The organism is Rhizobium sp. P43 (genome assembly GCF_056730705.1).
The window spans coordinates 2,501-58,712 of the sequence record NZ_CM161539.1; the positions used below are offsets into that span (position 1 = coordinate 2,501).

Genomic DNA, 56,212 nt, shown 5'->3' on the forward strand with positions numbered 1-56,212 from the left:
CGGCCGGATCTTGGGGAAGGGTCGGAGGTAGGTAGGAAGCCTGTCGCTCTGGTCGTTCGTTGTTGGCGCTTATGTGCCTCTGACGGATTGCTGATGATCGTTGCCTGACCGCGCGATCCCGGATTTAATCTCGAGAAGCTGGTCTTAAAGATCTGGCACAAGTGAGCTGCTCGGCGTAGCTCCAATAAAGTGACCGGATCGAACACGTCGATGGCATTGTTGAGTAGGCTGGGTTGTTAAAGGTAGCCCGGTCTGTTGTTCGTTCTTTGAACGGGCAGCTAGACGATGAGCATTGGCAATGAGAACGATTAAGTGTCGTAAGGGCATTTGGTGGATGCCTTGGCATGCACAGGCGAAGAAGGACGTGATACGCTGCGAAAAGCCGTGGGGAGCTGCGAATGAGCTTTGATCCATGGATCTCCGAATGGGGCAACCCACCTTAAATGCTTGGAGAATCCAAACTGATCGCGAGATCGGCTTGGGTTTCCAAGCATTGTGATAAGGTATCTAACCTTCGAATACATAGGGGTTAGAAGCGAACGCAGGGAACTGAAACATCTAAGTACCTGCAGGAAAGGACATCAACCGAGACTCCGCAAGTAGTGGCGAGCGAACGCGGACCAGGCCAGTGGCAATGAGGAATAAAGCTGAACAGGTTGGAAAGCCTGGCTATAGTGGGTGATAGCCCCGTAAGCGTAGAACACTCATTGTCCTTGAGTAAGGCGGGACACGTGAAATCCTGTCTGAACATGGGGAGACCACTCTCCAAGCCTAAGTACTCGTGCATGACCGATAGCGAACAAGTACCGTGAGGGAAAGGTGAAAAGCACCCCGACAAGGGGAGTGAAATAGAACCTGAAACCGGATGCCTACAAGCAGTCGGAGGCCGCAAGGCTGACGGCGTACCTTTTGTATAATGGGTCAACGACTTAGTGTAACTAGCAAGCTTAAGCCGGTAGGTGTAGGCGCAGCGAAAGCGAGTCTGAACAGGGCGTTCAGTTAGTTGCATTAGACCCGAAACCGAGTGATCTAGCCATGAGCAGGCTGAAGGTTGGGTAACACCAACTGGAGGGCCGAACCCGCATCTGTTGCAATAGATTGGGATGACTTGTGGCTAGGGGTGAAAGGCCAATCAAACTCGGAGATAGCTGGTTCTCCGCGAAATCTATTTAGGTAGAGCGTCGACCGAATACCCCAGGGGGTAGAGCACTGGATGGGCTATGGGGACTCACCGTCTTACTGATCCTAACCAAACTCCGAATACCTGGGAGTACTAGTCGGCAGACACACGGCGGGTGCTAACGTCCGTCGTGAAGAGGGCAACAACCCTGACCTCCAGCTAAGGTCCCCAAGTCATGGCTAAGTGGGAAAGGATGTGAGGATCCCAAAACAACCAGGATGTTGGCTTAGAAGCAGCCATCATTTAAAGAAAGCGTAACAGCTCACTGGTCTAAATAAGGGTCTTTGCGCCGAAAATGTAACGGGGCTAAAGCCATGCACCGAAGCTGAGGATGTATCGCAAGATACGTGGTAGCGGAGCGTTCCGTAAGCCTGTGAAGGGAGACCCGTGAGGGCTCCTGGAGGTATCGGAAGTGCGAATGTTGACATGAGTAACGATAAAGGGGGTGAGAGACCCCCTCGCCGAAAGACCAAGGGTTCCTGCTTAAAGTTAATCTGAGCAGGGTTAGCCGGCCCCTAAGACGAGGCGGACACGCGTAGTCGATGGGAACCACGTTAATATTCGTGGGCCTGGTGGTAGTGACGGATCACGTAACTTGTTCATTCTTATTGGATTGAATGGGCGAGGAAGTGGTTCCAGGAAATAGCTCCACCGTACAGACCGTACCCGAAACCGACACAGGTGGTCAGGTAGAGTATACCAAGGCGCTTGAGAGAACTATGTTGAAGGAACTCGGCAAATTGCACGCGTAACTTCGGAAGAAGCGTGACCCCTTTGCACGCAAGTGTGATGGGGTGGCACAGACCAGGGGGTAGCGACTGTTTATCAAAAACACAGGGCTCTGCGAAGTCGCAAGACGACGTATAGGGTCTGACGCCTGCCCGGTGCTGGAAGGTTAAGAGGAGAGGTGCAAGCTTTGAATCGAAGCCCCAGTAAACGGCGGCCGTAACTATAACGGTCCTAAGGTAGCGAAATTCCTTGTCGGGTAAGTTCCGACCTGCACGAATGGCGTAACGACTTCCCCGCTGTCTCCAACATAGACTCAGTGAAATTGAATTCCCCGTGAAGATGCGGGGTTCCTGCGGTCAGACGGAAAGACCCCGTGCACCTTTACTATAGCTTTACACTGGCATTCGTGTCGGCATGTGTAGGATAGGTGGTAGGCTTTGAAGCAGGGACGCCAGTTTCTGTGGAGCCATCCTTGAAATACCACCCTTATCGTCATGGATGTCTAACCGCGGTCCGTCATCCGGATCCGGGACAGTGTATGGTGGGTAGTTTGACTGGGGCGGTCGCCTCCGAAAGAGTAACGGAGGCGCGCGATGGTGGGCTCAGACCGGTCGGAAATCGGTCGTCGAGTGCAATGGCATAAGCCCGCCTGACTGCGAGACTGACAAGTCGAGCAGAGACGAAAGTCGGTCATAGTGATCCGGTGGTCCCGTGTGGAAGGGCCATCGCTCAACGGATAAAAGGTACGCCGGGGATAACAGGCTGATGACCCCCAAGAGTCCATATCGACGGGGTTGTTTGGCACCTCGATGTCGGCTCATCGCATCCTGGGGCTGGAGCAGGTCCCAAGGGTTTGGCTGTTCGCCAATTAAAGCGGTACGTGAGCTGGGTTCAGAACGTCGTGAGACAGTTCGGTCCCTATCTGCCGTGGGTGTAGGAATATTGACAGGATCTGTCCCTAGTACGAGAGGACCGGGATGGACATATCTCTGGTGGACCTGTTGTCCTGCCAAGGGCATAGCAGGGTAGCTATATATGGAAGGGATAACCGCTGAAGGCATCTAAGCGGGAAACCCACCTGAAAACGAGTATTCCCTATCAGAGCCGTGGAAGACGACCACGTTGATAGGACGGGTGTGGAAGTGCAGTAATGCATGAAGCTTACCGTTACTAATAGCTCGATTGGCTTGATCGTTCTCATTGCTTGTGCTCATCAGCGCTGCTCGCAGCGTCGATGATGCTTCTCTTTTGTCCTGACGCGCTAAACGCGCTCCGGACGGGCCGCCAGACTGCTGGCGACGGCCTATCGGCCTGTATGGGAAGTTCCATGCAGACGAAGGCAGAGAAAAAACGTGTTCAATAAAGAAAACAGGCAAATGCCTGTGCCAGCTTCTCAAAACATTGCCCTTAGCCGACCTGGTGGTCATGGCGGGGTGGCTGCACCCGTTCCCATTCCGAACACGGCCGTGAAACGCCCCAGCGCCAATGGTACTTCGTCTCAAGACGCGGGAGAGTAGGTCGCTGCCAGGTCTGCTAAAGGCAATGTGTTCAGCTAAAAACGCTGATATCAAATCTTCTCAAAACAACATCGGCAAAAGCCGAAACAAAAAGGCCGCTCACAAAGCCGCCATCCAAACTTAGACAGTCTCTCAAGCGTCTCAAAACATATGCGACGCTCTTGGCGCGGGGTGGAGCAGCCCGGTAGCTCGTCAGGCTCATAACCTGAAGGCCGCAGGTTCAAATCCTGCCCCCGCAACCACTGAGACTTGCAAATTCTCCCATTCCGGCAATTTGCGTGAGAGTTCATCGATGTAAGCCTCGATGAGCTTGTTCTTTTTGACCTCCGTATCGATCTCACCGGATGCCAGGCGCGTCATCAGATCATTCTGAGCGGCTGCGAAGAACTGCTGCTGCAGGACATCGATCGCGTCCATGGATGCCATGATGTGGGCGATGTCGCCGTGCACCTGCAGGCTTGCCGGCTGGTGGCCAGGCGTCTTGCCGATCACGACAGTCTGGATGAGGTCACGCACGATCGGCATCAGCCGCTGTTTGATCGCTTCGTCGGCGTTGTTGCGTGCGAGGAAGATGAGCTTGCGGATCCCAATCCCGATGTTTGCCGGGTTAAACTGCGCCTTCAGCTTCTCGATCTTCTCCTGAAAATCCTCTGCCGGCTCCTCGACTGTCGCAAGTTCTCGGGCGAAATGTTCGCGCTTGACCTCGAGTTCGTCGAGCTGGTCGTCGAGGACGGCAAGCCGCGGCCGGCCTTCCGCATGCCGGTCCTGGATCTGCTGCATCAGGCTCGTCTGTGCCGCTTTGATCTTCGCGAGTTCAGCCTCCACTTGCGCCTTGCGGGAGGGGCCGTTCTTCAGTTTGGCCACTTCGTGGGCGATCATCTTCTTCGAAATCCGGTCGAAGATGTCGACCGAGTAAAACGCGACGGGCAAGCAGTTGAGGACGCGCTCTTCGAGTTCATGGCGGGTGATCGTTTTGCTGTTGGTGCAGCATTCCCCGTCAAGCTCATCGATCGGCAGGCGCTTCTTGCGGTTGGTGCAGCTATAGCGATCCTTTCCGCTGATCGCGTAGGGCCCGCCGCATTCGGCGCATTGCAGCATCCGGCTGAGGAGATACTCCGGACGGTGCGTCGCGTTGAGACGGTTCGTCGAATGCCGGTCAAACTCTTCGCGGCTTTCGGCCTGACGTTGCTTTGCCCGTTCCCACAGCTCATCCGAAATGATGCGCAGATCAGGCCGGTCCACAAACATCCAATCTTCCCTGTCGTTTGCACGCGAGGTTCGCCGTTCTGTCGTCGGGTCCTTGCGGAACTTCTGTTTGTTCCAGACGACTTTCCCAACGTAGAGGGCGTTGTTCAGGATGCCGGTCCCGTCAGTGACGCTGCCCCGGATGGTGGTGTCGCGCCAGTATTTGGTGCGTGCACCCGGGATGCCCAGGTCGTTCAGTTTTTGTGCAATGGCGGCCGGTGAGACGCCGTTGACATAGTCCTTGAAGATCCCGCGCACGATCTCGGCCTTGACCGGGTCGATCTCCCTCAGACCCTTGATGCGATCGCCATTGGCATTGCGCTGCTGGGAAAGCTTGTAGCCGTAAGAGAGGCATGTGGTTGCCTTTCCCTTGCGAACGGCCGTCTTCATGCCCTCGCGGGTGCGTGTCCGGCCCTGCTCGACGAGTTCATGGCTCATCGTGGAGCGCATGTGCAGTTCCATATCGGTGACCGCCCGGCCGGCTTCGACGGTCCAGATGGCGCAGTCGTGGAAATTGAGATCCTTCAGGATCTTCGAGGTGTGCTCGACATCGCGCGACAGACGGTCGACGTTGACGCAGAGCACCACGTCGATCTGTTCCCGCTTCACGTGCGCCAAGAGCTGCTGGATGCCAGGGCGAGAGGTGAACGAGGTTCCGCTGATTGCAGAGTCGGAGTAGGTCGCGACCAGCTTCCAGTCCCGATCGGCAACGAACTTCTTGCCGAGTTCCGTCTGGGTCTCGATCGAAACCTCATTCTGGCGGTCGGTCGAGTAGCGGGCGTAGAACAAAACCTTCTTGGTCATTGGGTACTCACTGATGAATGTATGGCATATGAGAGACATGCTTAGCCTGGTCGGGACGGCATGAGAGCCCCGGCCGGAACCAGGTCGTCATGACCTGAAAAGGGCGCGTATCGGACGAAACGTCCGGTTTGGCTGTTGTAGTCAGGGGATCAGCAACGGTCAGGATCGTGGCAATTATTGCCGCGCTTCTGCGTGTCTGGGAACGCTATGCGCCTGTTGCTCGAACGGCGCTTCCGGCCTTCAGCGGGGAAGAAGCCTTGCTGGTGAGGATGCCGTAGCGCACCTTGCGGATGGCATAGGTGCCCTCGTTGGCCGTCACGCCGGAAATCGACACGACGACGGATTGCCCTGAGAGGACCCGTTCGTAGATATCCCTTGCAACATAGCAGGGATTGCGGGTCTGATGCGTCCAGAGGGAATGGATCTTCTGAAACGGTGTATGCACGGAACTGTCCTTCGGGTCCTGAGTGGATTTGAAGGAATGCGCTTGCCACTTAGGATCCCTCAGGCGTCCGCTCGCCCCTCGATCCGACCTTGTCGTACCTGCTAGAAAGCTCACCACACGGAGTCAGGTGATGCAGGCTGCTTCGATCTCTCAATTTAGATTGCTGCCGGTCGTTGCCCGATACCGCGGCGGCGCACATACTTTCCAAAGGTTCACCGCTACCTCACTACGGGTTGAGGAGTGGCGCCGGGAGTTCTTCTTGCAGGGTCTGTCCCAGACGGTGTCGATCATCTATCTCATTTACTCAACTTCACCCTTGCAAGTGGGTTCCATTGAGGCGCATTCCGGCTACGGCGCTTACCGTAGCTGGCGCGTTTATCGCCAGCGCAGCGATGTCGGTCAATGATGGCATTAACCTTTTGTCCGACGTAACTCGATCATGTTGAACGAAACCCAGATCGATTCTTTCAAATTTTAACATTCGAGATCCTGCTTCGGCGTGCGCGCTCCCCTCTCTGGAAATCCGATTCAGAATCAAACGCCGTTTTGTAAAGTAACGGGGGGAATGTGTCAGATCTTGCAAACGCGGTTTGTGACAGGCGATGCGCGAAAGCGCGTCCAGCGGGCACCGACTGGAGGCAGGCGAGAAACCTGATCAATCCTCAGGCTCGTCACCGTCTGCGTCGCCCAGGTGAAGCTTCCGACGAAACGGCCACTCGCCCGTGCGGTACTTGTCAGCTAGCTCATCGAATACAGCATCCGATGCTCGCTCATCGAAGCCCTGACGAACCAGAAGAGCGACCACACGATCCTGCAACTCGTCGAGCTCGGCCTCTGCCCGGCGTGCCGCCATTGCCGATATGATCATGAAGAGAGCTGTGCGGGCGACATCGTCGCGGTTGGGCCGCCTTGCCTTGCGGTCAGCATCGCGCAGTCGTTGCTGACGCTCGCGCTGTTCGCGATTGCGGATCTCCTCCGATTTGCGTGCCATGCAGTCCTCTCACTTCGACAGGTGGCCCGCATGCCAGACCGGCATGAGCGCAGCAACCTCGCTCGCGGTTGAATCGAAAATCCCGGTTTATGAATCGAAAATCCTCAACCCTGAATCAGGAATGCGCAATTTGAGGCAGGTTGCGGGCAATGTGCGATAGGTCGAGATACCTTGAACCGTACAAACGGCGTTTGAGGAAACGCCGTTCCACTGTTCTGAATCGGATCTCCAGAGTTCGGAATCGCTGATGCGCAATTTATCTCGATGTGAGATACCGGCAGGATACCTTGTCTGCAGATCAAGACGACTTGTGCGCTCTGGTTCTACCGGCAGGATCAAGGCTGCTGCGGCGACCCCAGAAGCTGCTGCATCATCGCGCGCACTTTGACAACGTCAGGCATGGAACTCTCACGAACGTCATAGAGCTCCCCTAGACTATCAAGAAGTCGGTTCCACGGAGACGCTTGGGGCGGCCAGGCCGGGAACATGTGGCTGGGGCTTGAGGCGAGCGGATGCGGCAGCAGGATCAGGTTGCCGATCATCGTCTCCAGGTGCTCTCGGCCGATATGCAATTGGCTCCGGATGGCCCCGGATTCGTCGTGGTTAAAGCCGACCTCTTCGAGACGGTCGATCAAATGAATAATGCGGCTGAGCATCTCCCGGAAGATACGAAACCCGCTGCGTGTCTTCATGACTGCCAGCTCCTCCATGCTCGCCATATCGAACCGGAGGATTGCATGGTGTGGCGGTTGATAGGCGCGTAGTTCGACGCTCCAGTTCATCAGGATCTGCAGGTCGGCCAGAGAGATCCCGTCATAGGTTTGAAGTGCCTGCGCGCCGCGGTCAACGTCCTGCTCCTCCCCTTCAGCCAGAGCGGCGACCACTTCCGCGGACACGCCCAAGCGTTCCAGGTTCGGGCGATGAGGAGTAAGCACGAACTCGGCGTACAAAGCCCGCTCTATAACGGAGCGTTTGATACCGGTTCGTTCTACGATTGACGACACCACCTTCGATGATGGCTTCTCGTCAAAAACTTCCGAAAGCGCAATCCCGATGTCGAGGAGCGCCATTGGAGCGGTTTGGTCGATCGCCGCGATGGTTCTGAGCGCGGACTCCAGGGCCTCGGCCCGGTCGGCGGCAACACGGCTTTTTTTACTCATCGGAACTCCTGATCCCCAAGCGGAACGAATGCGTCAATCATCACGGGTATCGGCGAGAGTTTAAGCGCTGATGAATGATGGGAGCGACCGGAGGCCAATGCTGTTGGTGTCCACAGTTCGATCACTTCAACACGTCTGGCTGAACGGGTCGGGGAGGCGAGGCGCGGCGTAGTGCCGGGCTCAGCGCAAACGGCGTTTGCCGAAACGCCGTTCCAATGTTCTGAATCGAATGTCCAGAGTTCGGAATCAGATAAGCGCAATTTGTCTCGATGCACGGGCGCTTTGAGAAAACGCGTGATGCCTTATGAGGCTCGAAACGAGCCATCCCAGCCGTCGCCACAGCCCTTAGCGGCTTTACCTTGGATGATCGAGAAAATACTTCAAGCAGCCTCTGTGGGGAAAAAATGCGTTCTGCGTACCCACAGGAGGCGGCCGTCGAGCGAGCGGGACGCAGGCCTACCTACGAAAATGTACCTGCCTCTGTTTTGTGAGATATGTAATGACGCCAAAAATGGAATCAAGGTTGTCTGAACTATCGATTAGTATGGTTAATGTCAGATTTATTCGATAGTAGTAATTGGGTCTTTGGGTGCAAATTTGGGTATGGTTACATGGGTTTTGCTTGGTTTGATTTTGGGTACGATTTGCATCGTTTGATGATGTTGGAAATAATAGCTTCATCCGATGCCTTCTTGTGTCGGATGATAGTAACGCGTAAATGGAGTGTCAGATGACCACCAAGACCAAACCCAAGGCCCCCACCACCCCATCCCTCACATATGAAAAGCTGAAGATCGATCCAGCGCTTCAGGGCCTTCTCGAGAACAAAGCCGAGCGCATCTTCGAGCTCGGACGCCGCTCGACGGAGCAGACCTTCCTGATCGGCGACATTCTCAATGAAGCCGCTGATGTGCTGGAGGGCCCGACGTTCGGAAAATGGGCGCACAGCCGTTGCGGGATTGCCCCGCGCACGGCGACCGGCTTCATGGCCGTCTCGCGGAACCTCGAGCCGTTCCGCGACGAGATGATCGATCTCAATGTCAGCTCGACCGTCCTGTTTACGATCGCTCATGCGGAGCCGGACAAAATCCGCGAGGTTCTGAAGCATGCCGAGGAGCACGGTCAGGTCCGGGTCTCTGATGCCAAGGCCATCCTGTCTGAAGGTCAGGAGAAGCCGCGCGTCAATCCATATGACATCGGCGGTGTCAGCGGGCTTCAGGCGCTGATTGCTCTCAAATCCCGTGAAGGGCAGAAAATCTTCCTGGCCCGGCTTCAGGCGATCGTTGGGGTCATGGATGCGGCTTTGAAGGGCAAGCGGCTCTATAAAGAGAAGCTGCAGGATGCACTCATGCTGTCGGCAGGTACCGCTCGAAACGAGCTTCGCAATCTGACGCAGTTCGTATCGTCGGCCGAAATCGGGACCGGAAATAGAAGCCTTGTGATGTTCCCGTATGGCAGCCAGTGGGCGCGGGCCGAGGCTGTGCTGACGCGACTTTCCGACAAGGAGCGCTGGCCGAAAATGGTCGATTTGCGCAAATGGCTCGAGACCGAAGCCGTGCCGGTCCTGTCCTGGGTGATCTCGAAGGATCGAAAAGCAAAGCTGACCGGCCCCGACGTTACGGACGCTGTCGACGGCAATGACGATGTCGAAGGCCGTCACAGGCTAGAGGCGGTTCCGCCGCTCGACACGTCCGAGATGGTCGAGGTCGAGGTCGGCTTTGAGGACGAAGCTGACGTCGAAGACGAAAACCTCGACGAGATGGTCTCGCCAGTGCTGTCGATGTGACCGGCATCGAGATCGGGAAGGCGGCAACATTGCCTTCCCCCAAACCTTACCTGGGGCCGCTTGTCGGCCTTTTTTTGTTTGGGTGCCTGACCGGCTGAAAGCGAACTGCGCCACCCACACTCGGGGACGGGCAGGGGCGTCTCGCGGGAGGTCGTGAGCCCGCCGTTAACCTTGTACCGGCTTCGTTCTCATTTTTAAGTTCGGGGTCCTTGAGCCCGATCTCGGGTCCTGCCAGGTTAAGGGCGTTCCGATCACCGGAACAAGCGGCCCAAGCCGATGCGCTAACATCGACAAGGGCCTGACCCTCAAGCCTTCGCTAAAAGGAATCGGGCTATGACCACGTTTACTTCTCAATCCCCTCAGGGGGAAGTTCTCCGTTCGACCACCAATCTGATCAACCCTGATGCCAGCCTCGGCCGTTCAGGCTCCCGCCCGCGCCAGTTTGGCTTCGGTCGCAACGCAGTTACAGCCCCGAGCCGCGAGCCAGCCGTGCTGCGCCGGCACCCCCACCTCGTCCGCTTTACCGACGTTGAGGCCGATCTTGATATGCTCATCGATCGCGCCATCAACGCGATCATGGATGGCGAACCGGCAGAAGACGAGATCTTGGGCCACTATGTTCACATCGCGTCGCTCGTCCGTGCGGTGTCATTCCGCGAAGGGAAGCTTCTTGAGTATGCGGTTGAACGGGTGGCTCGAGCCAACCCGAATGTGCTGGTGCTCACGCAGTCGCTCAAACTGCCATTGGTCAAAGCCGCGCTGGAAGCGGTTGCGGGCAATGACTGGTCGAGCCTCGACGGCATCAAGCTCGATTGCGAGTCACCGGCGAAGGGCAGTTACACGCCCGACTTGATCGTCGTTAACCGCGCGCGACACACGGCATACATCCTCGACCTCAAGCGATCGCTCGCTTCCTATGGCGACACGAGCCGGCTCGAGGAGCTGAAGGCCAAGATGATGGCCACGGCGATGGTCCTGCCCGACTGGCTTTACAAAAACCAGAAGCGCCTGATGGTCGATGCGGTCGAAGTCGCAATTGTCGATGGAGCCAGCCGTCCGAGTGATCACGCTATCGGCATCTGGGCACTCTCCGAAATCGACGACTTGCTCGAGATCGACGGTGCAGCCGACTGTATGGCCGAACTGCGCCGCCGCTTCGGTGCCCGGGTCCAGCAGCTTCTCGAGGTCGAAGCGCGGAAGGCAATTGGGGTTGATGAGCGGTTCGTCACGACCGCGGGCGATGCCGTGGCGCCGTTGACGGCGCCGAAGCCACCACGGATCAATCTCAACGGACCGAGCCGAACGTTCGAGGAAGAGATGGCGGACCAGGCGTTCGACGAGGATCTGCTTCGCGACCCATGGGACGATGAGCGCTTCGAGCGGGTCGACACTATAGACCACGAGGAGCCGCGTCCCGTCTTCTTCCGCGTCGGCTATGCCCGACGCCCTAGGGCGCACTGACCCGATCAGTTCGATGATCTAAGTTGGCTTAGGCCGCGACGGCTTTGCGCCCGTGGCTTTCCTCACCATTCCCATTCCCTGTTGGCGCTGGACCCCGATGCGGTCCGGCGAAGGAGATTCCATGTCTTCCGACATCCATTCGGAGGGGCTGCCTCGCATGCGTTGCGAAGCGGTCACCTCGACTAACCGACCGACGACACTCGACTGCCACCGTCCTCATGACGTCTTGCTCCGCACCCGGAGTGCCTCCACCGATCAATCGCCTACTGATGATCCTGCCGTCGCGATCGGCCTCGCACTTGGTCACGTTCGAACCCAAGACGGACTGACTGGCGCCGTGCCGCCTCGCGTGATGGCCCACCTGCTAGTCCATATCGAGCGTGGCGATCCAGCCTGCGAAGTGGTCATGGACTGGCTGGCCAAGCGCAGCCGCAACGCCGCCATGCAAATCCAGCGTCGCAAGGTTCGCGAGCGTCCCCGGCCGGAACCGGGCAGTCTGAGGAAACGTGCATTGCAGGCGCAGGAGCCGGGCGGGTCCGGTTTGGCAATTATTGCCGAGACTGAGGAGGGCGAAAGCGATGAGTAAGATTGCCCGTCTGTTTGTCCACCGCCTCGAACAGCTTGCTCGACGCGAGGCGAGGCGCAACGCGCTGCGCAACGGTTTGCTCGACGTGAAAGCCATCGAGATCGACGGTCACATGACCCGGCGCTACACGCCCGTGTTCGACACCTCGTCCCTCACCGGCGATCGCGACAAGGATCTCGCCTGGGTGCGGCGGCACTTCGGCGACTATCTGCAGCCAGCGGCTGGATCGTTCGAAGCTACCCCCGCACCCTTGGGGCCGCAGTCGGTGTCCCGGCGGAAGTCCGGTTCCAAGGGTGAGCGCCTGTCTGACGCTGATCATGCAAACCGCGCCTACGCCCTGAGCCTCATCGGTCAGGCAGGCAAAGCTCCGCTCGTCAGCAACATCATCGCGGCGATCGTCCTTGCGAGGACGATCGAGAGAGCCCGTGTGACCCTAGCTGCTGTGACACGCGCGGCGGCGATGCCGGCTCCGGTGATCGCACTCCATGCGCCGATCATCGGGTTTGAACAGGCAATCCGACGGCTGATCGAAGTGCCAGGCTTTGCCCCCGGCGGCGATCTCAAGGGGATCGATGGCGAGTATGTCTATGACGACATGACCATTGCCGGAGACGAAGGCCCCGGAAGGACCTACGTTCTGCTTCTCGGTCACCTCTTGCGCCGCGTGGCTGGCGGCAATCTGCAGCGTCGGCTGCTGAACGCCTTGCGGCGTGACTATCCGGTCGTGGCAATCTGTGAAGATGCGAAAGGTGTTCCGGACGAGGTCAGTATCGCGGCCGACATCAATCTCATCGGCGGGAGGCTCGACTACCCATTCCTGGTCCTAATGCTCGAAGCCATCTACGGCTCAAACGGAAGGTCAGCGCTCGATCGGTGGACCAACGCGTATGATGTTCATTACCTCACCATTGATGACGTGGTGTTGGCCTTTCGACCGGGCCGCAGTGCCCCCGAAGTCGTGGCGATTCTTGCGTCGCTCACCGAGCGTAATCGCATCGCTGCGCGCGATGGCGACAGTGACGAGGATGAGGGCGACGGCTCCTCAACTGGCTCCAAGACGTCGAGACAGAAGCCTGGCAAGGCAAACCACGACACCTCTGCTGCGGGGCAAGACAGCAGCAGCGGAGGATGGCGACGCGACAAGCCTTCTGGTGCCGAGGTGATCCAGCCGGAGCCTTGGAGCGAAGACGGCAGCCCGCCGAGCCTCGCGATCGAGACGTTGCCTGGATACGGCACGGCGAAGACCTGGGCGCTCGATCTCAAAGCCGACCTTGATGACTACCGAGCCTCGATCCTCACTTGGTCTGATATGAGCAGCAAGCTGCTTCTCTCAGGACCGCCGGGGACCGGCAAGACGACATTTGCGCGGGCGCTCTGCAATAGTCTGCAGGTGCCGTTGGTCGTAAGCTCGGTCTCGACCTGGCTCCAGGGCGCGCATCTAAGCGAGGTCCTCAATCGCATGACCCGGACCTTTGCCGAGGCGCGCGCCGTGGCACCCGCGATCCTATTCATCGACGAGATCGATGGCATCGGAAAACGGCAGCCGGCAGAACGAGAATACGCGGATTATTGGAATGCTGTCGTCAACAAAGCGCTCGAACTCCTCGATGGTGCGGTGAAGGGCGAAGGCCTGATCGTCGTCGGCGCCACCAACAGGCCGGAGCAGATCGACGAGGCCTTGAAACGTTCCGGGCGCCTGGAAACCCACATCGAAATCCCTAAACCGGATACTGCGACGCTGGCCGAAATCTTCCGCCATCATCTCGGCGAGGACCTCAAGTTGCTCGCCGCCGCCGCGCAGGAAACAAACAAGGAGCGGCCCGCGATCGCCGAGCTGCCCTCGGATACCGGCGGCAGCCTGAGCCAACAAACAGTGCTGAAGGGAGGAAGCCAATGACGGATCAGGCCATGAGCAATACCGGGCCAAATGAGAGCGACGTTCAGACGGCTCTTAAGCGTCTGGGGACCCGTGCGATGGGGCTTACGGGGGCTGATGTCGAGCGCATCGTACGCGAGGCCCGCCAGCTCGCTCGCCGGCAGAAGCGTTCAATGCGCTATCAGGACCTTGAGGATGGCATTCGGATGCATCGACCTCAGTTGCCCCATGATCTGCGTTGGCGCTTTGCCGTGCACGAAGCGGGCCATGCGATCGTCCATTACGTCCTCAAGCTCGGTCCGATCGAAGGGATCACTATCGACATGCCCGAAGGCGGGTACAATCTGTTGTCGTTCCAAAGGTCTGGCAGCGATACGCTCGGCTATCGGGAGGATCTGATGGCGATGCTAATGGCAGGGAGGGCGGCCGAGCAGATTGTCTTCTGTTCGGTCTCCGTCGGCTCGGCAGGCGCCGAGGATAGTGACCTCGCCCGAGCAACCAGGCTTGCCCTGGCTATGGAACGCAGTCTCGGCTTCGGCGCGGTGCAGCCGCTGCTTTATCGTGAGGATAGGGACCCGACGCCAGTGCTCGATGCGCATCCGGATCTTGCCGCTCGGGTGCATGCCCGGTTGGAGAAGGCGTTGGCGAAGGCGACAGATGTGCTCAATGCAAAGCGGGAGATGCTTGATCGGTTGACGGCGGCGCTGTTCGAACAGCAGGTGCTCGACGGAGAGGCGGTGAGTGAACTTCTCAATAATTGGTGATGGCAAAAGACAGGCGCAAAGGTAGCTTTGCGCCTCCAACATTGGTTGTCGTGTGCTGCACTTTTACAGTGGGCTGCTGCATGTACGTCGGTGTCTCAACGGGTTTAGGCAGATAGCATTTTAACTTAGGTACTCGTATAGTTTTGGCTATTTTTTGTATTATTCCGTTGAGTGATTTTTATGTGCATGTGGATTCAAGTTAATTTTCTCAAATACGATAAGGGTTACTTATCGTGGGTGAGGATGCTCACGCCGAAACCCATGTGTGCTGTGCATAATGTCCGCATTTTGCGCATTTTAGTACGATAAGGGGTGAATCTATTATACTATTTGCTCGCGTGGCGAAGCTACGCAGGCAAAGGCCAATCGTTCCGACATGTCGAAAATCTACGGCAAGCCTGTATCCGGACTTGCATGGAGACTCACGACCGATCTTCGTCCGGTGAAACGCGCTTCACGGAAGTCGCCCCGTACGTCGCAAAGGGCAAATATACTTGGGCGAGCCGTACTCGGGCTTGCGTCGGTCAGCACGAACGTCTTGCCTCCCAGATCAACCAGGGAGAGTTCAGTATCCCGGCCCGAAAACTCTATAAGGGGGGATCTTGAAAGCCGATCGCGTCCTTCCCATCCTTTTGGGAGTGGCCGGGCCCCTCTGGTGCAGAAACCTGCACGATGTCGGTTCACTTCAAGGGGCGGCATTCACACGCAGGTGGTGACGTGATCCCTTGAAAACAGAGAGAGGATCAAGTCTTGCCGAATTCCAAACATTCCGAATCCGATATCTTCGTCCGACACCCCGTCCTCAAGGCCCAGGATCGCCGGGAGCGGTTCGATCGCAATAGCGTTCTGGCCGAAGCCGACGTTGCAGGCTGCGAGCCCTTCATGGAGGCTTCGATTGCCGCAGGGATGATCGTCGCCCACGCCGACGGTCTTGCTGACGTGGCAGAATACCGCCGCATTATCGGACTCTTCAGGACCCACCCAGTCCTCAAGGTCTTTTCGGTCGATGACATTGGCCGGGAAATCAGGGAGCACGAAACTGCTTTTGCTACGGATTCCGTGGATGCCCTGCGCAGGGCGCGCGAGCAGATACGGCATGCAGACCTGACCGATCGCCAATTCAACACGTTGATCGGCCTTTGCGAGGTCGTGATCGAAGCCGATGGCATTGCGCATCCCGCCGAGGAGCAAGCCCTGCGTGATATTTGCACTCTGCGCCCCACTTAGCGCAGCGACAAGGGATCAAGCAGTCGCTAATCCACGGCGTGTCGAAGGCGGTCGCGTGGACCTGACGGTTCACAGGCTTCAGCGCGGAAGGCACATCACCTTCATGCACGGTTGTCATGATCGGGTGAGGTCAAGCGTATCCCAGTTAAGCCCCAGCTTCCGATTAGCTTTCCAACATCGGGCGATCCGCGACACGTCGCAGATCGCATGGACGCCACGACCGCCCCCGTATCGCCAAGGCAGCCAATCACGCTTGCAACAGCGGTCGAGCTCCGCACGACTGCAAAATAGGTGCTCGCTTTGGGCAGGGTCTCATTCTTCGTAGAAACGAGTTTCTGATCCTCTTCGCCATGGCCCGCTTGTTCCCCACCCAGTGAAACCTTGACACACGTCGACGAAGGCCTCATTAGCATAACAAAGCTCAGGAGAGGTGGTTCAATGACGTTCGTCTACTTTATCGTTGGACTGGCTTTGCTGGTCATCGGGGCAGAACTTCTGGTGCGTGGCGCCTCAAGGCTGGCTCTGGCGGTGGGGGTATCACCACTGGTGATCGGTCTGACCGTTGTCGCTTACGGCACATCGGCGCCGGAAGTGTCGGTATCAGTGGCAGCGGCCTTTGGCGGCCAAGTGGATATCGCCGTTGGGAATGTGGTCGGCTCGAACATTTTCAATGTGCTTTTGATCCTTGGAGTGAGCGCCTTGATCGTGCCGCTCGTCGTCAACCGGCAGATCATTCGGCAAGAGGTGCCGATCATGATTGGCGTGTCGGCGCTGTTCATTGCACTGGGATGGGACGGCAGGATCGGACCATTCGAAGCAGCTCTCTTCCTTTTGCTTCTGGTGGCGTACACGACGTTCCTTGTCGTGCAGTCGCGCCGCGAAATCAAAGCGGGCAATATGGGCCTGTCTGACGACGAAATGTCTCTGACGGCGAACGGTTGGTCAAGCTCGCGGCTGGTGCAGGTTGGCATGGTCATTGCCGGGCTGGCCTGTCTTGTGGCCGGAGCGCGATTGCTGGTTGCCGCGTCGGTCGCCTTTGCCCAGGCGCTGGGAGTGAGCGATCTGGTGATCGGACTGACCATCGTAGCCGCCGGCACCTCGTTGCCCGAGGTGGCGACTTCCATAACCGCCGCGATCAAGGGCGAAAGGGATATAGCCGTCGGCAACGTGATCGGCAGCAACACGTTCAACATCCTCGGTGCGCTTGGTCTGTCCGGTGTGGCGGCGGGAACTGGCGGACTTGGTGTGGCCCCGTCGGTCATGGCATTTGACATCTGGGTCATGCTGGCGACGGCAGTTGCCTGCATTCCGATCTTCCTGACGGGTCGCGAAATCGCTCGCTGGGAGGGCGCCGTCTTCGTGGCCTATTACGTCTTCTATGTGACCTACCTGATTCTTGCCGCCGAACAGCATGAAGCGCTGACGACAGTAACGACCGCCATGGTCTATTTCGTCATCCCGCTCACGGTCGTGACTGCAGCAGCGGTTTATCTTCGGTCGAGTAAGGGCGCGAATGTCTAAAGGCCTCTGGCAGCCGATCTTTCGATGACCGATGCGCCGATCATGCTGTTCGACCTTGCGGAGGCCCTGGGGATAGGGCTCTTGATCGGGGCGGAGCGTGAACAGCGCGTGTCGCAATCCGACGTCAAGGCCTCGGCGGGGATCCGCACCTTTGCCGTCAGCGCATTGCTGGGCGCGGTCGCGCAGATGTCGGGTGGCTCTGTTGCAAAGAATCCGGTCATGGGCGAAAGAGCGCTGGTGATTTTCGGCGAGATTTCTGATGAGCGATTTCAAGTGGCGCCACTTTCAGGGTGAAGTGATCTTGTGGGCAGTGCGCTGGTATTGCCGCTACGGGGTGAGTTACCGCGATCTCGAACAGATGATGGGCGAACGGGGCGTGGCGGTCGATCATTCCACGATCTATCGCTGGGTCCAGAAATATGCGCCGGAAATCGAGAAGCGGCTGCGCTGGCATTGGCGGCGCCCGCGATCAACAAGCTGGCGGGTCGATGAGACCTATGTGAAAGTTCGCGGCAAATGGACTTACCTGTATCGGGCTGTCGACAAGCTCGGCAACACGGTTGATTTCTATCTGTCACCAACCCGCAATGCCAAAGCAGCGAAACGATTTCTCGGGAAGGCGCTGAATGGTCTGAAGGATTGGGAAAAACCGACCGTCATTAACACCGACAAGGCCCCCACCTACGCCGTCGCGATCTCAGAACTGAAAGCCGAAGGTAAATGCCCTAAAGAGCTTGTACACCGGCAGGTCAAATATCTGAACAACGTCATCGAGGCGGATCACGGCAAGCTGAAACAGTTGATCAGGCCGGTTAGAGGTTTCAAGACGTTGAAGACGGCCTATGCGACGATCAAGGGCTTCGAGGTCATGCGGGCTCTACGCAAGGGCCAAGCCGCGATTTTCAATTTGACCGGCGACATTCGCGGAGAGGCCCGCATCGTTGAACGTGCTTTCAGCATTGGACCGAGTGCGCTCACCGAGGTTGTGGCAATGCTTGAGCAGAACTTCAACGCCAAACCCGCGTGAACGAAGCGCAGGAAATCCTCTTCGCAACCATCAAAAATATTTGCAACAGAGCCGGCAAGACATCGGACCGGGTTGTCGGCCTTGACGCTGGTGCGGATGATTATCTGGTAAAGCCGTTCGAAATGGCGGAATTGATGGCGCGCCTCAGGGCGCTGACACGTCGAAGGCCGCAGCTTCTGCCGGAAAAGGAATTGATCGGCGACCTCGTCTACGACCGGCAACAGCGTGTCATCATGCACAAGGACAAGAGGATCGATTTGCCAAGACGCGAGCTTGCGCTCTTCGAGCTTCTGCTGGACCACAAAGGCAAACTTCTCGATCGCGACCGGATTTTCTCCTCCCTCTATGGTGCGGGAGCCGAAGTGGAAGCCAATGCCATCGAGCTTCTGGTATCCCGGCTCCGGCGCAAATTGGACGGGACACAGGTCGAGATCAAAACGGCAAGGGGGTTGGGCTATATGTTGAACGCGGGATCGGCATGAGGCGCCTCTCGCTGCGATCTAGGCTCTTCCTGCTGCTGATTCTGCCTCTGATTTTCATCGCAGGTATTGCTTCCTATGCGCGCTTCGAGGAGGCAGAGCGACTTTCACAAAGCCTCTATGACAACACCCTTCTGGCTGTTGCCCTCACGATATCGAGGGATGTGGCCATTTCGGAGGGCGACATTCTGACCGAGCAGTTGCTGGAGGAGCTAACGACAGCGCTGGGAGACCCGGTCTACTATCGGATCACCGGGCCAGGTGGGGGATTCGTGACCGGTTATTCGGATCCGCCTGATGTCCCTGAGGGGGCAGACATACAGAGTGGAAAGCCCTTCTTCTTCGACAGCCGATATCTCGGACAGGAGGTTCGGGCTATCGTGCTGCGGGAGTTCCTGAACCAGCCTCGATTGCAAGGTTGGATGACTGTCGAAGTCTGGCAGACCGTATCACAGCGCGCTGCTCTGAGCCGCGATCTACTGCTTCAAAGCGTTGCGCTTTTGGCGACCATCATCCTGTCTGCCGCCGTGATCCTGTGGTTCGGCATTAAGCTGGGGCTCAAGCCCCTTCTCGACCTACAACATGCCATCAGCCTGCGGACCCCCGATGACCTGAGACCGATCCGTCGCTGGATTCCCATTGAGCTACAGCCGTTGGTGCAGACAACCAACTCACTTTTCGAGCGGCTTGCCAAGGCATTCGAGATCAGGTCGGCATTTATATCTGACGCAGCGCATCAGCTCCGCAATCCGATCGCATCTATCGTCACCCAGGCCGAAGCCGCAGTGTCCTCGCCGGATGAGGAAACGCTGCGACAGCGCGTCGGATCCATCGCCCAATCGGCCCGAGCTACCGGGCGGCTTACAAACCAGTTGCTCTCGCTTGAGCGCGTCCGCGGGCGTAGTCTGAGGGCTCTCTTCCAGGATACCGATCTTGTTGCCCTTGTTTCGGCTAAGATCCGGGCCTTCGCCGAGGTCCAGCTTCTCAACGATATTGCCGTTGGCTTTGAAGTCGAAGGAACACCGAAGCCTGTTCTCTGCGATCCTGTGATGATCGACGAGATGATCGCCAATCTGCTGGATAACGCTCTCCGTTACGGATTGCGAGGTGGCGGAGAACTGGATGTCACGCTGTCTTTCTCTGAGCAACAAGTTGCCCTCGTCGTGGAGGACGACGGACCTGGGATCAATGAGCAGCTTCGGGAGAGGGTCTTTGATCGATTCTTTCGAGCCGATCTCGATTTTAGCGATGGCTGCGGACTTGGGCTCGCCATTGTTGCCGATATCGCCGAAGCTCATGGTGGACATGCCCGATGCGTCGGTTCCCCAAGGGGCGCACGTTTCGAGATACATTTGCCATTGGATCGGCACTAGCCCTTACTCGGCTGGCTCGACAAGGAAGGTGCAAGGATACTTTAGGCCATCAGTAGAGGCCGTGTCCGATGAGGCTGGGTTTATTTGGACCGATACCAAGCTCCCGCTTTTGCTTGCCTGTTCGAAGCGCTCCGGCCATCTCTCATGCCAAACAGACGGGTTTAGGGTGCCTTTTGAACCATCCCATCAAATCCAGCTGATGCCGGCGTCTGGCTGGCACGGCGTTGCATCCCCACCGTGCCAGATCCAGTTTTGATGTTATCTCAGCAGGTGCCCTGAGAATAGGGTTGGAAGCTATTCCGGTGTCGCCCTACCGTCGGCCGAGCGCCAGGAAAAATCCGGCTTTCAGGTATAAGTTGCAGCCAGGCCGCCGTCGATCGGTAGGTTGATGCCGTTCACCCAGCGGGCGTCGTCAGAGCATAGGAAGAGGACGGGACCGGCGACTTCATCGGCCAGCGCCGGACGTTTCATCCTGTTCGCGTCTGCCTGGACACGTTCCTGGCCGAGCATGGTCACGAAGTCACCGAGGATCGGCGTGAAGACGGGACCAGGTGCCACGGAGTTCATTCGGATATCACGCTCCATGAAGAGGGCATGGCTGCGTTTCATGGTCCAGACGATCAAGGCCTCCTTGAAATACTGGTAGCAGGTTTCCTGCGGCACAGGGTTTGCTGCAAGCCAGGCATGGCCCTCGGCGAAGCTCTTGGTGTCCGCAAGCGCCTTATGCTGCTCCACGCGCTTTGGCCATTCTGCACCGAGAATGGATGCGAAGTTGACGATAGAGGCGCCCTTCGGCATGCGGTCGATCAAGGCTTCGGTCAGATGCCGAAGGCCGAGATAGTTGACACGGGCGACGAGGTCCTTGTCAGCGGTGCCGGGAACGCCTGCAGCATTGACGAGCGCGTCGATGCGGGCGGGGAACTGGGCAAGCACTGCGTCGATGGCGGCTGGATCGGCTAGATCGATCTTGATGAAGCCGTCGAGTGTCAGCATGGCGTCATTGCGATCAACGCCGATGACGGTTGCGCCGCGAAAGCGGGCGAGGCGGGCGACTTCTCCGCCGATGCCCGAAGAGACGCCGGTGATGACAATTGTTTTTCCTGCAAGGGTCATGGTCTTTTTCCCTGGGTTTTGGATGGATGAAATCCGTCCGCCATCAAGGCGGACGGTGAGCCGATGCATGGTTCGGGAGCTGCATGATCAGAACGGATAGGGTGTCGCGGTCTTTTTCACCGAGACCCACTGCCACTGGGTGAACTCTTCGATGTCTGCCGGGCCGCCGACACGGGTGCCGTTGCCGGATTTGCCGCGTCCGCCGAAGGGTGCGTAGGGGCCGCCATTGACGGTCTGGTCGTTGATGTGGAGCTGTCCGACATTCAACTCATCGCCGACGGCCATGGCGCGTCCGAGATTGTTCGAGATGACGCCGGCCGCCAGCCCATATTCCGAGCGGTTTGCGAGTTCTACCGCTTCCTCATCCGTCTTGAACGACACGATGCAGGCCACCGGTCCGAAGATCTCTTCCTCGAAGGCCAGCATGCCCGGCTTGACGCCGGAGAGCACGGTTGCGGCATAGAAGCGACCGTCATGGGTGCCGCCGGCGAGCAGCTTCGCCCCCTTGGCCACGGCATCGTCAACGATCTTCTGGATCGCTTCGACCTGGCTGTCGGAGATGATCGGGCCGAGTGCCACCTGCTTGGTTGAGGGATCGCCGGCTGGCAGTTGTCGTGCCTTGGTGACGAGGCGCTCGGTGAGCGCGGCTTCGATCTTTTCATCGACCAGGATGAGCCCGGTTGCCATGCAGATCTGCCCCTGATGCAGGAATGTGCCCCAGGCGGCATTGGAGGCTGCGATATCGAGATCGGCGTCATCGAGTATGACAAGGGCATTCTTGCCGCCGAGTTCGAGCTGAACGCGCTTCAGGTGACGGCCGCAGAGCTCACCCACCTTGGAGCCGCCACGGGCCGAGCCGGTGAAGGAGACAATGGCAATGTTCGGATCGCTGCAGAGAGCCTCACCGGCGTCCGCGCCGCCCGGCACGACATGCAAAACGCCCTTGGGAAGGCCGGCCTCTTCGAAGATGCGGGCGATGATGATGCCGCCGGAGATCGGCGTTCGCGGATCCGGCTTGTGGACCACAGTATTTCCAAGTGCGATTGCCGCCGCGATCGAGCGCACGGAGAGGACGAGCGGGAAATTGAACGGGGAGATGACGCCGACCACACCATGCGGCACGCGTCTGGCATAGTTGGTCCGATCATCCATGCCCGGCAGGAACATGCCGGACGGCTGGGTTGCCAGCGACGCTGCGTGGCGGATGAAGAGTGCGCCGTGTTCAATCTCGATCATCGCTTTCGGATGGATGGAACCGGATTCCTGCATGATCCAGGCTGCCAGTTCCTGGCCGTTCTGCTCCAGAAGGTCTGCGGCACGATTGAGGATCGCTGCGCGCTCAGCCGGCAGGGTCTTGGCCCATGCCTTCTGTGCGGCCTTGGCCTGTTTTGCCGCGCGCGCGACATCGGCCGGACCGCAGAGGCCGACGGCTGCCAGGATGTTGCCATTGGCGGGATCGGCCACATTGAGCGTTCCTGCCATGGTCTCCTGCCACTCGGAGATGTAGGCCAGCCCGCCCCAGCGAGCGGTGTCCAGAAAATTAGGCGCGTGCATGTTCATTGGTTCAGGGCCTCCAGTTCCCTTGGTTGGGGAGGTTCACGCACAGCTTCGCCATCATGAGATCGACCGTCTTGTGGCCGCTCATCTCGCCGTAGCTGATCCGTCTATCCTCCGTGCCGCCTCCTCAAGCGGTTCGTACCCTTCATCGCAAGTGACGTGCCAATTGTCCGTTTGCTACGGCGTGGGCATGCGGAAATCTCAAAAAGAGTGCGATGTCAGAGGGATAGCCCTCGCCTCTGCGGATCACGTGTGGGGAGGGGGTCGATTGCGAATTTCACCAAATAATGAAATCATGCGAAAAATCTGAAAACTGAAGAATGACAGATGAAATCGGACAATCCCCCCAAGCTCGTTTCCCTGGCGGATGTTTCAAAATCGACGGGTAAGATGCTGTCGAGAGGCGCGTTCAGCGAGCTCGATACCGGTGCCTCGCCGACGCTTTCGGAGCTGACGGAGGCGCTGCATTTTGCGCTGGGTGATGGGCGGATCTGGCTCAATGACCAGCGCATGGTGCTGATGCAGAGCCAGGTTCTCGGGCGATTGCGCCAGGAGATCATCGATGCCTTCGGCATGGAGGCCGCCAAGGGCATCTTCATGCGTGTCGGCTACATGCAGGGCGTGCGCGACGCCGAACTGATCCTCAAGCGCTTTCCAAACCAGGATCTCACCCACGCTCTTGCCGCAGGGCCACGCGTTCATACGCTCGAAGGTTTCGTGAAGGTCGAGACCAAGCAGTTCGAATTCGACAGCGACACCGGACGCTACTTCGGCGAGTTCTATTGGTATGATTCCTCCGAGGCCGGCGAACACATCGCACATCATGGCCTGGCGAGTGAGCCCGTCTGCTGGATGCAGACCGGCTATCCCAGCGGCTACACCAGCACGCTCTTCGGCCGGCCCGTGATTTTCCGGGAGATCGAATGCTCGGGCATGGGGGCGTCACGCTGCTATGTCGTCGGCCAGAATGCCGAGGAATGGGGGGAGGAGGCACCCGAACGGTCCTATCTCGGCCTCGAATGGCCGAGATCACGGCGATCTTCGGGTGGCCGCTCGTCACTCTCGCAGCGGGATCATGAACCCGCCACGGTCAGCCCGACAACTGCCTCCGGCGGAGATCCCGTGGTCGGGGTGTCCGCCAGCTTCCTGCGGGCGCGACTGATGGTGGAGAAAGTGGCCGATACGGAGGCGACGGTTCTGCTGGTCGGGGAATCCGGCGTTGGCAAAGAGCTGTTTTCGCAGCAGCTGCATCGGCTGAGCCAGCGCTCGACCAAGCCGTTTGTCGCGCTCAACTGCGCCGCCATTCCCGAGACCCTGGTGGAATCGGAGCTCTTCGGCGTCGAAAAAGGCGCCTTTACCGGAGCTGTCACCTCGCGCCCTGGCTACTTCGAGCGTGCTGCGGGCGGGACATTGTTTCTCGACGAAATCGCATCGCTTGCCTATGCAGCGCAGGGCAAGCTGCTTCGCGCCATCCAGGAACGGGTCATCGAGCGTGTCGGTGGTTCAAAGACCGTGGCGGCCGATGTCAGGGTGATCGCAGCCTCGAACGTCGATCTGGCCGATGAGGTGCGGGCAGGGCGCTTCCGCCAGGACCTTTATTTTCGTCTCTGCGTGTTCCCGATTTCGATTCCGCCGCTTCGCGAACGACGGGACGATATTCCCCTGCTTGTCGATCATTTCCTGCGTCTGTTCCGCGAGCGGCACCGCCGTTCCGTGATTGGCCTGACCCGCCGCGCGATGGACGCGCTGCTCGCTTATGATTTTCCGGGCAATATCCGCGAATTGCAGAACCTGATCGAACGCGGCGTAATCTTTGCCGATCCCGGCGGGTTCATCGATCTGCAGCATATCTTCACGGCCAATGAGCCGCTGCCCCTATCGCATCCATCGCTGACGCGTGAAGGGCGCTTGATCTATAGCGAGGCCACCCCGCCACAAGCAGCACTCACTTCGGATTTCCGTCAATCGTCTTCGCTCATCAGATCTGCCGAACTCGATCTCTACCGTGAGGCGCTCCGCGCCCATCGTGGTAATGTCTCGGCTGCCGCCCGCAGCCTTGGAATGTCTCGTGCAAAGCTGGAATATCGACTGCGGAAGAACGGCGTAGACCAGAGGACTGAAGTTCGCTGACCGCTCTGCGCGACATTGTCGATCCAGGTCTGCGGCTTTCAAGATGACTGCGATCCAATCAACTTTCTCGCCAATGAGACGTCGCCAAGAAAAAATCGTCAGGAGTCACCGTGTCTCTTCATGCTCGGGTCTAAAGGTTGCGTAGGTTCAGTCGTTCGATAAGCGGCAGGAGCTTATCCCTTGCTCGTTCGCGATGTTGGCGCGCAGCTTCACTCGCCGCATCCTTGTTGCCTGTTTCTATTCCCTTCACGATCGCATCGTGTTCGGCAGAGGAAGCCGTCGGCAGTGGTCGAAGATTGAGCGTGAACATGCGTGCCCGGTGGAGTTGGTCGGTGACCTTGCACCGTCTTCATCACGAGCCCAATCGCTGCATCGCTTCTTGCTCTGGGGCTCATCTGTGTCATCCTCGCACTGCTGCCGTCGATCCGCTCGAAGCGCGACCAGGTCTTCGTCGAGGACGATTGATCGTGCTCCTGCATTCATCGGCCGGCATTGACCGAGATGCCGGCCTGTGATCCCAATCGGACACCACGTATCGAGGTCTTGGCGGCGCTGCGTCCGTCAACCGGAAGCCAATAGAGACGAACTGGACGATGAAACACCGCACGCTGCTCACGAAACTGTTTCAGGCGGCGGTCCAGGCCGCCGATCCGCTGGTCGGCATCCGTGCCCATCTTCCCGCACCACCGGCCTCCGGCAGGACCGTTGTTGTCGGTGCAGGCAAAGGGTCGGCCCAGATGGCTGCCGCGCTGGAAAGCCTGTGGCCAACACCGCTCGAGGGCCTTGTCATCACGCGCTATGGATATGGATGTGCCACGCAGTCAATCGAAGTGATCGAGGCTGCCCATCCGGTTCCTGACGCGGCGGGGCTTGTTGGCTCCAAGCGCCTGTTGGATTTCGTCTCAAAGCTCGGCCCTGAGGACCTCGTCATCGCTCTCATCTCGGGTGGAGGTTCCGCTCTTCTGCCATCACCGCCTCAAGGCTTGACGCTCGAAGACGAGATCGCCCTCAATCAGGCGCTTCTTTCGTCAGGGGCGCCGATTTCGGCGATGAATGTGGTGCGAAAGCATGTCTCGACGATCAAGGGGGGGCGTCTGGCGGCGGCAACGAGGGCGCGCGTGGTCAGCCTGATTGTTTCGGACATCCCGGGCGACATTCCCGCCTTTGTCGCATCCGGACCAACCGTGCCGGATGGCTCGACACGGCAGGATGCGCTTGCGATCGTCGACAACTACAAACTCGATCTGGCGCCGGCCGTGCTTGCCCATCTGCGGTCGCCGGAGGCCGATGCACCCAGCCGGGATGATGCGCGGTTCGCCCTCAACGAACATTATGTCGTCGCGTCCGCAGGCGTATCTTTGGAGGCTGCAGCGCGCGTCGCGTCTGCCGAGGGTTTCACACCTTATATCCTTTCGGACTCGATCGAGGGCGAAAGCCGGGATGTTGCCCTGGTGCATTCGGCGCTGGCACGGGAGATCGCCACGAAAGGCCGCCCGTTCGACCGTCCGGCGGTTCTCTTGTCGGGTGGGGAAACCACGGTGACACTGCGCGGCGAAGGCGGCCGAGGCGGGCGCAACAGCGAATTCGCCCTTGCACTCGCGCTTGGGATCGATGGGCTTCCCGTGGCGGCGCTTTCCGCTGATACGGATGGTATTGATGGCGTGGGCAATCATGCCGGTGCTCTGGTCGACGGTGGAACCATCGCCAGACTTCGCGCCACAGGTTTCGATGCGCGCAAGCTGCTTGCCCGGAACGACAGCTATTCCGGTTTTGAGGCCATTGGCGACCTCCTCGTCACCGGGCCAACCGGTACCAATGTCAATGATTTCAGGGCAATCGTCATTGAGTAGCAAGGCGGGGTAGCAGCTCGGCCCCCCTCAGAACTTCACGCGCCGATCTTCTATCAACGAGACAAGCTGCTTTCCCGCGTCCGTTAACTCACCACTGTTGTCGATATCGACGACATCAAGGTTTTGCATCAGTGGCGTGATGGTTCGGCCAAGTCTCGCGCTTATGTCAGCGGCTGTTTCCCGTCCGCGAGCGGCAAGGCGCTTTGCGAGGATTTCCGGGCGTGCCATGATGTTTGCGACCAGCAGGCGGGGGAAGGCAGCCCGGAATGCGTCGAGGGCGGAGCGGGAGCCGTTGGCGATGACGATATGGCCGGCGGCAAGGTCCTCGTAGATGTCGGCGGGGATGCCATAGCCAAGGCCATGCGCCTTCCAGTGGACGGCGAATGCGCCTGATCGAACGAGCGCGTCGAACGCGTCTTCCGTCACGGCGTGATGGTCTTCGCCGATAGAGTTCTGCGGCCGTGTGATCGTCCGGCGGACGAAGCGAATGTCTGGTCGGCCGGAAAAATGCTGACGTGCGAAGTCGATCAGGCTGTCCTTGCCGACCCCGCTTGGGCCGACGACAGCAATGACCGTGCCGCGTGCCGTATCTCGCTCTGTTGCGTGGTCCGTCGCTGCTTGCGTCATCAGGCCACCCGGCGCCCTTCCCGCCAGACCGCGCGGATTACCGGTACACCTTCATCGCGGCGCACACGGACGAGATCGGCGCGCAGTCCGGTTTCGATACGGCCACGGTCGGACAGGCTGACGGTGCGGGCGGGCGTGGAGGTGACCATGGCGATGGCTTTAGGGAGCGATATGCCGTCGATTTCGTCGGCCAGCACAAAGCTTGCATGCAGGAGGCTGAGCGGCACGTAGTCGGAGGAGAGGACGTCGAGCACGCCGCGTTTGGCGAGGTCACGGGCGGCGATGTTGCCGGAATGGGACTTGCCGCGCACGACGTTCGGTGCACCCATCAGCACGCTCATGCCCGACTGGTGCGAGGCTTCTGCGGCCTCGATGCTGGTCGGAAATTCCGCGAGCTTCACACCATGGCCCTTGGCTTCCTCGACATGGGCCAGCGTTGCGTCGTCATGGCTTGCGACCGTGATGCCGCGTTCGGCGCAGGCCTTGGCGAGGGTATCGCGATGCAGAGCCGAATAGCGCTCGGAGAGCTGCAGACGGCTTTCGACGAAGCGAGCGAACTGTTCGTCGGTCAGGCCGCGCTTGGTCTTGTAGTAGAGCGTGTACTGCTCCATCGTCTGGAACTGTCGCTGGCCCGGGGAATGGTCCATCAGCGAGACGAGACGCACATGCGGGTCGTTCTCGAAGTCGGCAAAATGCTCGAGGACGTTGTCGGAGGCGACTTCGCAGCGCAGGTGGATGAGATGCTCCGCGCGCAGCCGGTCGTCGCGTTCTGCGGCCTGGATGGCGTCCGCCATGTCGCGCATCTCGCCCTTGTCGAAGCCGCCGTCTTCGTCGGAGCCCATGCGCAGGCAGTCGAAAACCGTGGTGATCCCTGAGGTGACGATCTGCGCGTCGTGGGCCTGGATGGCGGAGGTCATGTGCCAGCGTACGCCGGGGCGGGGGGAATAGTGTGATTCCAGGTGGTCGGTATGCAGTTCGACCAGACCGGGGATCAGGTAATCGCCGCCGAAGTCTTCGCCGGTGCGGCTCGCACCCTCATCGATCGCAGCGATCAGGCCGTCACGGACCACGACGCTGCCGTCGACGATCCGGTCTTCGAGGACGATGCGGGCATTGGAAAAGATCTGTTCGGACATGGGATTAGCCGTTCTGTTGGGCGGCCTTCAGCGGCAGCCATGAATGGACAAGGAAAGGGGCGCCGCGCTCGGGCTCGACGAAGAGAACAAGGCCGTCGATCCGCAGGGGACGGCCGATGAACTCAGCGAAGCGCTGTTTCAGGATGCTGGCCATGACAGGCGCCTGCGAATCCGGCACGGGTCCGGTCAGCGTCATGTGGAAGCGGAAGTCGCCGAAGACGTAAGGATAACCCCAGCGCAACAGGTTTTCGCGCTGACGCTCCGGCAGTGTGTCCGGCTTGCGCCTTGCGATATCCGCTTCGGAGAGCGGGGCCCGAAAGGGCTCGAAGGTTTCGACGACATCGGCTGCGAATTGCTGCAGCGGCGGATGAAGGTTGTCGGGAACCAGTGCGAAGAAATGACCGAGCTGGCCGACGATCACGGAGGGTATGTCGAAGGCAGAGGTATCAGCGGCGAAGGCTTCCATCGCCTTCAGGAGATCCGCTTCGCTTTTGCCCTCTGCCAGGTGAAAGGGAGCCTTGAGCGTCGCGTGAAAGCCGTAGCGCCTGGGATCGGCCGTCAGCGTATCCAGGTCTTCGGGCGAAAGACCGCCTTCCGCTGTCCTTGCATAGACGGCATTGCTGTAGGCATCGCGTCCCAGCCACTCCGCTGCCGTCAGGTTGAGCGGATCGTTGGCGGAAGGGGCGAAATAGAGGGCGTAACGCAATTGGATGTCTTTCGTGTCAGATGGTGCGGGTTTTCATCCCCCGCCTTGCATGTCAGTGGCGACTCTTGCCGATCAGGCGTGAGCGCAGGCTATTGGAGATGCCGTCGAAGAGGAACACCACGATCAGGATCAAGAGCACCATATAGGCGACATTTTCCCAGTCGGAATTGGTGCGCATGGCTTCCCAGAGTTTGAGGCCGATGCCGCCGGCACCGACGGCACCGATGATGGTGGCCGAGCGGGTGTTCGATTCCCAGAAGTAGAGCGCCTGAGAGGCGAACACCGGCATGACTTGCGGCAGGACACCGAAGCGCTGCACGGCTGCCGACGGGGCGCCGACGGATTTGACGCCCTCGCGCTGCTTGTCGTCGATGTTTTCAAGCGCTTCCGCGTAGAGCTTCCCCAGCGTACCTGCATCGGTGATGAAGATCGCCGAGATGCCGGCAAGTGGTCCGGGGCCAAAGGCGCGGGTGAAGAACAGCGCCCAGATCAGCATGTCGACCGAGCGGACGAAGTCGAAGAAGCGCTTGGTCAGTTGATTGACGGGGCGGTTGCGGGTGATGTTGCGTGCCGCGATGAAGGACAGCGGGAAGGCGACGAGAACCGCGAGCAGGGTGCCCATGAAGGCCATGACGATGGTCTGAAGCAGCTTGGTCCAGACATCGAGATGCTGCCAGGAGGCGTTGTAGAGGATGTTGTTCCAGGCCAGCGCCAGATTGCTCATCTTCGGGTCGATGCGTTCGTCCGAGGTGATCTTCTGCCAGACTTCGCCGGTGGAGAGGCCGAAGAAGGGCGAGTTGGTATCGAAGATGAAGTTTTCCCAGCCGAAGAAGCGCTTGCGGACGCGGACGCGGTCAGAGGAAACGTCGATCCAGCCGGCGGAACCGAAATAGGCGACGACACGACCGCCCTCAAGGCGTTGCTCTACCCAGTCCGGACTGCTGCCCTCTATGGTGACGGTATCCTTGACTGCATCAAGCAGCAGAGTGACCGTCTCGTCGCCCCGCGTCAGGGTCACTCTATCTCCTGAGATATCGAGTGAGGCGCTATCCGACAATGCGACACGAGCTTCCGTGATGACCTCCTGCGAGGTCGCCTCCGCCGCTGTCGCCGGTGTTGCTGGCTGCGTTCCGGTGGCCGCGGCCGGTGCCTGCGGGGTCGGGGATGTCATGAAGCTGAAGGAGGAGCTGGCTTTCGGGGCAGCCAAAGCCGGGGCGGCAGCCGACGGCCCAGGCGTTTCCGACCGGTTTATCGTTTCGCGTATGGTTTCAATCCAGTCCGGGTTCGGATTGGGACCGATCGGATCGAAGCGGGGATAGCTGATCGTCAGCGCGCCATCCCGGTCAATGTCGAATTCCGGACGGATTTCGTAAGACACCCAGTCCGCCAGGTAATTGCCGGCAATGCCCCAATTGGCTTCCGAGAGTGTCTTGCCGATGGCAAAGAACCACCAGCAGAACAGGAAATAGAAGGCAAGGATGCCAATCGAAAAAGGCATTCGGTAGCGTTGCCAGAGACTGCGCTCCAGGACTTGCGGATAGCGCTCGGCCAGACGATTCAGTTCGGCGGCGTTGATCATCGACATGGCAAACCTCACGTGACCGACTGGAAGGCCTGATCGCCGACAAGCTTGCGGCGCAGCCAGGCGGAGAATTGATCGACAGAGATGACCGTCGACAGAAGCAGGAGAATGATGGCGAGAGTCTTGGCCTCATGGCCCTGGCCGATCGAAAGCCGGAGCGCTTCGCCTATCCCGCCGCCGCCGACGGCACCGATGATGGTCGAGGCGCGCACGTTGATCTCGAGACGCAGCAGGAAGTAGCTCATGAAGTTCGGCATGACTTGCGGCGTAATGCCGAACCAGACGCGCTCGAACCAGTTCGCTCCAACGGCTCTCAACCCTTCTTCAGGCCGCATGTCGGCATTCTCGATGACCTCAAAGAAGAGCTTTCCGAGCGCGCCGATTGTGTGGATGGTCACGGCAATGATGGCGGGGATGGGCCCGAGTGACAGGATCGCAAGGAAGAAGCCGGCAATGACGACTTCGGGAAAGGCGCGCAGGATTTCCATCACACGCCGCACGGGCCAACGGATCCATGCGTTCGGCATGGTGTTCTTTGCCGCAAGGAATGCCAGTGCATAGCCGAAGATCATGGCAATGACGGTGGAGAGCAAGGCGATGTTCACCGTCTCGATCATCTTGTGGATGTATTCGGGAATGTAGAGGCTATCGGTGATATAGAACCGGCCTTCCGGATAATTGTACTTCAGACTTCCATCATCATAGGGCGATGGCAGGTCGAAGAGTGCCCGCCAGATCTCCCAGCCATCTCGCGGAATGAGTTCACCGACGAAGTCGAAGAGATGGGGCAGTCGGTCGAAGAACTTGCCGGCATTCGTTTCATTGGCGAACCAGACCGAGCCTGTCACGGCAAGCAACAGGATAACGATACTGAGACCGGTATACATTCGCCGCTTTGCGGCAAGCTCCTGCCAGTGGCGCTCTACTACGGCGCCGCGTTCACTCAAGGGGGGCTGGGTCGCCATCATGGCCATTACCGCAATTCCTCGTGGAAAGGCTTCAAGGAAAGACCGCCGGAGGCGAACCCACCGGCGGTCTTCTGGGATACGTTAGCGATCAGCCGCCGATGGTCGCCTTGCGAGCGTCGATGATCGGCTTGTAGAAATCGACGTTGACCTCGGTGAAGCCCTTGAAGTCGCCGCCCTGGATGGCCGAGAAGCAGGCCGGATCCGAAGTCGGGAGGTCCATCATGAACTGCTTAAACTTGGCCTTCATGTCCTCATTCATCGAGGTGCGGACGACGACCGGACCGTTCGGGATCAGCGGGGACTTCCAGACTTCGACGAGGTCGTCCATGTTCAGGATGCCCTTGTCGACCATCTTGCGAAGGTTGCCCGAGCTGTAGCCATCCTTGAACTCGCCGACGCCCGAACCCCAGGTGGTGCCGACATCGAAGGTGCCCTTGACGACTTCAAGGACGAGGTTCTCATGACCGCCGCCGAAGCCGGTGGAGGCTACAACCTGGTCAACCGGGGCGCCGAGAGCTTCCGGCAGGGTGACGAGGGGGACGAGGTAGCCCGAGGTGGAGTCCGGATCGGCATAGCCGAGCTTCTTGCCCTTGATGTCTTCGATCTTGGTGATGCCCGAATCCTTGCGGGCAACCATGATCGAGTAGTAGCCGCTGGAGCCGTCGGTCTGAACAGTGGTCAGGATCGGCTCAACGGCATCAGCCTTGGCCAGGTAGACCTTGGCGAAGGCGGAGGCGCCGAGTTCTGCGTAGTCGAGCGTGCCGCCGAGCAGGCCCTGGACAACGCCGTCATAGTCGGCGGCTGGGAACAGCGATACCTTTTCAACGCCAATGGCGGCCGGCAGCTTGTCGACCATGCACTGGAAGTTGCGCAGGCGGTCGGCTTCGTTTTCGCCGCCGAGGATGCCGATGCGGAATTCTTTCAGGTCTTCGGCATGGGCGGAGGCAGCGAGGGCGACCAGAGCGGCCGTGGCAAGCAGGGTCTTCTTCAACATGGGTTCATCTCCCGTTTGAGGATGGGTGGTGCTGTCTGAAATCGTCGCCCTTGACGCAGGGCTCGCGATCGTCTCGGTCAGGCCTCGGCAGCTGCCAGGGGTCTGAAACCAGGGGATAGGGGCTTGCGCACGGGTTCATTGTCCTGTGCGGCGAGGGTGATGCTGGTCGAGGTCACGGTCTCGTCGATGCCGGCACCATGCTGATCGGCGCCGTAGATCTCGTGCACGGCTTCCGCCGTCAGTTCGGCAGGCGTGCCGTCGAAGACGACGCGGCCACGGGCCATGCCGATGATGCGCTCGCAGTAATTGCGGGCGGTATCGAGCGTGTGAAGGTTGGTGATGACGGTGATGCCTTCGCGCTCGTTGATGTCGCGCAGTGCGTCCATGACGATCTTGGCGTTGAGCGGATCGAGCGAGGCGATCGGCTCGTCGGCGAGCACCATCTTCGGCGACTGCATCAGGGCGCGAGCGATCGCCACGCGCTGCTGCTGGCCACCCGACAGCGTTCCGGCTGCCTGGAGGGCTGTCTGCTCGATGCCAAGGCGCTCGAGAGCGGCGATCGCCATCAGGCGCTCTTCGCGGGAGAAGACGTTGAGGATCGAAAGAGCCGTCGAGCGATGGTTCAGGCGGCCAAGCAGGACATTGGTCAGCACGTCGAGGCGCGGCACCAGGTTGAACTGCTGGAAGATCATGGCGCAGTCGCGCTGCCAGTTGCGCAAGGCGGTGCCATGCAGATTGGAGATTTCGAGATCGCCGAAACGGATGCTGCCGGAGGTCGGATCCACCAGGCGGTTGATCATGCGCAGGAGGGTCGACTTGCCGGCGCCGGAGCGTCCGATCACGCCGACCATCTGGCCGGCAGGGATCTCAAGGCTCACCGAGTCCACGGCCTTGTTGGTCCCGAACTTGCGTGTGAGGTTGTCCAGCCTGAAGAGCATCGTCTTTCCTTCGCCGTCATTGATTGCGGTGCGGGATAGGCATTAGCGGTGGCTCGTGAAACGCGAATGTCAGTTTTGTGTAGGTTTTGTTAAATTACCCAAGCCACTGAAAATATTCGGCTTAGGCATACTTTTGAAGGAAGTCTTCGACATCCATGTGACGGAAATCGTCTAGCGCGGCGAAGAGGCGATCGTGATCCCAGTGCCACCAGGCGAGTGCCTGCATGCGCTCTGCCACCGGACGTGGAAAGCGCTCGCGAATGAGTTTCGCGGGCACGCCACCGACGATTGTGTAGGGGGCGACATCACGCGAGACGACGGCGCCGGCGCCGATCACCGCACCATCCCCGACGGTCACCCCGGGAAGCACGGTTGCGCCATGGCCGATCCAGACGTCATGGCCGATGACGACCCGGTTGTCGCGGCGCCAGGCAAAGAAGTCGTGGTCGTTTTCCGCGCCATCGAAATAGTCGGCTGCGCGATAGGTGAAGTGGTGCAGGGTGGGACGCCAGGTCGGGTGATTGGTGGCATTGATGCGGACGCTGGCTGCGATATTGGCGAACTTGCCGATCGTCGCGCACCAGACGGCGCCGTCCTGCATGATGTAGGAGTAGTCGCCCATCTCGACTTCATCGAGGCGGCAGCGATCGGCCACTTCCGTGTAACGGCCAAGGGTCGAATTGACGACGCGTGCGGTCTCGTGGACGAGCGGTGCTAACCCAAGCTTCTTCGTCATGCCGCGACCTTTCGCGGCGAGAATTGCATGACGTCGAGAATGCGGTCGGCGACGGCTTCGCGCACTTCCTCATCGTGGAAGATGCCGAGTAGAGCAACACCGGCTTCCTTCTTGGCGCGGATCATTGAGACCACGACGGCGCGGTTGGCTGCGTCGAGCGATGCGGTCGGCTCATCCAGCAGCAGAACGGCATGGTCGGTGATGAAGCCACGGGCGATGTTGACGCGCTGTTGCTCGCCGCCGGAGAAGGTGGACGGTGGCAGCTGCCAGAGATCGCGCGGCAAGTTTAGCCGGCTCAGGAGTTCGCTCGCCCTTTCGCGTGCTTCGTCTGCCGGTACACCGCGTGCGACGAGCGGTTCGGCGACCACGTCGAGTGTCGAGACGCGCGGGACGGTGCGCAGGAACTGGCTGACATAACCCAGCGTGCTACGACGGACTTCAAGCACCGTGCGGGGATCGGCCGAGGCGATGTCGACGATGCGACCGCCGTGGTTGACGAGGATCTGGCCCTGGTCGACGGCGTAGTTGCCGTAGAGCATCTTCAGGATCGAGCTCTTGCCGATGCCCGAGGGTCCGCCGAGCACGACGCATTCGCCTGACGCGACCGAGAAGGAGACATTGGCCACGACCGGCAGGACCAGCCCGCCGCGCAGGTGCATGGTGAAGCTTTTGGCGACTTCCGAAACGATAAGCGGGGTCGGCATGATGTGTTCCTTTCGCGACGTCCGTCAGACCTGCAAGATCGAGGAGACGAGAAGCTGGGTGTAGGGTTCGCGGGGATCGTCGAGCACGCGGTCAGTCAGGCCCTGTTCGATGACATGGCCGTCCTTCATCACCATCATCCGGTGCGAGAGCAGGCGGGCAACCGCGAGGTCGTGGGTGACGACGATGGCCGAGAGGCCGAGGTCGTTGACGAGGCCGCGGACGAGATCGAGGAGACGCGCCTGGACCGAGACATCGAGGCCGCCGGTCGGCTCGTCCATGAAGACGAGGCGAGGGCCGGTGACGAGATTGCGGGCGATCTGCAGGCGCTGGCGCATGCCGCCGGAGAAGGCACGCGGCTGGTCGTCGATGCGATCGGTCGAGATCTCGACGCGCTCCAGCCATTCGCTCGCCGTCTGGCGGATCTTTCCGTAATGCCGGTCACCGATGGCCATCAGTCGCTCGCCGACATTGGCGCCGGCCGAGACGGTCATGCGCAGACCGTCAGCCGGGTTCTGGTGCACGAAGCCCCAGTCGGTGCGCATTAGGAAGCGGCGTTCGGCCTCGCCCATATGATAGAGTTCGCGGTACTGGCCGTCGCGCATATGGTAGTCGACGCTGCCGGTCGTCGGCATCAACCGGGTCGACAGGCAGTTCAGAAGCGTCGTCTTGCCCGAGCCGCTTTCGCCGACAATGGCGAGCACTTCGCCCGGCCAGAGATCGAAGGAGACATTCGAGCAGCCGATCCGGCTGCCGTAGAATTTCGAGAGGTTGCGAACTTTCAGAAGCGGTTGCTCGCTCATAGGGCGATCCTCCATTTAATCACTAGCTGAGCGCTACCCCCCTCTGGCCTGCCGGCCATCTCCCCCTCAGGGGGGGAGATCGGTTGGCGGTGATGGCACCCCAAGCCACTGAACGTTCTGGGTCCGGTCTCTCTTCCTGGAGAGATTTTCCAATCGGTGCTGTTTGGCCAGCGAACGAGGCCAAGGGTGGATCTCCCCCCATGAGGGGGAGATGCCCGGCAGGGCAGAGGGGGGTGAGCCGCGAATGAAACCCTCATTCTGCGGCCTCCTTTTTCTGGAAGAGCATTTCGCCGACATGACCTTCGGCCTGGCGGGTCTCGCAGTGGTCGGTGTCGGAGCAGACGAACATCCGGCCGCCCTTGTCGTCGAGCACCACCTCGTCGAGATAGACGTTGTGGGCGCCGCAGAGCGCGCAGGGCTTGTCGAATGTCTGAATCTCGAAGGGGTGATCCTCGAAGTCGAGGCTGACGACGTCGGTATAGGGCGGGACCGCATAGATGCGCTTTTCACGGCCCGCGCCGAAGAGCTGAAGCGCCTCCGACATGTGCATCTTCGGGTTGTCGAATTTCGGCGTCGGCGACGGGTCCATCACATAGCGGCCCTCGACCTTCACCGGATAGGCATAGGTCGTGGCGATGCGGCCATGCTTGGCGATGTCTTCGTAGAGCTTCACATGCATGAGGCCGTATTCTTCCAGCGCATGCATCTTGCGGGTCTCGGTCTCGCGCGGCTCGAGGAAGCGCAGCGGTTCCGGGATCGGTACCTGATAGACCAGAACCTGGCCCTCTTTCAGTCTCTCCTCCGGGATGCGGTGGCGCGTCTGGATGATCGTTGCTTCGCTGGTCTTGGTGGTGACCGCGACCTCGGCGACCTTCTGGAAGAAGGCGCGGATGGAGACAGCATTGGTCGTGTCGTCGGCGCCCTGGTCGATGACCTTCAGCCTATCGTCATGTCCGATGATCGACGCCGTAACCTGCACGCCGCCGGTGCCCCAGCCGTAGGGCATCGGCATTTCGCGGCTTGCAAACGGCACCTGATAACCGGGGATGGCGATCGCCTTCAGGATCGCGCGGCGGATCATGCGCTTGGTCTGTTCGTCCAGATAGGCGAAATTGTAGGTGGCGAGTTCCTGCATGGCGGCTTACCCTTTGCCTGGCTTACAAGCGTGGAGGCGTGACATGGACCTGAGCGGATCGGCTGTCTGGATGGAGGCGGTGGCGCTGGTCGCGGTGTTCGCCCTCGTCGGGTTCATCTTGTTTCTGGGGGCCCGCCGTGACCGGCGCGTCAAAAGGGATACCTCAGGGAACGGTGACGGTGGCAGTCCCTGGAGCGCTGATTGCGGCGGTGACAACGGTGGAGACGGCGGAGGGGATTGACGCATCATTCGGCCGCCTCCTGCATCTCGCTCGGCTCCAGCCTTGTGGCATCGTGCTTGGCTCGCATGCGGCGGACCAGGTCGAGCTCGGCCTGGAAGTCGACGTAATGCGGCAGCTTCAGATGTTCGACGAAGCCGGTCGCCTGGACGTTGTCGCAATGGGAAATGACGAATTCCTCGTCCTGGGCGGGGGCGACGACATCCTCGCCGAATTCCTGGGTTCGGAGCGCCCGGTCGACCAGTGACATGGACATGGCCTTGCGTTCGCTCTGGCCGAAGACGAGGCCATAGCCGCGGGTGAATTGCGGCGGGGCCTTGGCCGAACCCTTGAACTGGTTGACCATCTGGCATTCGGTGACGCGGATTTCGCCGAGCGAGACAGAGAAGCCCAGTTCCGGCACCTCGAATTCGACCTCGACCAGACCCATGCGGATTTCACCGACAAAGGGGTGGGTGCGGCCATAGCCGCGCTGGGTCGAATAGCCGAGAGCCAGAAGGAAGCCCTCGTCGCCACGGGCCAGCGCCTGCAGACGCAGGTCGCGGGGCATCGGAAATTCCATCGGCTCGCGGGTGATGTCGCCGGCGATGTGATCCTCGGGCATTTCGCCATCCGGCTCGATCAGGCCTTCGCCGTCGAGGATGTCGGAGACCCGCATGACATGCTCCAGGCCTTCCTCGCGCTGCTCGCCCCTCTCCACCGTCTCGTCATCGAGCAGCGAGGGGTCGAGTAGGCGGTGGGTGTAGTCGAAGGTGGGGCCCAGCAGCTGTCCGCCGGGTAGATCCTTGTAGGTGGCGGAGACGCGGCGCTCGACGCGCATCCTGCCGGTTTCGATCGGCCTTGAGGTGCCAAAGCGCGGCAGCGTGGTGCGATAGGCGCGCAGCAGGAAGATCGCCTCGATCATGTCACCGCGCGACTGCTTGAGGGCAAGCGCCGCGAGCGCGCAGTCATAGAGCGAGGCTTCTGCCATGACGCGGTCAACGGCGAGGCCGAGCTGGGCGACGATCTGGTTGATCGTCACCGACGGCAGCGATCTGTCGCCACGGCGGCGGTCGGCAAGCAGCTTGTGGGCGTTGGCGATGGCTTTCTCGCCACCCTTGACGGCAACATACATGGCTCAGGCCTCCATCTCACGGATCTTGGTCGTGCGCGGGAGCGCGATGAAGCGTCGACCTGCCGTCAGCACCAGGTCGACGCCGCGCGGGAACAGGGCGCGATTGTCGGCCCATTGGCGCAGGAAGGTTTCGGGTAGGTCCTTCGGGGCGATCGTGGCGGTGTCGCGAATGCCGGGGCCGGTCAGTTGCAGTGGCTGGCCGCCCTCGAGCGACGCGACCTCGACGACCAGCGTTGTCGAACGGTCGGGGTATTCCTGGGTTCCCAGTGCAAACTGCGCCAGCGAGGGGAACGGTGCTCCCGCTTCGACGAAGGCGAATTTGGCATCGGTCTTGGCGGGCGTCAGGCTGGCGCCGGTGTGGAAGCCGATCCAGCCTGGCAGAGCGGATTTGGTCAGAACAGGCGTGACCCAGATCGGCGTGTCGTGGTCGCAGAGCGTCAGCAGCAGGGCGCCTGCCGCGATGCCGAGCGGTGCGGGTGGTCCGACGGCCACATCGACGAAACCGATGCTGCTGGGACGCGCCATGGCGTCCATCACGCGGCGGAAGACGGTTTGAGCATGGGTGACGGCATCCGGGAAACCGCCGTCGAGGCTTTCAATGACGTCAAGCATCAGTCTTCTCCGCGTACCATGGTGAAGAAATCGACCTTCGTGGCGGCCGTTTCGGCTTCGAGCCGTTCGGCTTCCGTCGCAAGGCGTGTTTCGAGCGGCGTCAGGAGGCGGGTCTCAAGCAGGGCGCGGCCTGTTTCGTCCTGCGCCACGGCATCGAGAACGGCGGACAGCTCGGCCGCCTTGCGGTCGGTTCCGAGGCGATAGCCGTGGCCTATCCGCCCGTCGGCGAGCCGCACGCTTGCCCGGCTGACGGTCGCTTCGCCGAGGTTGAAGGGGGCACCGCCGCCGCCGATGCGGCCCTTGACCATGACGAGGCCGGTCTCGGGGCCGCGCAGGGCCGAGTGAGCCGGTGCCGGTTCGAACGTGGAGAGTGCATCTTGAAGTTCGGCGAGCGTGGCCTTGGCCAGCAGATCAACGATCCGCTTTCGGCTGGCCTTTGCACCGGGGTCGATTTCGTTGGCTCTGTGCATTGTCAGTCCTCGAAATGTCTAGTAATATAGACAACCATACAAGTTACTGTAGGAGTAACCCGTGGTCGTGACAAGCTTGTGACAGGGAGCCGGTATTTCCGTGATGCAGAGACAAAAGGGCGTCGCCCTCTGGCGCCAGATTTCCGACCGGATTCGCGCTAACATTCTTGCAGGTCTCTATGACAAGACGGGCATGGTGCCGGCGGAAACGGCGCTGGCAGAGGAATTCGGTGTCAACCGTCATACCGTGCGTGCAGCTTTGGCGGCTCTTGCTCAGGAAGGCATCGTCCGGGCGGCCCAGGGGCGCGGCACGATGATTACCCAGCGCGATAAGTTCGATTTTCCGATCGGGCGTCGTACGCGCTTCACCGAGGGCATCGGCGAGCAGGCACGCGATCTGAAAGGCATATTGTTGTCTTCGTCCCGCGAGACAGCGACCCCTGATCTGGTCAAACGGCTGCAGCTCACGCCGGGCGAGCAGGTCTTGCGGCTGGACGGTGTCCGCAAGGCAGATGGACGGGCGGTTTCTCGATCCACCATGTGGTTTCCGGCCGGGCGCTTCGAGGGCATAGACAAGGCCTTCGCGCAAACAGGTTCGATCACCCGCGCCCTGAAGCTATGCGGGGTCGATGACTACCTTCGTGATGTCACGGAGATTTCTGCCGTTCATGCCGAACCGGACGATGTGGCACATCTTGAGCTGACGCCAGGCGCGATCGTTCTCGTGACGCGTGCCATCAATACGGATCCGGATGGGCGACCGATCCAGTTCGCGGTCACGCGGTTTCCAGCTGACAGGGTACAGTTCACCATCCGGAGCTGATCTCGGCGGGAGCCGCGCATTGTACATGATCAAACTGCCCCAATTTCGACCGAACAGGCGAGATCAGCAGGAAGTCTCAATCACAGGCTTGAGGGCAGGCTTGCCTCTCAAGAGTATCATCGGTGTTTCGAATTCCTGACGGGCAATGTCCGGCGGAGGCGGTGGAGAACCGAGCGGACGTCTTGGGGAATTCTGGCCTCGGCGACCTTGCGGAAATGTGTCGCCGTGCCGAAACTCCGCCTCCCGCCGTCACTCGGGATGCTTTCCCTGTGATCCGCCATGGCGCCGCGCAAGAAACTCGAATAGCCGCGCGACGGCTTCGGCGCCGGGGTCTATATGGCCTTCAAGCTGTCGGGCATTGATATAGGCAGCCCGACCTGCGCGTGCCTTGACATAGGTGGCCGTCAGATTTGCACCGGTCCTAGCTGCACTTGCCGCAGCTGGAAGACCCTTGTCGAAAGCTTCAAGCGCCGGCGAAAGCGCGTCCACCATTGTGCGATCACCGAGACCGGCGCCGCCGATTTCCTGCATACGAGCCAGTCCCGCCTTCAAAGCCTCGCGCATGCTGAGCCCGCTCGAGGCACCGTCACCGGCAGCGGCAAAAAAGATGGCAAGCAAGACGCCGGACGAGCCTCCCATGGTCTGGCTGAGTTCCTGCCCCATGGCGCGCAGCAGCTGTGTGTGGTCGGCGAGCGGCAGCCGATCAAGCGCCTCGATCAGAGCGCGTGCGGCACTTGCCAGCGTTGAGCCGGTGTCGCCGTCGCCCGACTTGGCGTCCAGCGCATTGAGATCCTTTTCCGCATCGATCAGCAGCTTGCAGCAATCTGTCAGGAACTGACGGGTTGCGGGATGCTGCGAGGCAAGGGGCGCAATCGGGGTCAGCCCATCAGGCAAGGCGATGACATTGACCGGTCGGATTGCCGTAACGCCCGGCCATGCCGCCAGGTTCACTGGTTTGGCAAGGAAATCCAAATCTGCCTTTTCCGCCGGCATGACGGAGATCGAGAAGCCGTGCATGTCGAGCGAGGTCATCATTGGAGCAGGTCCGACAATGTGCGAGATACGCGCGCCGATCGCCGATTGGACGAGTTCGTTGACGACCACCGCCATTTCCAGGACGGAGGTTCCTCCGAGATTGTTCAGAAGCACGACATGCGGCTTGTCCTGCATGCCGGCCGCGAGCCGTTCTGCCATGGCGGCGACTGCACCGCGCACGCCGTCATAGTCGATCTGTTCGACGCCGGCCTCGCCATGGATCCCTAACCCGAGCTCGGCACGACCTTCCGGTATGCGGGCCTCCTTTGGAGAGCCGGGCACAGTACACGTATCCAGAGAGATGCCGATCGAGCGGGTGTTGATGATCACCCGGCGGGCAGCATCGATAACGGCATCGAGGCTTGCGCCGTTTTCCGCCATTGCGCCGGCGATTTTATGGACGAAGAGCGTGCCAGCCACCCCACGAGATTGCGGCAGGTCTGGAAGCGCGATGTCGTCGTCGACGATCACCATGCCGACATTAAGCCCGAAAGCGCGGGCTCGCTCGGCCGCCAGGCCAAAGTTCAGCCGATCACCGGTATAGTTCTTCACGATCAGCAGGCAACCGGCAGGTCCGGTGACCGCAAGGATTGCGGCAAGGATGGCATCAACGCTTGGCGAGGCGAAGACATCGCCGCAGACGGCAGCCGTCAGCATGCCGCGCCCGACGAAGCCCGCATGGGCTGGTTCGTGTCCGGATCCGCCGCCCGAGACGATCGCGACCTTGGATTTGTCCCAGTCCGATCGCACGACCACCCGAATGTGGGGATAGCCGTCAAGGCGGCTCAATGCCCCGGCCGAGGCCATGAGAACACCGTCGATTGCCTCGATTACGACGTTTTCCCGGCTGTTGACGAATTGAGACATGAGACCCTCCCTTAAACGAGGCGCATTCCGGCCGCATCGAAATAGAGCGGCTTGTGCGGCTGGATTTTGATGATGTCGCCGCCCTTGAGGGCGGTATGGGCATCGGTGACGGTGATGATCGGGTGTTCGCCCAGAGTGATATGAAGGCGCGTCTGGTCGCCGAGATGCTCGACCCTGACCACATGCGCTTCCTGGCCCTCTCCCTGGCGGATGTGCTCTGGCCGCAGCCCTATCGAGTGGGCCCGTTCTGGTGCTCCGGGGAAGATGTTTGCGGGCAAAACGTTGATCCGCGGCTGACCAAGCCGGGTCGCGGCATAGATGCTGACGGGTGTTTCGTAGATCTCCCGCGGCGATCCGAATTGCACCAGGCGTCCTTCCTTGAGTACGCCGACATGGGTTGCCATGGTCATGGCCTCGATCTGGTCATGGGTCACGTAAAGGAAGGTGGCACCAGAGCGGGCCTGGATGTTCTTCAATTCGACCCGAAGGTCTGCGCGTAGTTTCGCGTCCAGCGAACTCAGCGGCTCGTCCATCAGATAGATCTGAGGGTTGCGCACCAGTGCCCGGCCGATCGACACGCGCTGCATCTCGCCGCCCGAGAGGGCAGTTGCTCTGTTGTCGAGCTTGTGGCCGATCTGCAGCATCTCGGCGATCGCTTTTACCTTCTGCTCGATCTCCGCCTGCGGCGTGCGCAACAGGGGCGACTTCAGCGGAAATTCGAGATTTTGCCGCACGGTCATGTGCGGATACAGCGAATATTGCTGAAAGACCATCGCGACATTGCGTTGCGCGGGTGTGAGCCCCGCCATGGACTCGCCGCCAATCTTGATGTCGCCGCCGTCCTGTGTCTCAAGGCCGGAAACTAGACGTAGCAGCGTGGTTTTCCCGGCGCCGGTCGGGCCGAGAAGCACCACGAATGAGCCGTCCGGTATGGTCATCGTCACGTCGTCGAGCGCCCGGGTGGCGCCAAACGATTTGCTGATGCTGGAAAGGACGACTTCAGCCACGGCTCAGCACTCCTTCATTGGCTTCGGACACGAGGGCCCTTCCGCTCTTCGCGTCGAACAGGGTGAGGGAGCGACGGTCGAATTCAAGCCCGACGGAGGCATCCGTTCGGATCGCATGGCTCGACGCCGTTCGCGCCTTGATCTCTCCGTGTGCGGTCTCGACCGTGACAATCTGTGTAGTGCCGAGATATTCGACGGCGGCCACCCGTCCGCGAAGACCGGCGGCATCCGACAGGCGCACATGTTCCGGCCTGACGCCGAGAGTCAGCGCACCCTTGCGGCCTTCGCGGGATCTGGGAACCTCGATGTGAGATCCGCAGATCATCACCGTATTGCCTCCTTCGTCGATCGCACCTTCAAACTCCAGGAATGACATCGGCGGCGATCCGATGAACTTCGCCACGAACTTGGTTGCCGGCCAGTCATAGATCTGCTGCGGCTTGCCGAATTGCTCGATCACGCCATGGTTCATGACGACGATCTTGTCGCCCATCTGCATGGCCTCCAGCTGGTCATGGGTGACGTAGACGGTGGTTGCGCCCATGCGGTCATGCAGGGCGCGGAGCTCCTCTGCCATATGCTCGCGGAATTCCGCATCGAGTGCGCCAAGCGGCTCGTCCATGAAGAAGGCCTTGGGCTGGCGCACGATCGCACGGCCCAGTGCTACGCGCTGTCGGTCACCGCCGGAAAGGCCGCCGACCGGTTTGTCGAGGATGGATTCGATCTGCAGAATACGGGCGACCTCGGCGACGCGGCGATCGACTTCGGGCCGAGAGTAGCCCTGGCTGACCAGGGGATAGGAGATGTTCTTGCGCACGTTCATATGCGGATAGAGCGCAAACATCTGAAAGACGAAGGCGATGTCGCGCTCGCTTGCGCGCTTCATGCCGACCTCCTCGCCGCCGATGTAAATCTCGCCGCTGGTCGGCAGTTCGAGACCTGCCATCATCCGCAGCGTCGTCGTCTTGCCACAGCCGGACGGGCCGAGCAGCATGAAGAACTCGCCGTCCTCGACGGTGAAGGTGGAGGACTTTACCGCATTGAAGGCTCCGAAGTCCTTGCGCAGGTTTTCAACGCGAATCTGGGCCATGACTTACTCCGGAAAATGACTGACGACGATGAACATGACGGTTCCGATCAGCGTTACCGGAAAGGAGTAGGTAAAGAGAGTGAGCGAGAGCGGCTGCATCAGCATGACCACTCCCAATGCGATCAGAGCCGATGCAAGCATTTCCCATTCGGACCGGCGGAACCGGCGGAGTCTCATCAGGAAATTCATCATTTGCGCACGGCTCCGAAAGTGATGCCACGGAGCAAATGCTTGCGCAGCAGCACAGTGAAGACAACGACGGGCATGAGAAACAGGGTCGCCGCTGCGGCAACGGCCGGCCAGTCGATACCGCCACCGACCGACAGGATGGTCGGGATGAAGGGCGGTGCCGTCTGGGCATTGCCACTCGTCAGCAGGACGGCGAAAGCATACTCGTTCCAGGCGAAGATCAGGCAGAAGATCGCCGTCGAAGCAATACCGGTTGCGGCCTGCGGCAAGACGACTTTGTAGAAGGCCTGGAAGCGGGTGTAGCCGTCGATCAGTGCGGCCTCCTCGTATTCACGCGGGATTTCATCGATGAACCCCTTCAGCAGCCAGACCGACAGCGACAGGTTGACCGCCGTATAGAGCAGGATCATGCCGAGGTGCGTGTCCGAAAGTCCGAGCTGACGGAACATCAGGTAGATCGGGATGGCGACCGCGATCGGCGGCATCATGCGGGTCGAGAGGATGAAGAAGAGCAGGTCATCCTTCAGCGGTACCCTGAATCGGCTGAATGCGTAGGAGGCGAGTGTCCCGAGGAAGATCGACAGGAAGGTCGAGCCGAAGCCGATGATGACCGAATTCAGAAACCGCTGGCCAAAGCGCGACGGGCCCGAGATGATCATGCCTCGCTCACGGGTGATCTGGTCATACCAGGTGGTCGGTGCTGGCAGTTTGGCGAGGTCTTCCGCCGAGGGACGCGATTGCGTCGTAAAGAGGTTCACATAGCCTTCAAGCGTCGGCTGGAAGACGACCTTCGGCGGATAGCTGATCGAGTCCGGACCAGACTTGAAGCTGGTCGAAATGATCCAGAGCAGCGGCATCAGCGTGATTACCGCGTAGATGGCAACCAGGAGACCGGCAAGCCACTTCGATGCTGGCGACGGTTCGGTGACGGAATGGGCACTCATCGTTCTTTCACCTTGTTCAGTGCCTTCACATAGATGGAGGCGAGGCCGAATACCGTGACGAAAAGAATGATCGCATAGGCGCTGGAATAGCCTGTTCGCCACTTCTCGAAGGCCTCGCGTTTGAGGTCGATCGAGGCGAGCAACGTCTGGTCTCCCGGTCCGCCGCCGGTCAGCAGGACAACGAGGTCGAACATCCGGAAGTTTTCGATGCCGCGGAACAGGACCGCAAGCATCAGGAACGGCAGCGCCATCGGCAGTGTGATTGTCCAAAACTGCCGCCATTTGGACGCGCGATCGACTTCCGCTGCCTCATAGATGTAGTCGGGGATGGAGCGCAGGCCGGCGAGGCAGATGAGCATCACGAAAGGCGTCCACATCCAGGTATCGACGATGACGATCGCCCAGCGGGCCCAGCCACCGGGCCCAAGCATCGAAAAACTGTCGGCGGGAATGCCCGTCAGGAATTCGACGGCGTAGTTCACCAGGCCGATCTGCGGCTGGTAGAGAAAGGTCCAGAAGTTCCCAACGACGGCAGGCGACAGCATCATCGGGATGACGATCAGTGTCGTCAGAAGGTCATTGCCCTTGAACTTGCGGTTGATCAACCAGGCGAGTGAAAAGCCGATCAGCACCTGGAAGAAGATCGTCCAGATGAGGAAATGCGCCGTCGTCTGCATGTTTGCCCAGGTGTCGGCGTCGGTAAGGATGCGCTCGTAGTTGCGCAAGCCGACCCATTTGACCTCGGCGTTGGGCTTGTTCGCCGCGAAGTTCGTAAACGACAGACGTATCGTCCAGATCAGCGGGAAAATGTTGACTGCGAGAAGCAGGAAGATCGTAGGGGCCACAAAGATCCAAGCTATGGTCCGGTCACTCAGCCCGCGGATGCGCCTGGCAACTGGTTCTGGCGTCGCGCGGGCGAGGCGGTCTGTGGGTGTGTCGATCATCGTCCGGGTCCATCTGGCGTTTCCGACGGCAGCCGCGTGCCGTGCCTTGTCCCTCGTCATGAGGCAAAGTTCGGGTTGTGCCGGCAGTCTTGAAGGGTTTCAGAGATCGGCGCCGGCGGCAACGCTGGCTTCAGGTCTCTCCCCCGACACCGCCGGAGGAGAGATTGAGGGGGCGCCCAAACGAGGTCCGGGAACCCGATCTTTCGTGTGTCAGAGTTTGCCTTCGTCCTCGAAGGTTTCCGTCCAGTCGGCTATCAGCCCGTCCAGCGCTTCCTTCGCAGTTCCGTTGCCGGCAACGACATAGTCATGGAAGCGCTTCTGCGAAGCCTGGAGGAGCGTCGCATAGGACGGCTCAGCCCAGAAATCCTTCACGATTGCCATGCTGTCGAGGAAGGTCTGTGCGTAAGGCTGGCTCTTGGCGAAGTTCGGGTCCTCCACCACGGCACGCAGGCAGGAGAAGCCACCCATGGACCACCACTTGTCCTGCACGTCCTTCTGGGCGAACCATTTGATGTAGGCCAGTGCGCCATCCATGTTGTCGGTGTTGGCAACGACCGAGATGCCCTGACCGCCGAGCTGGGCGAACTGCTCGCCGCCGGGACCTGCAGGGTTGACCAGATAACCGGTCTTGCCGCCGCCGACATTGGGGTCAGCCTCGAAGCCCGGCCAGGTGAAGGCGAAGTTCATCTGCATGGCGACCTGGCCCGACTTGTAGGCATCAATGCCTTCGCCCATGTAGGTGTTCGACGTGCCCGGCGCGACGCAGCAATCATAGAGCGACTTGTAGAATTCGAGGCCCTTCACGGCGCCTTCCGAATTGACGAAGCCTTCCATCTCATAAGGCTTTTCCGGATTGTCGTACTTGAAGCCATAGCTGTAGAGCACGTCCATCACGCCCATGGTGATACCTTCCGAGCCACGCTCGGTGTAGATCGAGGCGCCGTAGACGGTCTTGCCGTCGATCTCGCGGCCCTGGAAGAATTCCGCGACCTGCTTCAATTCGTCAAAGGTTGCCGGCGGTGTCAGGTCGCGACCGTATTTTTCCTTGAAGGCGGTCTGGATTTCCGGGCGCTCGAACCAGTCCTTACGGTAGGTCCACCCGACGACGTCGCCGAAGGCAGGAAGCGACCAGTAGTTCGGGGTGTTCTTCGGCCATTCCGAATAGCCCGTGACGGTCGCCGGCACGAAGGCATCCATCTTGATGCCTTCCTTGTCGAAGAAGTCGTTAAGCTTCACATACCAGCCGTTCTCGGCGGCGCCGCCGATCCACTGGCTGTCGCCGATCATCAGGTCGCAAAGCTTGCCGCCCGAGTTGAGTTCATTGAGCATGCGGTCGGCGAAGTTCGGCCACGGGACGAACTCAAATTTCATCTTGATGCCGGACGATGCCTCGAAGTCCTTGCTGAGTTCGACGAGTGCGTTCGCCGGGTCCCATGCGGCCCAGCAGAGCGTCAGTTCCTTTTCGTCGGCATGCGCCATCACTGTGCCGAAACCCATCGAGCAGGCGACCGTCCCGGCAGCAAGCAGGCCTTTCACGTAAAGCGATTTCATCATGTCATCCTCCCAGCGCCGTCCGGTCTCCAACGGATGGCGAAACGCCCTTGCGGGCCAAATGCCGGCTCCGGACCCTCATCCCTGGCCGACCTCCTCCAGTGGAACAGGCCGCATCCCATGCGCCACCCTGAACCGAGCTCAACGCTAATTGATGTGCGCACCTCAAAGCAAGCATTTTTTGAGGTGCGCACATCAATTCTTGCGTTTTGTTTCGTTTTGAAGGAAAGCTCGGGGAGGCGGAAATCAGCAGGAACTCGTCATGCGTCCAACAGCGAAAGATCTGGCCGAGGCTGCCGGTGTCAGCCTTGCGACTGTCGATCGTGTCTTGAACGACCGCCCGAATGTGAGCCCGAAGGCGGCCCGATTGGTCAACGATGCCATCGAGCGGATCGGCTTCGTCCGCAATCCGGCCGCCGTCAGTCTTGCCCGCAACAAGGTCTACCGCTTCCTCTTTCTCTTGCCGAATAGCGGCGACCTCTATCTGATGGAATTGCTGCGGCATGTGGAGGAGCTGACGAGCGCCCTCAAGGGTGACCTCACCGAGATCTCGTACCGTCAGATCGAAATCGACGATGCGCATGGCCTCGCCAAACTTCTTTCCAGTCTCGACAAGGAGACAATTGACGGTGTGGCTGTGATGGCGCCTGAATCGCCTCAGGTGCGAGACGCCATGGCCCGACTCCTGGAGCGCAATATCAAGGTCGTGCAATTCCTGTCGGGCCAGGAAAAGCTGCCAGAAGCTGACTTTGTGGGCATCGACAATTTCGCGGCCGGCGCGACTGCCGGGAAGCTTATGGGCATGCTGGCGGGGACCCAGCCCGGAAAGGTGATGGTGATCGCTGAGACCATGCAGTCACTCGACAGCATTCAGCGCCGCCTCGGTTTCGATCAGGTGATCAACAACGCCTTTCCGCACCTCACCTGTCTTCCGTCGATTGAAACCCACGCCGACCAGGCGCGGACGCGCCAGGTGGTTGCTCGTGTGCTCGCCGGCAATCGCGACATTTCCGGGATCTATGTTCTCAGCGCCGAGGCACGCACGCCGATCCTGGCCGCTGCCGGAAACGTGGAGCTGGGGGGAATTGCCGTCGTTGTCCACGAGAGAACGCCCTTTACCGAACAGGCGTTGCGTGACGACCTGATCGATGCAGTCATCGCCCAGGATCCTGGCCATGCGGTTCGCAGTGCCATCCGCATCATGCGCGCCCGATCGGATGCCCGCGAACCCCTGGCGGCCCAGGAAAAGATCCGCATCGAGATCCTGCTGAAGGAAAACCTTTGAGGGTGTGGAAGGCGCGGACTGGGCGGCAGGTATTTGAATTGGGATGCTATCCGCCGCTTCACGGGTAACCCTCCCATCGACAGTTGCACTCCGCTCAATGCGATCTCCTGCATTCACAGGTCGCGCAGCAGAATAGAAAAGAGGTGCCACTTCCGCGTTTGTCAGTATCTAACCGTTCGATCGCCTGAGCTTGGTGAGGCCCCGCAGCAGGAGGCCGAGGACGCCGAGCCTCTCGGCGGTGCCGATGAACAGCAGCGGCGCGGCGGTAGCGTCGGCCGCATAGGCCGTACCCATCGTGATGAAGTCGGCGGGGCGGTGGAGACCTTGGTGAAGCCGGCGAGGCCATAGAAGACTGCGAGATCGCTTGCCGGGTCCCGCCGCGCGATGGCTGATCGCACGGCTGAAAGTTGCTGGTGAGGATAAGCCGTGACAGACTGTCGTCCCGTCGAGTGTCTATTGTAGTACAACGCAGCGCTTTCGGGCGATGTTGGTCTGGCTCAGGCGGATTGGCGCTCGACCAGTCGGCATTCTACCTTCAACTGATCGTGTGAGCTGGTCAGGCCGCCGGCCATGTCCGAAAGCAACTCGACGGCCATGGAGCCCATCTCGAACATCGGCAAATGAAAGGTGGTCAGCGGCGGCATGGTGAACTGGGCGATGTCTCTGTTGTCGAAGCCGACCACGGAGACGTCTTTAGGGATAGACTTGCCGAGTTCCTTCAGGGCCTCAATGCAGCCAAGCGCCATCAGGTCGTTGGCGCAGAAGATGCCGTCCGGCGGGTTCTTCATCTTCATCAGGGCATGGGTCTTCTCGTATCCCGAGGAGGGCTCCCAGTTGCCGTATTGGACGAGTTCAGGATCGTAAGCGAGATCATTGCTGGCCAGGGCCTGCTTGTAGCCGCGCAGACGGTCGCGCGGATTGTCGAGGCCTTCCTGGCCATTGATCAGGGCGATCCGTTTACGGCCGGCTGCGATCAGCCGCTCGGTTGCCGCCCGTCCACCCGCAATGTCGCCGGGCAGGATCGAAGGCAGGCGGCGCTCCTGGTCATAGCAATTGACCAGAACAGAAGGCACCTTCAGAAGAGGCTCGGCCGGATCGATCTTGCGCGTCAGGATCGTGCCGAAGATATAGCCGACAAGCGTCTGTCCATCGCAAATCGAAAAGATGCCACCGTCGGGGTCTTCGCCCTTTCGGAACACGCCGAGCGTCACGATGATTCCAAGTTCGAGCGCCTTTTCACGGGCGCCTTCGAAGGCCATCGACATCCAGGGATCGGTCGTCAGTTCGTCGACGGCGAAGACGATCACCTTGTTTGCGTTCGTCGCGCCGGCTGAGGAGCTCGCGGTCGATTTGTTGGCAAGCCGATAGCCGAGCTCTTCCGCCGCGTCGAAGACCCGTTTGCGGGTGGCTTCGCTGAAGCGGGCGCCTGAACTGCCGTTGAGGATGAGGGATACGGTCGCCTGCGATACGCGCGCCAGCGCGGCCACGTCCATCATCGTCGGTTTCAAGGCATTCTCCATCGCGAACACCGTGGTTTCCGAAGTGTTTTTCCGCGTTAGGACCGAAAGTGCCGGACGCGGTCGAAGGCTACGGCGACCACAATGAAGGTACCTATGAACATTCCTTGCCAGAATGTCGAGATGCCGAGCAGGATCAGAGAGTTGCGAATAACCTCTATCAACAGGGCTCCGACTACGGCACCGAGAGCATTGCCCTCGCCGCCGGCCAGATTGGCGCCGCCGATGACGGCAGCCGCGATTACCGTCAGTTCCATGGCCTGTCCGAGATTGGTGGTCACGCTGCCCAGCCAGCCCGCCATCAGAATGCCGGCCAGCCCTGCCGTGAGCGCTGAAAACATGTAGATGCTGACCTTCATCCGGCGGACCGGAATGCCGGTAAGAAGGGCGGCGTTCTCATTGCTGCCGATGGCAAAGAGGTGCTGGCCCCAGCGCGTCCATTTGAAAACCAGCGACATGATGAGGGTAAGTGCCGCCAGCACGTAAAGGGGATGGGGGATGCCGAGCGTCGAGCCACCGCCGACCCAGATCAACAGATCGTGGTCCGGTCCAAAGTTCCAGATCATCTTGTTGTCGGAAAGGACCATGGCCAGCGAGCGCGCGGCCGAAAGGGTGCCGAGCGTGACGACGAAGGGTGGCATTCCCGCATAGGCGACGAGAACGCCGTTCAGAATTCCGACCATGATTGCGGCAATAAGGGCCAGCGGGGCAGCCACGAGAAACGGCGTGCCAGCTTCCATGGTGACGCTGATCACCATGGCGCTTAGGACCACGGTGGAACCGACCGAGAGATCAATGCCGCCCGAGGCAATCACTGCCGTCATGCCGATGGCGATGATGGCGACGAAGGCGAAGTTGCGAGCAACATTAAAGAGGTTTCGTTCTGTGGCGAAGCTGTCCGTCAGCAGGCTGAGTGCCAGACATGCGAGAATGGCCGCCAGGAAAACCCAGAACAATTGCTGGCTCGAGATCCGTGATACCCAGCTCCGATGCTCGCTTCGGGCGATGACGTCTTCCAGAGTTGTCATGGCATTTCCCCCTTATGCAGCTTCGATGGCGCCGGTGATCAAGCCCGTCACCTCTTCCGGTGACGAGCGATCCGCGCGTTTGCTCGCGACCAGTTCGCCCCGTCTCAAAACGGCGATCCGGTCGGATACGCCGAAAACGTCGGGCATGCGGTGGCTGATCAGAATCACGCTGATGCCCTGATCCCGAAGTCTGCGGATGACATCCAGGACTTCGGCCACCTGGCGAACAGAAATCGCCGCCGTCGGCTCGTCCATCATGACGATCTTCGGCTGTGACAAGAGGGTGCGCGCGATTGCCACTGCCTGGCGTTGTCCGCCCGACATGCGGCGCACGAGGTCGCGGGGTCGCGTTTCCGATTTCAGCTGCTTGAAGAGGCCTGCTGCGACACGGTTCATGTTGGCATAATCGATGTAGCGCAGCGGTCCGAGCTTACGCATGGTCTCGCGCCCCAGAAAGACATTCGAGGCGGCCGAGAGATTGTCGCAGAGCGCGAGGTCCTGGTAGACGACCTCAATTCCGTGTCGCTGTGCATCCCGAGGGTTGTGAAAGGCGACGTGTTGATCATCGATGCGGATTTCGCCGGTCGAGGGCGGAAAATTGCCGGCGATGATCTTCACTAGCGTGCTTTTGCCGGCGCCGTTGTCTCCCATCAGCCCCAGAACTTCTCCGGGTTCGATTGTCAGGCTGACCCGCGACAGTGCTTGAATCGCACCATAACTCTTTGAAATCGCATGCAATGATAGTCGTGACACGCTCCGCCCTCCCTCGGCTGATCCCACGATGGCATCCCACGATCACCATAGCTCGCAAGTCTGGTTCGCGCAAATTGATATTAATGATGCTTGACTTAATATTATTACTAAATATTAATTGCGCAACTGGAGAACGAAAACAGGGAGGCGTTGGATGCGGTTGCTCGTGACGGGCGCCACCGGAAAGGTGGGGCAGGCTTTCTTGCCGTCATTCCTGGCGCATCCGCGCTTTGCGGCCTGGGAGGTCGTGGTACTCTGCAACAACAGGGAGCTGGCTCCGCACCCGCGAGTGTCGGTGGTGAAGGGCTCTGTCGCAGATCCGCAAGTCGTGGCTTTGGCGCTTGAGGGCGTCACGCATGTTCTGCATCTGGCGGCCGTCAAGGAGACGCCCGATCAGGCGATCGATGTCGCGCTCAAGGGGCTTTATCTGTTGCTTGACCGCTTCAGCCGACTGTCGACCCGCCAGCAATTCATGCTGCTCAGCGGTGACTGCGTCGTGGGTCACATGTTCCAGGCTTATGCAGAGCCGATCACGGAAGTATCACCCAAGCGCGCCTATCGCGGTGTCTATGCGCTCACGAAGGTGCTTGAAGAAACCATGCTGGAGCAGTTTGGGATCCAGGAGGCGATCGCCTGGACGACGCTTCGCGCCCCGTGGATCATGGAGAAGGATGATTTCCGCTCGGCTTTCGCGCTGGATGGCGAGCAGTTCGGCGGGCCTGCATGGGCGGGACTGGTCAGTGCCGAAGAATTGGCGTCCTTGAGACAAAGCCGCAGGCTGCCGGTCATGCTTGATCGCAATGGCAGCTATCTGAAGCGAAATTTCATCCATGTCGATGATCTCGTGAAAGCTATCATCGCGGCCCTCGACAATCCGGCCGCCTATGGCGAGCTCTTCAACATCACCATGGACGAGCCGGTCGATTATGGCGCCGTCGCAGACCTCCTGGAGGCGGACGGTCAGACGCAGCGCCACGACATATCGACAGGCTTTCACAGCAACTGGCTCGACAATTCGAAGGCCCGCCTGGTTCTCGGCTGGCGCCCGGAAGTCGGCCTCAAAGACATGATCGAGCGCGCCTGGAGCTACCGGCGTGCGGACGATGATCCACGCATCATTTGGTATCCCGGCTGAGCAGGAGGGCTTTGTCGGCGATTAGGAGGAGGAGAAAGGCGATGAAACTCAGATATCTGGCATTCACTGCAATACCTATTCTCATGTTGGTCGCAGGCGAAAGCGCTGCAGAGGGCAAGAAGACCCTGGCCATCGTGGTAAAGGGTCTCGACAATCCGTTCTTCGAGCAGATCAATCTCGGCTGCAAGAAGTGGATGTCGGAAAATCCCGACAGCGAATACGAGTGCCTCTATACGGGGCCTGCGTCGTCGGCTGACGAAGCTGGCGCAGTCCAGATCGTGGACGATCTTCTGACCCGCGGCGTCGCAGCGATCGCGATTTCGCCCTCGAATGCACCTGCTATGGCGAACCGCATTCGCGAGATCGCCCCGACTGTCCCGGTCATGACGGTCGATGCCGACCTGCTTGAGGCGGATCACGCCTTGCGCAAGACCTATCTTGGCACCGACAACTATCTGATGGGCGTCAAGATGGCCGAAGAGGCGAAAAAGCTGAAGGCCGAGGGCGGTTCGGTTTGCCTGCAGCTCGGCAATGTCGCCGCCGCCAACATCAATGCCCGGGCTCAGGGTTTCCGCGACACGATCGCCGGGGCCAAGGATGTCGAGCGGCTTACCGGTCAAAACGGCTGGACGGAAATCGGGGGTTGCCCTGTCTACACCAATGACCAGGCGGACCTTGCCAATCAGCAGATGTCGGATGTGTTCACGGCCAATCCGGATCTGGATGCCTTCATCCTGATCGGGGGCTGGGCGCAGTTTGCGCCGCAGGCCTATACCCAGGTGACCGACCAGGTGATGGACAAGCTCAAGTCCAAGGAGCTGGTGATCGTCGCCGGTGATACGCTGCCGCCGCAAACCCAGGCCTTCCGCGAAGGACGCAGCCATGCCCAGATCGGCCAGCGGCCCTTCGAGATGGGTTACAAGGCGCCTGACGTGATGATCCAGCTGATCAACGGCGACAAGGTCGACGATCCGCTCTTCACCGGTCTCGACGTCTGCAACGCCGAAGATCCGGGCTTCTGCAAGGACAATTGATCAGAGGGGCGAGAGAGCACGCTCCCTCGTCCCTTCCGCATACGGCAGCCAGCGGCGTGAAAGCGCCGCGTGTCGGCTGCTGCCCATCAACAAGAGGCAGCCTAAGAGGAGAGGGCTGCGGGAGGACATCATGAAAAGACTGACAATCACTGCTGCTGCGGCCATCATCGCCATGGCCGCCACCCCAACCGTGGCACAGGACAAGCAGGCGCTTGCCTTCGTCGTCAATGCCGCGTCTGATTTCTGGAAGCTGGCTGAAGCCGGTGTCAAGGCAGCGCAGGCCGAGCTTCCCGATTTCGAACTGCAGTTCCGCTATCCCGCACAGGGCACCGCAGCCCTTCAGAACGCCCTGATGGACGATCTTGTTGCCGCAGGAACCGATGCGATCATGATCTCGTCGGCCGATCCGAAGAATTCCGTCGATGCCTTCAACCGGATCGCCGATCAGGTCCCGCTCTTCACAACGGACAGCGATGCACCGCAGTCGAAGCGTATCGCCTATCTCGGTTCATCGAATACGCTTGCCGGCGTGCAGGCAGGAGAGATCGCCGTCAAGGCCCTGCCGAATGGCGGCAAGTGCATGGGCTTCGTTGGCTTCCTCGGGGCCGACAATGCCAAGGAGCGTATTGCCGGCTTTAAACAGGCTGTGGAAGGCAAGTCGATTGAACTCGTCGATGTGCGCGGGGACGATGTCGATTTCGCCCGGGCCCGCTCGAATGTGGACGACGTGCTTGCCGCCAATCCGGAGATCGACTGCATGGTCGGCTTCTATTCCTACAACCCGCCCAAGATCTATGAGGCCCTGCAGGCCGCCGGCAAGCTCGGCGCCGTCACTGTCATTGCCTTCGACGAAGATCCGGTCACGCTCGGTGCCGTTCGTGAAGGCAGCTTCGCCGGTACGGTCGTCCAGGACCCCTATCAGTGGGGTTACCAGGGCATGAAGCTGATGGCGGCATATCTTAAGGGCGACAAGTCCCAGGTGCCCGCCGACGGGCTGATCATTGTGCCGACGCAGGTCATCGACAAATCGAATGTCGATGCCTTCGAAAAGCAGCTCAAGGAGCGGATCGGCGGCTGAGAAGCCAGCTGGTCAGCGACCTGCGCGGACACTCCGGGTCCGCGCAGGTACATTCCTTTCAGCCGAGGGTCTTCCGTCCATGCCTGCTGCCGCGCCTATAAGCCTAGATCTTCTCGGCATTACGAAGATCTATCCCAGCGCCGTTGCGATCAATCGCGTTTCGCTCGGAATCCGCGGTGGTGAAGTCGTCGGGCTGATCGGCGAAAACGGTGCCGGCAAATCGACGCTGATGAAGGTGCTTGGTGGAGCCATTTCGCCGGATGAGGGCGAAATCGTCATTGACGGGGCCGTTGTCTCGCATCTGACGCCAGCGGAGGCATTGAGCCACGGGATCGCCTTCGTCCATCAGG

The 56,212-nt window shown here is 60.1% G+C and carries 51 protein-coding genes, 1 tRNA gene, 2 rRNA genes and 1 pseudogene (1 of these 55 only partly in view); 24 read left to right on the plus strand and 31 right to left on the minus strand.

Annotation, left to right across the window (positions count from 1 at the left end; translation table 11 throughout):
• Nucleotides 1-306: 306 nt before the first annotated feature.
• The 3 genes from AC1PUL_RS00020 to AC1PUL_RS00030 all read left to right on the plus strand — a co-directional run bounded on the left by AC1PUL_RS00020 (nt 307) and on the right by AC1PUL_RS00030 (nt 3,668).
• A 23S ribosomal RNA gene (locus tag AC1PUL_RS00020) occupies nt 307-3,104 on the plus strand.
• Between the two features lie 220 nt (nt 3,105-3,324).
• Nucleotides 3,325-3,439 (plus strand): 5S ribosomal RNA (rrf, locus tag AC1PUL_RS00025).
• 152 nt (nt 3,440-3,591) lie between these two features.
• Nucleotides 3,592-3,668, plus strand: a tRNA-Met gene (locus tag AC1PUL_RS00030).
• Here AC1PUL_RS00030 and AC1PUL_RS00035 read toward each other — a convergent pair.
• Both AC1PUL_RS00035 and AC1PUL_RS00040 read right to left on the minus strand, forming a co-directional pair.
• Nucleotides 3,625-5,514 carry a recombinase family protein gene (locus AC1PUL_RS00035; protein WP_480468434.1) on the minus strand — a complete coding sequence of 630 codons (1,890 nt, stop codon included), beginning with the start codon at nt 5,512-5,514 and terminating at the stop codon, nt 3,625-3,627. The two genes, AC1PUL_RS00030 and AC1PUL_RS00035, sit on opposite strands and share 44 nt — an antisense overlap.
• A gap of 166 nt (nt 5,515-5,680) precedes the next feature.
• On the minus strand, nt 5,681-5,920 hold the full coding sequence (locus AC1PUL_RS00040) for a hypothetical protein (protein WP_480465517.1): 240 nt from the start codon (nt 5,918-5,920) through the stop codon (nt 5,681-5,683).
• Nucleotides 5,921-6,050: 130 nt separating this feature from the next.
• On the opposite strand from AC1PUL_RS00040, the gene AC1PUL_RS00045 reads away from it, so the two are divergent.
• Nucleotides 6,051-6,326: a hypothetical protein gene (locus AC1PUL_RS00045; RefSeq protein ID WP_480465516.1), complete on the plus strand. Its 276-nt coding sequence runs from the start codon at nt 6,051-6,053 to the stop codon at nt 6,324-6,326.
• A 249-nt stretch (nt 6,327-6,575) separates the two neighbouring features.
• Here the strand turns inward: AC1PUL_RS00045 and AC1PUL_RS00050 are convergent, their stop codons facing one another.
• Together AC1PUL_RS00050 and AC1PUL_RS00055 are read right to left on the minus strand one after the other, a co-directional pair.
• Nucleotides 6,576-6,911: a hypothetical protein gene (locus AC1PUL_RS00050; RefSeq protein ID WP_480465515.1), complete on the minus strand. Its 336-nt coding sequence runs from the start codon at nt 6,909-6,911 to the stop codon at nt 6,576-6,578.
• A 335-nt stretch (nt 6,912-7,246) separates the two neighbouring features.
• A complete protein-coding gene (locus AC1PUL_RS00055) occupies nt 7,247-8,071 on the minus strand; it encodes a hypothetical protein (protein WP_480465514.1) in 825 nt (274 codons plus the stop codon).
• 730 nt (nt 8,072-8,801) lie between these two features.
• Between AC1PUL_RS00055 and AC1PUL_RS00060 the strand changes: the two genes are divergently transcribed.
• The 11 genes from AC1PUL_RS00060 (at nt 8,802) to AC1PUL_RS00110 (ending at nt 20,171) form a co-directional block, all read left to right on the plus strand.
• Nucleotides 8,802-9,857, plus strand: coding sequence for a hypothetical protein (locus AC1PUL_RS00060; RefSeq protein WP_480465513.1), 1,056 nt, complete (start codon nt 8,802-8,804; stop codon nt 9,855-9,857).
• Between the two features lie 333 nt (nt 9,858-10,190).
• Nucleotides 10,191-11,318 carry a hypothetical protein gene (locus tag AC1PUL_RS00065; RefSeq protein WP_480465512.1) on the plus strand — a complete coding sequence of 376 codons (1,128 nt, stop codon included), beginning with the start codon at nt 10,191-10,193 and terminating at the stop codon, nt 11,316-11,318.
• 121 nt (nt 11,319-11,439) lie between these two features.
• Nucleotides 11,440-11,904, plus strand: a complete 465-nt coding sequence (locus AC1PUL_RS00070; protein ID WP_480465511.1) for a hypothetical protein — start codon at nt 11,440-11,442, stop codon at nt 11,902-11,904.
• A complete protein-coding gene (locus AC1PUL_RS00075) occupies nt 11,897-13,801 on the plus strand; it encodes an ATP-binding protein (RefSeq protein WP_480466025.1) in 1,905 nt (634 codons plus the stop codon). The genes AC1PUL_RS00070 and AC1PUL_RS00075 overlap by 8 nt, the downstream gene beginning before the upstream one ends.
• Nucleotides 13,798-14,544, plus strand: coding sequence for an ATP-dependent metallopeptidase FtsH/Yme1/Tma family protein (locus tag AC1PUL_RS00080; protein WP_480466026.1), 747 nt, complete (start codon nt 13,798-13,800; stop codon nt 14,542-14,544). The genes AC1PUL_RS00075 and AC1PUL_RS00080 overlap by 4 nt, the downstream gene beginning before the upstream one ends.
• A 906-nt stretch (nt 14,545-15,450) precedes the next feature.
• Nucleotides 15,451-15,771 carry a TerB family tellurite resistance protein gene (locus tag AC1PUL_RS00085; RefSeq protein ID WP_480468436.1) on the plus strand — a complete coding sequence of 107 codons (321 nt, stop codon included), beginning with the start codon at nt 15,451-15,453 and terminating at the stop codon, nt 15,769-15,771.
• Between the two features lie 438 nt (nt 15,772-16,209).
• Nucleotides 16,210-17,292 carry a calcium/sodium antiporter gene (locus AC1PUL_RS00090; protein WP_480466027.1) on the plus strand — a complete coding sequence of 361 codons (1,083 nt, stop codon included), beginning with the start codon at nt 16,210-16,212 and terminating at the stop codon, nt 17,290-17,292.
• A 24-nt stretch (nt 17,293-17,316) separates the two neighbouring features.
• On the plus strand, nt 17,317-17,586 hold the full coding sequence (locus tag AC1PUL_RS00095; RefSeq protein WP_480466028.1) for a hypothetical protein: 270 nt from the start codon (nt 17,317-17,319) through the stop codon (nt 17,584-17,586).
• Complete coding sequence (locus tag AC1PUL_RS00100) at nt 17,552-18,319, plus strand: IS6 family transposase (protein WP_422259599.1); 768 nt, start codon at nt 17,552-17,554, stop codon at nt 18,317-18,319. Before AC1PUL_RS00095 ends, AC1PUL_RS00100 begins: the two co-directional genes overlap by 35 nt.
• The gene (locus AC1PUL_RS00105; protein WP_480466029.1) at nt 18,316-18,801 is read left to right on the plus strand and encodes a winged helix-turn-helix domain-containing protein; all 486 of its coding nucleotides are present in this window, start codon (nt 18,316-18,318) and stop codon (nt 18,799-18,801) included. Before AC1PUL_RS00100 ends, AC1PUL_RS00105 begins: the two co-directional genes overlap by 4 nt.
• Complete coding sequence (locus tag AC1PUL_RS00110; RefSeq protein WP_480466030.1) at nt 18,798-20,171, plus strand: sensor histidine kinase; 1,374 nt, start codon at nt 18,798-18,800, stop codon at nt 20,169-20,171. The genes AC1PUL_RS00105 and AC1PUL_RS00110 overlap by 4 nt, the downstream gene beginning before the upstream one ends.
• Nucleotides 20,172-20,516: 345 nt before the next feature.
• Here AC1PUL_RS00110 and AC1PUL_RS00115 read toward each other — a convergent pair whose 3' ends face one another.
• Nucleotides 20,517-21,284 (minus strand): coniferyl-alcohol dehydrogenase, encoded by a 768-nt coding sequence (locus AC1PUL_RS00115; RefSeq protein WP_480466031.1) that lies wholly within the window; start codon nt 21,282-21,284, stop codon nt 20,517-20,519.
• A gap of 87 nt (nt 21,285-21,371) precedes the next feature.
• Nucleotides 21,372-22,844 carry a benzaldehyde dehydrogenase gene (locus tag AC1PUL_RS00120; RefSeq protein WP_480466032.1) on the minus strand — a complete coding sequence of 491 codons (1,473 nt, stop codon included), beginning with the start codon at nt 22,842-22,844 and terminating at the stop codon, nt 21,372-21,374.
• A gap of 324 nt (nt 22,845-23,168) precedes the next feature.
• Between AC1PUL_RS00120 and AC1PUL_RS00125 the strand changes: the two genes are divergently transcribed.
• The gene (locus AC1PUL_RS00125; RefSeq protein ID WP_480466033.1) at nt 23,169-24,971 is read left to right on the plus strand and encodes a sigma 54-interacting transcriptional regulator; all 1,803 of its coding nucleotides are present in this window, start codon (nt 23,169-23,171) and stop codon (nt 24,969-24,971) included.
• Between the two features lie 130 nt (nt 24,972-25,101).
• On the opposite strand, the pseudogene AC1PUL_RS00130 reads toward AC1PUL_RS00125, so the two are convergent.
• Nucleotides 25,102-25,296, minus strand: a pseudogene (locus AC1PUL_RS00130) (GntR family transcriptional regulator); the annotation flags it as partial.
• Nucleotides 25,297-25,564: 268 nt separating this feature from the next.
• Here AC1PUL_RS00130 and AC1PUL_RS00135 point away from each other — a divergent pair.
• The gene (locus AC1PUL_RS00135; RefSeq protein WP_480466034.1) at nt 25,565-26,821 is read left to right on the plus strand and encodes a glycerate kinase type-2 family protein; all 1,257 of its coding nucleotides are present in this window, start codon (nt 25,565-25,567) and stop codon (nt 26,819-26,821) included.
• Between the two features lie 27 nt (nt 26,822-26,848).
• Here AC1PUL_RS00135 and phnN read toward each other — a convergent pair whose 3' ends face one another.
• From phnN to AC1PUL_RS00190, 11 genes are all read right to left on the minus strand, one after another.
• The gene (gene phnN, locus AC1PUL_RS00140; protein WP_480466035.1) at nt 26,849-27,448 is read right to left on the minus strand and encodes a phosphonate metabolism protein/1,5-bisphosphokinase (PRPP-forming) PhnN; all 600 of its coding nucleotides are present in this window, start codon (nt 27,446-27,448) and stop codon (nt 26,849-26,851) included.
• On the minus strand, nt 27,448-28,584 hold the full coding sequence (locus AC1PUL_RS00145) for an alpha-D-ribose 1-methylphosphonate 5-triphosphate diphosphatase (protein WP_480466036.1): 1,137 nt from the start codon (nt 28,582-28,584) through the stop codon (nt 27,448-27,450). Before AC1PUL_RS00145 ends, phnN begins: the two co-directional genes overlap by 1 nt.
• Nucleotides 28,585-28,588: 4 nt before the next feature.
• Entirely contained in the window at nt 28,589-29,290 is a 702-nt protein-coding gene (locus AC1PUL_RS00150; RefSeq protein ID WP_480466037.1) for a DUF1045 domain-containing protein, read from the minus strand.
• Between the two features lie 52 nt (nt 29,291-29,342).
• A complete protein-coding gene (phnE, locus tag AC1PUL_RS00155; RefSeq protein ID WP_480466038.1) occupies nt 29,343-30,875 on the minus strand; it encodes a phosphonate ABC transporter, permease protein PhnE in 1,533 nt (510 codons plus the stop codon).
• An 8-nt stretch (nt 30,876-30,883) separates the two neighbouring features.
• Nucleotides 30,884-31,846 (minus strand): phosphonate ABC transporter, permease protein PhnE, encoded by a 963-nt coding sequence (phnE, locus tag AC1PUL_RS00160; RefSeq protein ID WP_480466039.1) that lies wholly within the window; start codon nt 31,844-31,846, stop codon nt 30,884-30,886.
• Between the two features lie 82 nt (nt 31,847-31,928).
• Nucleotides 31,929-32,834, minus strand: coding sequence for a phosphonate ABC transporter substrate-binding protein (gene phnD, locus AC1PUL_RS00165; protein ID WP_480466040.1), 906 nt, complete (start codon nt 32,832-32,834; stop codon nt 31,929-31,931).
• Nucleotides 32,835-32,911: 77 nt separating this feature from the next.
• Nucleotides 32,912-33,772, minus strand: a complete 861-nt coding sequence (phnC, locus tag AC1PUL_RS00170) for a phosphonate ABC transporter ATP-binding protein (protein WP_480466041.1) — start codon at nt 33,770-33,772, stop codon at nt 32,912-32,914.
• Nucleotides 33,773-33,893: 121 nt separating this feature from the next.
• Entirely contained in the window at nt 33,894-34,508 is a 615-nt protein-coding gene (locus AC1PUL_RS00175; RefSeq protein WP_480466042.1) for a DapH/DapD/GlmU-related protein, read from the minus strand.
• Nucleotides 34,505-35,212: a phosphonate C-P lyase system protein PhnL gene (phnL, locus tag AC1PUL_RS00180; RefSeq protein WP_480466043.1), complete on the minus strand. Its 708-nt coding sequence runs from the start codon at nt 35,210-35,212 to the stop codon at nt 34,505-34,507. Before phnL ends, AC1PUL_RS00175 begins: the two co-directional genes overlap by 4 nt.
• A gap of 24 nt (nt 35,213-35,236) precedes the next feature.
• Entirely contained in the window at nt 35,237-36,013 is a 777-nt protein-coding gene (gene phnK, locus AC1PUL_RS00185; protein WP_480466044.1) for a phosphonate C-P lyase system protein PhnK, read from the minus strand.
• Between the two features lie 253 nt (nt 36,014-36,266).
• Nucleotides 36,267-37,148, minus strand: a complete 882-nt coding sequence (locus AC1PUL_RS00190; protein ID WP_480466045.1) for an alpha-D-ribose 1-methylphosphonate 5-phosphate C-P-lyase PhnJ — start codon at nt 37,146-37,148, stop codon at nt 36,267-36,269.
• A gap of 43 nt (nt 37,149-37,191) precedes the next feature.
• On the opposite strand from AC1PUL_RS00190, the gene AC1PUL_RS00195 reads away from it, so the two are divergent.
• The gene (locus AC1PUL_RS00195) at nt 37,192-37,389 is read left to right on the plus strand and encodes a hypothetical protein (RefSeq protein ID WP_480466046.1); all 198 of its coding nucleotides are present in this window, start codon (nt 37,192-37,194) and stop codon (nt 37,387-37,389) included.
• Between the two features lie 4 nt (nt 37,390-37,393).
• Here the strand turns inward: AC1PUL_RS00195 and AC1PUL_RS00200 are convergent, their stop codons facing one another.
• From AC1PUL_RS00200 to phnG, 3 genes are read right to left on the minus strand one after another with little or no spacing between them, the layout of a single operon-like run.
• Nucleotides 37,394-38,500, minus strand: a complete 1,107-nt coding sequence (locus AC1PUL_RS00200; RefSeq protein WP_480466047.1) for a carbon-phosphorus lyase complex subunit — start codon at nt 38,498-38,500, stop codon at nt 37,394-37,396.
• A 3-nt stretch (nt 38,501-38,503) separates the two neighbouring features.
• The gene (gene phnH, locus AC1PUL_RS00205) at nt 38,504-39,112 is read right to left on the minus strand and encodes a phosphonate C-P lyase system protein PhnH (RefSeq protein ID WP_480466048.1); all 609 of its coding nucleotides are present in this window, start codon (nt 39,110-39,112) and stop codon (nt 38,504-38,506) included.
• On the minus strand, nt 39,112-39,582 hold the full coding sequence (phnG, locus tag AC1PUL_RS00210) for a phosphonate C-P lyase system protein PhnG (protein ID WP_480466049.1): 471 nt from the start codon (nt 39,580-39,582) through the stop codon (nt 39,112-39,114). The genes phnH and phnG overlap by 1 nt, the downstream gene beginning before the upstream one ends.
• Before the next feature lie 103 nt (nt 39,583-39,685).
• Between phnG and phnF the strand changes: the two genes are divergently transcribed.
• Entirely contained in the window at nt 39,686-40,405 is a 720-nt protein-coding gene (gene phnF, locus AC1PUL_RS00215) for a phosphonate metabolism transcriptional regulator PhnF (RefSeq protein WP_480466050.1), read from the plus strand.
• A gap of 249 nt (nt 40,406-40,654) precedes the next feature.
• Here the strand turns inward: phnF and AC1PUL_RS00220 are convergent, their stop codons facing one another.
• The 7 genes from AC1PUL_RS00220 to AC1PUL_RS00250 form a co-directional block, all read right to left on the minus strand.
• On the minus strand, nt 40,655-42,307 hold the full coding sequence (locus tag AC1PUL_RS00220) for a dihydroxyacetone kinase subunit DhaK (protein ID WP_480466051.1): 1,653 nt from the start codon (nt 42,305-42,307) through the stop codon (nt 40,655-40,657).
• An 11-nt stretch (nt 42,308-42,318) separates the two neighbouring features.
• On the minus strand, nt 42,319-43,314 hold the full coding sequence (locus AC1PUL_RS00225; protein WP_480466052.1) for an ABC transporter ATP-binding protein: 996 nt from the start codon (nt 43,312-43,314) through the stop codon (nt 42,319-42,321).
• Nucleotides 43,307-44,404: an ABC transporter ATP-binding protein gene (locus AC1PUL_RS00230; RefSeq protein ID WP_480466053.1), complete on the minus strand. Its 1,098-nt coding sequence runs from the start codon at nt 44,402-44,404 to the stop codon at nt 43,307-43,309. The genes AC1PUL_RS00225 and AC1PUL_RS00230 overlap by 8 nt, the downstream gene beginning before the upstream one ends.
• Before the next feature lie 3 nt (nt 44,405-44,407).
• Nucleotides 44,408-44,596: a hypothetical protein gene (locus AC1PUL_RS00235; RefSeq protein ID WP_480466054.1), complete on the minus strand. Its 189-nt coding sequence runs from the start codon at nt 44,594-44,596 to the stop codon at nt 44,408-44,410.
• Nucleotides 44,593-45,537: a carbohydrate ABC transporter permease gene (locus AC1PUL_RS00240; protein ID WP_480466055.1), complete on the minus strand. Its 945-nt coding sequence runs from the start codon at nt 45,535-45,537 to the stop codon at nt 44,593-44,595. The genes AC1PUL_RS00235 and AC1PUL_RS00240 overlap by 4 nt, the downstream gene beginning before the upstream one ends.
• Nucleotides 45,534-46,481: a carbohydrate ABC transporter permease gene (locus AC1PUL_RS00245; protein ID WP_480466056.1), complete on the minus strand. Its 948-nt coding sequence runs from the start codon at nt 46,479-46,481 to the stop codon at nt 45,534-45,536. The genes AC1PUL_RS00240 and AC1PUL_RS00245 overlap by 4 nt, the downstream gene beginning before the upstream one ends.
• A gap of 210 nt (nt 46,482-46,691) precedes the next feature.
• Nucleotides 46,692-47,978 carry an ABC transporter substrate-binding protein gene (locus tag AC1PUL_RS00250; protein WP_480468437.1) on the minus strand — a complete coding sequence of 429 codons (1,287 nt, stop codon included), beginning with the start codon at nt 47,976-47,978 and terminating at the stop codon, nt 46,692-46,694.
• A 316-nt stretch (nt 47,979-48,294) separates the two neighbouring features.
• Between AC1PUL_RS00250 and AC1PUL_RS00255 the strand changes: the two genes are divergently transcribed.
• Entirely contained in the window at nt 48,295-49,317 is a 1,023-nt protein-coding gene (locus tag AC1PUL_RS00255) for a LacI family DNA-binding transcriptional regulator (protein ID WP_480466057.1), read from the plus strand.
• Between the two features lie 497 nt (nt 49,318-49,814).
• Here the strand turns inward: AC1PUL_RS00255 and AC1PUL_RS00260 are convergent, their stop codons facing one another.
• Genes AC1PUL_RS00260 through AC1PUL_RS00270 form a run of 3 tightly spaced genes read right to left on the minus strand, consistent with a single transcriptional unit; the run spans nt 49,815 to nt 52,513 of the window.
• A complete protein-coding gene (locus AC1PUL_RS00260) occupies nt 49,815-50,825 on the minus strand; it encodes a LacI family DNA-binding transcriptional regulator (RefSeq protein WP_480466058.1) in 1,011 nt (336 codons plus the stop codon).
• Nucleotides 50,826-50,872: 47 nt separating this feature from the next.
• A complete protein-coding gene (locus AC1PUL_RS00265) occupies nt 50,873-51,862 on the minus strand; it encodes an ABC transporter permease (RefSeq protein ID WP_480466059.1) in 990 nt (329 codons plus the stop codon).
• Nucleotides 51,863-51,874: 12 nt separating this feature from the next.
• Nucleotides 51,875-52,513: an ATP-binding cassette domain-containing protein gene (locus AC1PUL_RS00270; protein ID WP_480466060.1), complete on the minus strand. Its 639-nt coding sequence runs from the start codon at nt 52,511-52,513 to the stop codon at nt 51,875-51,877.
• A 256-nt stretch (nt 52,514-52,769) separates the two neighbouring features.
• Between AC1PUL_RS00270 and AC1PUL_RS00275 the strand changes: the two genes are divergently transcribed.
• The 4 genes from AC1PUL_RS00275 to AC1PUL_RS00290 form a co-directional block, all read left to right on the plus strand.
• The gene (locus AC1PUL_RS00275) at nt 52,770-53,750 is read left to right on the plus strand and encodes an NAD-dependent epimerase/dehydratase family protein (RefSeq protein WP_480466061.1); all 981 of its coding nucleotides are present in this window, start codon (nt 52,770-52,772) and stop codon (nt 53,748-53,750) included.
• Between the two features lie 41 nt (nt 53,751-53,791).
• A complete protein-coding gene (locus AC1PUL_RS00280) occupies nt 53,792-54,784 on the plus strand; it encodes a substrate-binding domain-containing protein (RefSeq protein WP_480466062.1) in 993 nt (330 codons plus the stop codon).
• Between the two features lie 130 nt (nt 54,785-54,914).
• Nucleotides 54,915-55,862 carry a sugar-binding protein gene (locus AC1PUL_RS00285; protein WP_480466063.1) on the plus strand — a complete coding sequence of 316 codons (948 nt, stop codon included), beginning with the start codon at nt 54,915-54,917 and terminating at the stop codon, nt 55,860-55,862.
• Nucleotides 55,863-55,941: 79 nt separating this feature from the next.
• Nucleotides 55,942-56,212: the start of a sugar ABC transporter ATP-binding protein gene (locus AC1PUL_RS00290; protein ID WP_480466064.1), read on the plus strand. The gene runs 1,229 nt beyond the window's last position; the window shows 271 of its 1,500 coding nt (coding positions 1-271); its start codon is at nt 55,942-55,944; its stop codon lies beyond the right edge, outside the window.

Coding starts and splice junctions, on each gene's coding strand:
- AC1PUL_RS00035 (WP_480468434.1), bottom strand. CDS start 5,514: ATGTCTCTCATATGCCATACATTCATCAGTGAGTACCCAATGACCAAG.
- AC1PUL_RS00045 (WP_480465516.1), top strand. CDS start 6,051: ATGCAGGCTGCTTCGATCTCTCAATTTAGATTGCTGCCGGTCGTTGCC.
- AC1PUL_RS00050 (WP_480465515.1), bottom strand. CDS start 6,911: ATGGCACGCAAATCGGAGGAGATCCGCAATCGCGAACAGCGCGAGCGT.
- AC1PUL_RS00055 (WP_480465514.1), bottom strand. CDS start 8,071: ATGAGTAAAAAAAGCCGTGTTGCCGCCGACCGGGCCGAGGCCCTGGAG.
- AC1PUL_RS00060 (WP_480465513.1), top strand. CDS start 8,802: ATGACCACCAAGACCAAACCCAAGGCCCCCACCACCCCATCCCTCACA.
- AC1PUL_RS00065 (WP_480465512.1), top strand. CDS start 10,191: ATGACCACGTTTACTTCTCAATCCCCTCAGGGGGAAGTTCTCCGTTCG.
- AC1PUL_RS00070 (WP_480465511.1), top strand. CDS start 11,440: ATGTCTTCCGACATCCATTCGGAGGGGCTGCCTCGCATGCGTTGCGAA.
- AC1PUL_RS00075 (WP_480466025.1), top strand. CDS start 11,897: ATGAGTAAGATTGCCCGTCTGTTTGTCCACCGCCTCGAACAGCTTGCT.
- AC1PUL_RS00080 (WP_480466026.1), top strand. CDS start 13,798: ATGACGGATCAGGCCATGAGCAATACCGGGCCAAATGAGAGCGACGTT.
- AC1PUL_RS00085 (WP_480468436.1), top strand. CDS start 15,451: ATGATCGTCGCCCACGCCGACGGTCTTGCTGACGTGGCAGAATACCGC.
- AC1PUL_RS00090 (WP_480466027.1), top strand. CDS start 16,210: ATGACGTTCGTCTACTTTATCGTTGGACTGGCTTTGCTGGTCATCGGG.
- AC1PUL_RS00095 (WP_480466028.1), top strand. CDS start 17,317: ATGACCGATGCGCCGATCATGCTGTTCGACCTTGCGGAGGCCCTGGGG.
- AC1PUL_RS00100 (WP_422259599.1), top strand. CDS start 17,552: ATGAGCGATTTCAAGTGGCGCCACTTTCAGGGTGAAGTGATCTTGTGG.
- AC1PUL_RS00110 (WP_480466030.1), top strand. CDS start 18,798: ATGAGGCGCCTCTCGCTGCGATCTAGGCTCTTCCTGCTGCTGATTCTG.
- AC1PUL_RS00115 (WP_480466031.1), bottom strand. CDS start 21,284: ATGACCCTTGCAGGAAAAACAATTGTCATCACCGGCGTCTCTTCGGGC.
- AC1PUL_RS00120 (WP_480466032.1), bottom strand. CDS start 22,844: ATGAACATGCACGCGCCTAATTTTCTGGACACCGCTCGCTGGGGCGGG.
- AC1PUL_RS00125 (WP_480466033.1), top strand. CDS start 23,169: ATGAAATCGGACAATCCCCCCAAGCTCGTTTCCCTGGCGGATGTTTCA.
- AC1PUL_RS00135 (WP_480466034.1), top strand. CDS start 25,565: ATGAAACACCGCACGCTGCTCACGAAACTGTTTCAGGCGGCGGTCCAG.
- phnN (WP_480466035.1), bottom strand. CDS start 27,448: ATGACGCAAGCAGCGACGGACCACGCAACAGAGCGAGATACGGCACGC.
- AC1PUL_RS00145 (WP_480466036.1), bottom strand. CDS start 28,584: ATGTCCGAACAGATCTTTTCCAATGCCCGCATCGTCCTCGAAGACCGG.
- phnE (WP_480466038.1), bottom strand. CDS start 30,875: ATGTCGATGATCAACGCCGCCGAACTGAATCGTCTGGCCGAGCGCTAT.
- phnE (WP_480466039.1), bottom strand. CDS start 31,846: ATGGCCATGATGGCGACCCAGCCCCCCTTGAGTGAACGCGGCGCCGTA.
- phnD (WP_480466040.1), bottom strand. CDS start 32,834: ATGTTGAAGAAGACCCTGCTTGCCACGGCCGCTCTGGTCGCCCTCGCT.
- phnC (WP_480466041.1), bottom strand. CDS start 33,772: ATGCTCTTCAGGCTGGACAACCTCACACGCAAGTTCGGGACCAACAAG.
- AC1PUL_RS00175 (WP_480466042.1), bottom strand. CDS start 34,508: ATGACGAAGAAGCTTGGGTTAGCACCGCTCGTCCACGAGACCGCACGC.
- phnL (WP_480466043.1), bottom strand. CDS start 35,212: ATGCCGACCCCGCTTATCGTTTCGGAAGTCGCCAAAAGCTTCACCATG.
- phnK (WP_480466044.1), bottom strand. CDS start 36,013: ATGAGCGAGCAACCGCTTCTGAAAGTTCGCAACCTCTCGAAATTCTAC.
- AC1PUL_RS00190 (WP_480466045.1), bottom strand. CDS start 37,148: ATGCAGGAACTCGCCACCTACAATTTCGCCTATCTGGACGAACAGACC.
- AC1PUL_RS00195 (WP_480466046.1), top strand. CDS start 37,192: ATGGACCTGAGCGGATCGGCTGTCTGGATGGAGGCGGTGGCGCTGGTC.
- AC1PUL_RS00200 (WP_480466047.1), bottom strand. CDS start 38,500: ATGTATGTTGCCGTCAAGGGTGGCGAGAAAGCCATCGCCAACGCCCAC.
- phnH (WP_480466048.1), bottom strand. CDS start 39,112: ATGCTTGACGTCATTGAAAGCCTCGACGGCGGTTTCCCGGATGCCGTC.
- phnG (WP_480466049.1), bottom strand. CDS start 39,582: ATGCACAGAGCCAACGAAATCGACCCCGGTGCAAAGGCCAGCCGAAAG.
- phnF (WP_480466050.1), top strand. CDS start 39,686: ATGCAGAGACAAAAGGGCGTCGCCCTCTGGCGCCAGATTTCCGACCGG.
- AC1PUL_RS00220 (WP_480466051.1), bottom strand. CDS start 42,307: ATGTCTCAATTCGTCAACAGCCGGGAAAACGTCGTAATCGAGGCAATC.
- AC1PUL_RS00230 (WP_480466053.1), bottom strand. CDS start 44,404: ATGGCCCAGATTCGCGTTGAAAACCTGCGCAAGGACTTCGGAGCCTTC.
- AC1PUL_RS00235 (WP_480466054.1), bottom strand. CDS start 44,596: ATGATGAATTTCCTGATGAGACTCCGCCGGTTCCGCCGGTCCGAATGG.
- AC1PUL_RS00240 (WP_480466055.1), bottom strand. CDS start 45,537: ATGAGTGCCCATTCCGTCACCGAACCGTCGCCAGCATCGAAGTGGCTT.
- AC1PUL_RS00245 (WP_480466056.1), bottom strand. CDS start 46,481: ATGATCGACACACCCACAGACCGCCTCGCCCGCGCGACGCCAGAACCA.
- AC1PUL_RS00250 (WP_480468437.1), bottom strand. CDS start 47,978: ATGGGTTTCGGCACAGTGATGGCGCATGCCGACGAAAAGGAACTGACG.
- AC1PUL_RS00255 (WP_480466057.1), top strand. CDS start 48,295: ATGCGTCCAACAGCGAAAGATCTGGCCGAGGCTGCCGGTGTCAGCCTT.
- AC1PUL_RS00265 (WP_480466059.1), bottom strand. CDS start 51,862: ATGACAACTCTGGAAGACGTCATCGCCCGAAGCGAGCATCGGAGCTGG.
- AC1PUL_RS00270 (WP_480466060.1), bottom strand. CDS start 52,513: ATGGGAGACAACGGCGCCGGCAAAAGCACGCTAGTGAAGATCATCGCC.
- AC1PUL_RS00275 (WP_480466061.1), top strand. CDS start 52,770: ATGCGGTTGCTCGTGACGGGCGCCACCGGAAAGGTGGGGCAGGCTTTC.
- AC1PUL_RS00280 (WP_480466062.1), top strand. CDS start 53,792: ATGAAACTCAGATATCTGGCATTCACTGCAATACCTATTCTCATGTTG.
- AC1PUL_RS00285 (WP_480466063.1), top strand. CDS start 54,915: ATGAAAAGACTGACAATCACTGCTGCTGCGGCCATCATCGCCATGGCC.